Origin of the sequence: Leptospira venezuelensis (assembly GCF_002150035.1) — a bacterium.
Taxonomy (GTDB): domain Bacteria; phylum Spirochaetota; class Leptospiria; order Leptospirales; family Leptospiraceae; genus Leptospira_B; species Leptospira_B venezuelensis.
Map to the genome: position 1 here is coordinate 518,657 of NZ_NETS01000011.1, position 57,671 is coordinate 576,327.

Below are 57,671 nucleotides of genomic sequence, written 5' to 3' on the forward strand. Positions count from 1 at the left end.
TATACACAAGTATCGCCTTAAAAGATCTATTGGATCATAGTAAGGATGTTTATTCCGCGCTCCACGAAAACAATCTAAAAAAGGCTCGTATAATGGTTGGTCGAATTGTGGGAAGAGACACTGCAAATTTAAAAGAACCTGAAATTATCAGAGCGGGTATAGAAAGCGTGGGAGAAAGTCTCGTGGACGGAATTACTGCCCCCCTTTTTTTTGCCGCACTGGGTGGCCCTGCTTTTGCAATGCTCTATCGTTCAATCAACACACTGGACTCAATTTTTGGTTATAAAAATGAAACCTATCTGAAATTTGGCTGGGCATCTGCCAGAATAGATGATTTGGCAAATTATATTCCAGCAAGACTGACTGCTCCAATACTCTGCATCTCTTCCGCCATATTAGGTTTTTATCCATTAAGATCTTTGAAAATACTCATCAGAGACGGAAGAAAGCATCCCAGCCCAAATTCTGGACTTTGCGAAGCTGCCTTAGCCGGAGCCTTAAAAATTCAATTAGGAGGTAGAAATTATTATTCGGGAATTCCAAGTGAGAAACCAAAATTAGGAGATCCAGATCATAAATTGATACCAAATTTAATCTTAGACGCAAATAGGATTATATTCTTAACCTCCATTCTTTCTACACTCTTGTTTTTAGGCCTTGGACAGACGGTTCATTTCGTATTTAGGACCTTCTTCAAATCTTAAATTTATTTTATGAAAAATAAAGAATATCATCTTTTCCTAATACGACATGGAGAAACAGAATGGAATCGGGAAAGAAGGTTACAAGGACAGACTGATACCTGTCTAACAGAGCTAGGAATAGAACAATCCATCAAATTAGCTTACAAATTGAAGGATAAAGGAATAGAAATCATTTTTAGCAGTGATCTAAGAAGAGCAAAAGATACATCGGAACAGATTGCCCGCATATTAGGGATCGAGATCATATATCATCCAGGGCTTAGGGAGATATATTTAGGAGAAGCACAAGGAGTTTTAGAATCAGATCTTTCCAATTTATTCGGAGAAAACTCGTTTATTGCCTGGAAAAGTTTAGATACGATCCACAAACAATTTAGATTTCCCGGTGGGGAAAGCAAGTCTGAAGCGGAGAAGAGAATCATCACAACTATATTAAATTTATTAAAAATACATAACAAAAATAATATTGCGGTTTGCAGCCATGGATTCGTTCTCTCTAGATTTTATAAAAACTTTTCTCTACAGGAATTTCCTCATTCTAAACTTGGGAATTGTGGAGTTTTGGAATTACCAATTTTAATGAATTATTAGAAATAAATTAAACATTAGCAAAATAAATCAGAATAATATTTTTGAAGCTTATAAAACTTTTTTCGTTGAATAAAACAAGACGATTCCAATGATCGACTTAACTTTCAGGATGAAGTTGGGTGTAACTCCCACGCTGACCCGCAACTGTGATCGAAACAGATCAGAAAGATATTTTCTTTTTGTTCTCACTTCGCAAGCCAGATCTCCCTGCAGACTAAAACCTCGAGGTTAGGTATGTTAGCATTCTCGCCAAGCACGTCCGTGCATTCGCGAAGGGCCCCGAAAGTTAAAAATCGGGGCTCCCGCAAACTAAGGTAAATTCCTAATTTTTTGCATTAGAATATTTATATATTCTCATTTTGACATAAATTAGACTAACATTTGTTAGTTTATCTTTGTTTCGGAAGTTTTCCAAATAAAACGGACGAAAACATGAAACAAAACTTTCTCCGGATTGCCGGCCTAGGCATATCCATATCGTATTTTATATGCGCAATCTTCTCACCTATTCTTTCTCAGGATGAAGAGATTAAGCTGACTAACGGAAAAGAAAGAACAGAAGCAGAAAAATTAGAACTTAAGAAAAAGATCTCTGAATACAGACCAGATGCGATCGTAATAAGAGATAGAAGATCCAATTTGATTGGTATAGCCTCTTCCGCGAGTGAAGGTGTTGTTGGCTCTGATCAAATTAAAACAAGACCTATTATGAGACAGGGTGAAATCGCTGAATTAATCCCTGGGGTGATTGTAACGCAACATAGCGGTGGAGGAAAAGCAAACCAATTCTTCCTAAGAGGTTTCAATTTAGATCACGGAACCGATCTTGCTTCGAATGTAGATGGAATGCCTGTCAATAACGTTAGCCACGCTCACGGACAAGGTTACACAGACTTAAACTTTCTTATCCCGGAACTTGTGGAACAAATGCAATATAAAAAAGGTGTCTATTATGCGGATCAAGGAGATTTTGCATCGGCCGGCGCTTTCAATATTTCTTATTTCAAAAGTTTGACAAAAGGAATTGCAAATGTCGAAGGTGGCACCTTAGGTTATGCAAGAACTCTTATAGCAAAGTCTCACAAACTAGGACCGGGAGATCTTTTATATGCATTTGAAGCTTCCCATAATGATGGTCCTTGGGTGATTTCGGATAACTTCAGAAGGGTAAATGGCATCACAAGTTATTCTGTAGGGGATAAACAGAAAGGATTCAGCATTAGCGTCATGGGTTATAAAGGCAGCTGGCATTCTACGGGACAAGCTCCTAAAAGAGCTCTTAGAATGGGAGACTCTTGGTTAGATCAAGATTCAGGTTTGAGTAGATTCGAAAGTGTGGATCATAACGATGGTGGATGGTCAAACAGAGCCAGTATTAATTTTGAAGCCCATCGTTTAGAAAGAGGATACGAAGCAAAAACTCAATTTTACGGAATATATTATGATTTGCGATTATTCTCTAACTTTACTTATTATTTAGATGATCCAATAAGAGGAGATCAGCACGAACAAGCCGACAGAAGAACCATTGCTGGCAGTAAATCCAGTTATAAAGACATCAGCGATTTTTGGGGCATTCGTATGGAGAATACGATCGGACTTCAGATTAGAAGAGACTATATCCAGAATGGTCTTTTCCATACAGAAAAAAGAGCAAGATTAGATACAGTTAGAGAAGATGGTATAATTCAATTAAGCTCCGGTTTATATTATGAAAACAAAATACAATGGTCTAAAAAATTTAGAACAGTCTTAGGATTACGAGGAGATTATTATAAATTTAATGTAGATGATTGGGGAACAAAGGAAAGATCAGATAGAAATGCAAGCATCTATAGCCCAAAAGGAAGTATTATCATAGGTCCATGGTTAAAGACAGAATTTTATATAAGCGGAGGATATGGATTCCACAGTAATGATGCAAGAGGTGTGGTTCAAAAAACAGACTCTGCAGATCCATTAGTCCAAACAAGAGGTGGAGAAGTTGGACTCAGAACCGAGCCTGTCCACGGCTGGCAATCTACATTTTCAGTTTGGCAATTGGATATGAATTCGGAACTTTTGTTTACCGGTGACAATGGAACTACTGAAGCGAGCAGACCAAGCACTCGAAAAGGATTTGAATGGGCTAATTACTATTCTTACAATTCTTGGCTTATGATAGATGCCGACTTTGCAACTTCCAGATCCAGATTTAGAGATGATGATCCTTCCGGGAATTATATTCCAGGTTCGATCCGGCACACATTGGCTTCCGGAGTTACTTTAAAAAATCCTGATGGCTTCTTCGGATCTCTTAGAGTGAGATACTTTGGAAATCGATCTTTGATCGAAGACAACACTGTTAGATCTCCTGCGACTACAACTGCGAATTTTCAATTCGGAAAGAATTTTGGAGAAGACTTGAGTGTCGTCTTTGAAGTATTCAATTTATTGAATGCTCATGTTAGCGATATAGATTATTATTATGCATCCAGACTGAAAAATGAACCAGTCGGCCCTAACGAAGGAGGATATAATGATATTCACACACATCCCGCTCAGCCAAGATCGATACGACTTTCTATAAGGGCATCTTTTTAGGATCTATTTTTTGACGTAGTCTCGTATCACTAAAATACGATCTACGTCGACTTCCTTATTTTTAGGAACGGACTTAGTGAATGTAAACACCTCAGTGCTCAGTCCATTCTTTGAAAGTAAAAGTCCATGGGAAGGAACTGATTCCAAAGGAATTTTTTCAGCTAAATGATTGTCTAAGTCGAAATTTTCCATATCGGGAAGGTTTTTCATACTCAATACATCACCAAGAGGTTTTCCGATTGCGTCCGATTCCAGCCAGCCAGTGAGTTTCTCTGCAGATAAATTCATAAATGAAATCTGCCCTTGGGAATCAAAAGCGATAACCCCTTCGGGCATATTCCGAAGTTCTGTAGAAACAAGTCTCGCCTTCTCCATCAGCTCCTTCTCTACTTCATGTTTGTATAATATCAGTTCAATCACTATCTGCAATTCTCTTGTCTGAAAAGGTTTTAGAATATATGCATTCGGTTCTGTTAATTTAGCTCTGGTTAATGTTTGGGAATCAGAAGAAGCAGTTATATATACAATAGGAACATCTAAAAATTTTCGAATCCTTTTGGCTGCATCTATCCCATCCAAATATCCGTTTGCAAGGACTATATCAATCAGGATCAGGTCAGGTTGAAGTGCAATTGCTTGTTTGACCGCGGTTTCACCAGTATTTGCAATACTAGGTTCCGGATATCCCATCCGTATCAATCTATGACGGATATCCTGAGCAACAAGTCCCTCGTCCTCTACGATCAAAATCCTAGTGTCTTTCATTAATTCTCCGAAAATATTCTAATTTTAATAAATTCGAATATTCTTTCTTATGCCTAATCATCAAACACCAGCTTCTTCCGAAGTGGTCTTAATAAGGTCCTTCACTCCATGTAGTATAGCCGACATATTCCTTCTTTCTCTTTTTCTTTTTTTATCCAGCCCATGCTTATTTAAAGCGATTTCGATCGCTATTTGTAACTCTTTAGTTTGGAATGGTTTTAGTAGATACCCGTATGGTCTTGTAGGCTTACTTCGAAGAAGAGTTGATTCATCTGCATAAGCGGTAAGATATATTACCGGTAGATCCATTTTGTCTAAAATCTCTTGGACTGTTTCTATCCCGTCGTAATTTCCCCTAGATAACATTATATCCATGAGCAGAAGGTCCGGTTTATCTAAATAAACTTTTTTTAATGCTTCATTCCCTGTAGAAGCGATACTTACAAAATCATAACCAAGATCAGACAATTTACTAAGTATATCTTTGGCGACGATATTCTCGTCTTCTACTATCAGTATTTTTGCTTCGCTGGAGATCATTTTCGGACTCGGCTCCTTTCTCGAAAGACTAGAGTGAACTTAGTCCCCTTGCTCCGATCCAAGATCAAACTTCCGTCAATTTGCTGGGTCAAAGTATTGACTAATTGTAAACCTAAAGAATCTGTTTGTCGATAGTCAATTTCTTCCGGAAAACCTACCCCATTATCTTCTACAGTCAATGAATACTCTTCATATTTAGATGTAATAGTAATATGGATGGTTCCTTCTTCTCTGTCCCTAAACCCGTATTTCAATGAATTTGTAACGAGCTCAGTTACAATTAACCCACAATGTATCGCAGTATCTAAAGTTAGATGAACAGATTCTGCATGTATTTCAAATTTGATCCTCGAATTTACTCTATAGGTCCTTAGAAGATTAGTAACCAAACTGTTCAGATACTCTTGGAAATCTGTATGTGCCAGATCTTCATTTTGGTACAATAACTCATGGATTAGAGCGATAGACTTGATCCTAGATTGGCAGTCCTGGAACATTTCTAAAGATTTTCGATCCGTTATATAGTTCCCTTGCAGACTTAGGATACTTGAAACGATCTGAAGATTATTCTTTACCCTATGGTGAATCTCTCTTAGCAGAACTTCTTTTTCCTTTAAGGAAGCTGTTAATGCTTCTTCAGCCCTCTTTCTCTCCGTAATCTCGGTCATTAACTCGTTGTTCACTCTATGTAGCTCAAAAGTTCTCTCTTCTACACGGATCTCTAACTCATCATGACTTTGTCTAAGAAGTTCTTCTTGGATCCTCAATATTTTATTTTTCTTATGTAAATCGACGAATACAGCTGCTTTAGATCTCAGGATCTCTGGCGCCGTTGGTTTTACCAAAAAATCCACCGCTCCCAAAGAATATCCTTTGAACATACCAGTTTCGTTATTTGCATAGGCGGTAAGAAATATAATCGGTATCTTCGCGCATTTTTCCCGTTGGCGGATCAATGCTGCCGCTTCGAAGCCGTCCATCCCGGGCATCCTTACGTCCATGAAGATCAATGCGACTTCGTCTGGTTCATCCAGAAGTGCCTTGAGCGCTTCTTCTCCAGAACCTGCCTTGATCAAATTCAATTCAGGACTCTTAAGAATATGCTCCATTACCTGCAGATTATCCGTGTGATCGTCTACGAGTAATATACTTACTTTCATTGGCTGTTCCATATCATCTACCTGCATAACAACACCCTAAGCAGAGAAAGCAAATGATCTACACTTACCGGCTTAGTTATATATTCGGTCGCGCCGGCCTCGATACATTTCTCCCGATCCCCTTTCATTGCCTTTGCTGTAAGTGCCAGAATCGGAAGATTTACAAATTCAGCTTTAGAACGGATCACTTTCATTGCTTCGTATCCGTCCATATCCGGCATCATCACATCCATGAGAACGATCTCTATATCCGGATTTTTTTCTAAAATATTAATTCCATCTAATGCATTTTCCGCATAATGAATTTTCATTTTATGTAATTCTAACATACTCGTTAAGGCGAATATATTCCTTACATCGTCATCAACTATCAGAACCTTATGTCCTTCCAGAGAATACGTATCTCCAGATTTAGAAACAGATTCAGGTTCATGCAAATGGATCTTAATCTCTTCTAAAGAACTTGCATACGAATTTACGAATTTAAGAATATTCGTTCCATTGAAGGATAGAAGTTTCTGAAAATTTTCAGGTCCATTCTTTTCATCCGAATAAAAAAGTATCAATGTCCTTTCAGGATCCAATAGTGTAATTTTGGAAACCAGATCGAAAACCGACATATCCGAAAATTTATTTCCAATCAAAATACAATCAGGAACTTCTTCTTTCAGAATTTCCAAAAGTTCCTCGCCTGACCCCATACTCTTCAGAATAAGATCCTTTGAAGTAATTTTATCCATTAGGAATTCAGAATGTTCTCCGTCTATTCCACAAACATAAAGTGTTTTATCAATTTTATGCAGATAGGTTTTAATCTTCTCAAATGCCTCATTTAAAGATTCTATCCCAACAGGCTTCCTCAAATGAGAGATCGCGCCTATTTCTAAACTTCGTCTCCAATCGTTTTCTCCGGAAAGAACATGAACAGGTAGTTGTCTGAGTTTGGGATTTCGTTTCAACCAATTCAGGATTAAACTTCCGTCCATATCCGAGAGTTGGACGTCCAACAAGACAGCATTAAAGGAAGATTCTTGTAGCGCAGAGATTCCACTCTTTCCATCCAAAGCAACTGTCCCTTTAAACCCATTACTTTTAGCGATCTCTAAAAGTGACTTTGCAAATGTTTCGTCTTCTTCTATGATCAAAACCTTTTCTTTTGATTCATTTTGGGTCTCATCTTCTAAAACTCTTCGAGTGGCTTTAATCTTACTTCTTACATAAGAATCACTTGAGCCAGAAGAATCATTGTCCGAATTCTCGGACCATTTGATTGAGTCAGGTTCGATCGGATTTTCTTCTACCTGGATATAATCCAAAGGAAGATACAAAGTGAACTTACTTCCTACTTCCGGTTCACTTTCCAGCTTCAATTCTCCTCCTAAGATACGAGTGATTTCTTTACTGATAGAAAGTCCAAGTCCTGTTCCTCCATATTTTCTACTAGTGCTTCCATCTGCCTGTCTAAACGCCTCAAAGATGAGGCCTTGCTTTTCAAGAGAAATACCAATACCTGTATCAATCACAGAAAATGCGATCACACCACCGGATTGGTTTAAGATCTTATGATCCTTACTCCAACCACTAGGTGAAGATTCGATTCTTAATTTTACCCCTCCTTTATGAGTAAATTTGAATGCATTTGATAGAAGGTTCTGTAAAATCTGCTGCAATCTCTGCAAGTCAGTAGTAATCCTAGAAGGAAGTTCCGGATCTATTTCTACTTGGAATTTTAAGTCCTTATTCCTTGCTGTCTCCCTGAAGGAACGATCCAGATACCCTCCCAATTCTTCGATCGAGACGGAATCCAGATCTACGCTCATCTTACCGGATTCAATTTTAGAAAGATCTAATATATCATTGATCAGTTGTAACAGATCATTTCCGGAACTATGAATTGTTTTTGCATATTCTGTCTGTTTTTCAGACAAGTTACGGCTCTCATTATCATACAATAAACGAGAGAGGATCAGCATATTGTTCAAAGGAGTTCTTAACTCATGAGACATGTTTGCCAAAAACTCTGATTTATACCTAGAAGTAAGTGCTAGCTGACGAGCTTTCTCCTCCAGGGAATGTCTTGCTTGTTCAACCTCTCTGTTTTTTCTTTCCACCTCGCTATTCTTTTTAGCGAGTAGTCTAGCTTTCTCCTCTAACTCTTCGTTCTTTTCCTGTAATTCTTCCCTTTGATCCTTGAGCATATCCTCGGAGGCCTTCAGTGACTTGGCTTGTTCTTCCAAACGTTGGTTGGTATTGGTCAACTCTTCTTGTCGTCCTTGTAACTCTTCTGTAAGAGTTTGGGATTGAATCAGAAGTTCCTCTGTTCTCATACCGGCCGCAATCGTGTTCAATACAATTCCGATACTTTCAGTCAACTGATCCAAGAAGTTCAAATGGATCGGTGTGAAATTGGAGAAGGAAGCAAGTTCTATCACCGCTTTCACCTCTCCTTCGAATAACACCGGTAAGACGACTATGTTTATAGGAGGAGCCTCACCTAAAGCGGAGTTGATCATGATATAACTGGAAGGAACCTGTGTAACGAGAATTCTTTCTTTCTCCAGGAAACATTGGCCGATCAGACCTTCTCCCGGGTAGAAACGATTGGATACATTTTTCCTCTCTTGGTAAGCATAACTTACGAGTAGTTTGAGTAATGGACCTTCTTCCACGTTTTCTGTTATGAAGAATGCTCCATGTTGCGCAGAAACAAGTGGTGCAAGCTCAGACAAGATCAGTTTACTTACGTTGACTAAGTTCCTTTGCCCTTGTAATAGCCTCGTGAATTTTGCAAGGTTTGTTTTTAACCAGTCTTGTTCTGTGTTGATCCGAGTAGTCTCTCTCAAGTTTCGGATCATTTCGTTGATATTGTCGGATAAGGCTGCGACCTCACCAGCGGCCTGGATGGTAACTGTTCGAGAGAGATCTCCCTTGGTCACACCTGTTGCCACTTCTGCAATCGCCCTTACCTGAGTAGTCAAGTTAGATGCGAGCTGGTTTACGTTATCAGTAAGGTTTCTCCAGAGACCTGCTGCACCAGGCACACTTGCTTGGCCTCCTAATCTTCCTTCGATACCCACTTCTTTTGCAACTGTGGTTACCTGGTCTCCAAAGAGTCCTAATGTATCGATCATATCGTTGATCGTATCTGAGAGCTCGGCGATCTCTCCTTTTGCTTCTAAATATAACTTTTTCTTTAAGTCTCCGTTTGCAACCGAGGTTACAACCTTAGCAATACCCCTTACCTGAGTTGTAAGATTATTCGCCATGAAGTTTACACTATCTGTTAAATCTTTCCAGATACCTGCAACACCTTGCACATTTGCCTGACCACCCAGCTTACCTTCTGTTCCTACCTCTTTTGCAACCCTCGTTACCTCAGAAGCGAATGAGTTCAACTGATCCACCATTGTGTTAATGGTATCTTTTAGTTCGAGGATCTCTCCTTTAACATCCACTGTGATCTTCTTGGATAAATCGCCTCGGGCTACCGCTGTAGTAACTTCGGCGATATTACGAACTTGGCCTGTTAGGTTGGATGCCATCGAGTTCACACTATCTGTTAAGTCTTTCCAGGTTCCTGCAACTCCTCGAACGTCTGCCTGACCGCCTAACTCTCCTTCAGTTCCCACCTCTCTTGCAACCCTGGTTACCTCAGAAGCAAATGAGTTCAACTGATCCACCATCGTGTTAATGGTGTCCTTCAACTCCAAGATCTCTCCCTTAACATCCACTGTGATCTTCTTGGATAAGTCTCCTCGAGCTACCGCTGTAGTAACTTCGGCGATATTTCGCACTTGGCCCGTTAAGTTACCGGCCATGAAGTTTACACTATCCGTTAAATCTTTCCAGGTTCCTGCAACTCCTCGAACGTCCGCTTGTCCACCCAGTTTACCTTCTGTTCCTACCTCTTTTGCAACCCGGGTCACCTCGGAAGCGAATGAGTTCAACTGGTCCACCATCGTGTTGATGGTATTTTTGAGTTCTAAGATCTCACCCTTAACATCCACTGTGATCTTCTTGGATAAGTCGCCTGTTGCAACTGCCTTGGTGACTTCTGCAATATCACGAACCTGGCCTGTCAAGTTACCTGCCATGAAGTTCACACTATCCGTTAAGTCTTTCCAGGTTCCTGCAACTCCTCGAACGTCCGCTTGTCCACCCAGTTTACCTTCTGCACCAACCTCTCTCGCAACCCTCGTTACCTCAGACGCAAATGAGTTCAATTGGTCCACCATCGTGTTGATTGTATTTTTGAGTTCTAAGATCTCACCCTTAACATCCACAGTGATCTTCTTAGATAAGTCACCCGTTGCCACTGCTGTAGTAACTTCGGCAATATTACGAACCTGACCTGTTAGGTTGGATGCCATTGAGTTCACACTATCTGTAAGGTCTTTCCAAGTTCCCGCAACCCCCTGCACATCTGCCTGACCGCCAAGCTTACCCTCTGTTCCCACCTCTCTTGCAACCCTGGTTACCTCAGAAGCAAATGAGTTCAGCTGAACCACCATCGTGTTGATCGTTACTTTCAACTCAAGGATCTCACCCTTAACATCCACTGTGATCTTCTTGGATAAGTCGCCTCGGGCTACCGCTGTAGTAACTTCGGCAATATTACGAACCTGACCGGTTAGGTTGGATGCCATCGAGTTTACACTGTCTGTAAGGTCTTTCCAGGTCCCTGCAACTCCGCGGACATTCGCCTGACCACCGAGCTTACCTTCTGTTCCTACCTCTCTTGCAACCCTCGTTACCTCAGAAGCAAATGAGTTCAACTGGTCCACCATCGTGTTAATGGTGTCCTTCAACTCCAAGATCTCTCCCTTAACATCAACAGTGATCTTCTTGGATAAGTCGCCTGTTGCCACTGCTGTAGTAACTTCGGCGATATTACGAACCTGACCGGTTAGGTTGGATGCCATCGAGTTCACACTATCTGTAAGGTCTTTCCAAGTCCCTGCAACACCCTGCACATCTGCCTGACCACCCAGTTTACCTTCTGTTCCTACCTCCCTTGCAACCCTCGTTACCTCGGAAGCGAATGAGTTCAACTGGTCCACCATCGTGTTAATGGTGTCCTTCAATTCCAAGATCTCTCCCTTAACATCCACTGTGATCTTCTTAGATAAGTCGCCTCGGGCTACCGCTGTAGTAACTTCGGCAATATTACGAACCTGGCCTGTTAGGTTGGATGCCATCGAGTTCACACTGTCTGTAAGGTCTTTCCAAGTCCCTGCAACACCTTGCACATCTGCCTGGCCGCCAAGCTCTCCCTCAGTTCCTACCTCTCTTGCAACCCTCGTTACCTCAGAAGCAAACGAGTTCAACTGGTCCACCATCGTGTTGATCGTGTTTTTGAGCTCAAGGATCTCTCCCTTAACATCCACTGTGATCTTCTTAGATAAGTCTCCTCGGGCAACCGCTGTAGTAACTTCGGCAATATTACGAACCTGGCCTGTCAAGTTAGACGCCATTGAGTTCACACTATCTGTTAAGTCCTTCCAGGTTCCCGCAACTCCTCGAACGTCCGCCTGACCGCCTAACTTTCCTTCAGTTCCTACCTCTCTCGCTACCCTGGTTACCTCAGAAGCAAACGAGTTCAACTGGTCCACCATCGTGTTGATCGTGTTTTTGAGTTCGAGGATCTCTCCTTTAACATCCACTGTGATCTTCTTGGATAAGTCACCTGTTGCAACTGCCTTAGTGACCTCTGCAATATCACGAACCTGGCCAGTTAAGTTAGACGCCATCGAGTTCACACTATCCGTTAAGTCCTTCCAGGTTCCTGCAACTCCTCGAACGTCCGCTTGTCCACCCAGTTTACCTTCTGTTCCTACTTCTTTTGCAACCCGAGTCACCTCAGAAGCAAATGAGTTCAACTGGTCTACCATGATATTTACGATCTTGGCTGTTCTAAAAAATTCACCTTTGAGAGGTCTTCCGTCTATTTCCAACGACATATTCTGAGAAAGGTCACCACCAGCAACGGCACCAATCACCCTCATCACTTCCGTATTCGGTTGCACAAGATTTCCAATCAGAGAGTTAATTGAATTCATACAACTTCCCCAAGAGCCTATAGAAGAAATTCCACTCACCCTTTGAGAAATTTTACCTTCTTGTCCTACTTCATTACTAATTCTTTCAAACTCTTTGACCATTCTATCATTCTGGTCCATGATATCGTTTAATAAGTCTGAAATTTTACCTGCGATCCCAACTTGGTCCAAAGGCATTCTTTTAGAGAAGTCTCCTCGCTTAAACGCAGTGAGAACCTCCAATAATTGTTTTGGATTTAGGGAATCTTTGTCTTGTTTGGGATCTATTGCTGGAGCATTCTTCATGGTAAGACCTAAACCTATAATAAAAGGCTAATGCACACAAAGGAGAATGATGACGTAAAATGATTGGAATAACAACAATAATTATTTCATAAATACGTCGTATGGATTACGTTAAATGGGGAATTTTTCTGTCACACGAAATGTGACAGAAAGCTAAACACATTACGAAAATAAAGTATACCAAGCTTGGAAATTATTCCAAAAGTTTATGGTCGTAAGCGTAGCGAACAAGCTCTTGTGTAGATTTCAGACTCATCTTTTCGAAGATCCTAGCTCTATATGTATTCACTGTATTTACACTTAAACCGAGGTCTTCTGAAATAGATCGAACGTTTTTACCCTTCACGAGTAACATAAGTATCTGAAACTCTCTTTCCGAAAGAGTCTCATGAGGAAGTCTATCAGAAGGTTTAGAAAGTTCTCTTACTAACATTTCGGTAGCTTCAGGACTAATATACCTAGCTCCTTCTATCACCTTGCGCACAGCGGAGATGAGTTCATCACCTGCACTTGACTTAGTAATATAACCAGAGGCGCCTGCCTTCAAAGCGCGCACTGCAAATCTATCTTCTGGATACATACTCAAGATCAAGACCCGCGTATCAGGAGAAAGTTTATGAACATATTTTAATATATCCAAACCGCTCATCAAAGGCATATTAATATCCAGGATCAAAACCTGCACAGATTGACTTGCAAGATAATCCAAAACCTGTTGCCCGTTTTCCGCTTCGTAAACGATCTCTATATCTTCTTCTTCCGATAAGATCTTTCTTAAACCTTCTCGGATCAATAAATGATCATCAGCAATCAATGTGGAAATCATAGGAAATCCTCCTTATTTCGAGTTGAGATTGGTATTTTTACGATCACACTTGTGCCATTCCCAGAGCTGCCTGAGATAAAAACTTCGCCCCCGAGGACCACTGCCCTTTCTCTCATTCCAATCAGTCCGAGAGATTTAGATTGGTTCATCCTTCTTGGATCAATTCCAATCCCATTGTCTTGGATTTTTAAAATAAGAAATTGACCTTCTTCCAAACAGGAAACCAGGATACAACTTGCCTTGGAATGTCTTGCAGCATTAGTCAATGCTTCTTGGAAAATGCGGAATAATGCGACGGAAGGGTCCTTTTCAAGCGAGAGAGTTCCTGTAGGGATCTTTATTTCGCAGCGAATTCCTGACCGTTTCTCGAAATCTTTAGCATACCATTCGATCCCTTCCAATAGCCCCAATTCTTCTAAAATTAAGGGCCTAAGCTCAGTAGCTATTCTTTGTACAGATTCGATACCTGAGTCAGCTACCTTTATCATGGATAAAAGTTCGGATACAACGGATTCGGAACCTTTTGATTTCTGAAAATTATTTTTTAATAATGTAAGATCTATTTTAAGAACAGTTAATAATTGACCTAACTCGTCATGGACTTCTCTTGCGATCAGTAACCTTTCCTCTTCCCTTACCTCTTGTAATCTGGCAGATAATGCTCTTAATTGTTCTCCAGACGTCTTGAGATGATTTTCTGCATCCCTTCTTTCAAATACCCTGCCTATCTGGGAACTGATATGTGAAACAGCTTCAAAAAAAGAAGGATCTGCGGATTTACTGCCGGAATAAAATTCCAATACACCAACCAGATTTTCTTTTACTAAGATAGGGATTCCGATTGCAGCTTCAATGCCTGCTTTGAGACAAAGTTCTCTTAATTCTCCTTTTAAATAAGAAGGAAAGTTTTCAAGTAAAATAGGTTTTCTTCCGCTTCTGACTCTTTCGGTAAGAATAGATTCTTCTTTTTTAGATTTGGTCCTTAATAAATTCCTAAACTCTTTTAGAAATTTTTCTTCTCTAGAGAAGGAAATAGAAGAATATTCTGGTCTTTCGGAATCTTCTAACACTAAACATACAAGACCCAATTTCCAATTTGCAATAGCACAGATACGATCTACTGAAAATTGAAGTACAGACTCCACATCGTTTGCTTCATTCGCAGCTGTTGCAGCCTGTTGGAGCAGATTTAAGACAGAGATCTTTTTTAAAAGTTCATCTTTTGTATTTTGATCTTCTTGATTAGGTCTATCAATAGGATCATCCTTGGGAAATCCTTCGGATTTGCGAGGAAAAGGTTCGGAGAATGAACCGTAACTCGGCTCTTGGTCGATATTCGAAAAGCCTTGCACTCCGCGATTATCTAATTAAAATTTTTATCTTTCAATCCGTTTTTTCACCTAACAGCAAAGAAATTAATAAATTACTAGATCTAAAGTTGTAGAAATTTGAATAATGGAGAATATTCTTATTTTTTAAAGAATAATCGGATATAAGAGGACTTTACCTCTTTTTGTGAAAACTCCATACCAAAATCTTCTTTTCTTTCTCTAAGTTTCTGATACAGAGTTCCGCCGTTATATAGCGCTTCTATTTCTAAAACGATTCCTTTATTCGGATCTGAACCAAAACTCTCAGTAACCCGATTGACTCCTTGGATGTTTCGTATAATTCCCTGCACATCATTATCCAAATAATCATCATAACTCAAGCCTTCTATTTTGACACGTATCAGATTCCCGGGCTTCCATTTGTCGGATATCTGCTCCTTGATCTTAGGATATGCCTTTTCCACAGATCTTTTTATGGATTCTTGTATCCCTGTGTTCGGATTGATATGAGGAGAAACTCCTGCAGAATTATCTGCAGCGATAATCCGAGCGGTGTTTACATCAAAAATTTTGAATCTTAGAACCGACTGATAAGAATGAAGTCCAGTATCTTCTATCCTTCCTAGATCAGTAACTTCCGTTTGTCCTACAAGTAAGATCTGAGCCTCTGATTCTGAGGCTAAAGATAATATTTTGTCTTCAAAGGATTGTTCCGAAAAAGTGGCGTGATCCTTCTTCCCTTCTTTAAAAAGAACATGATAGAATTGTTTTTTATCCAGAAAGTCAAAATCAGAGAAGACCCTGACTATCTCGTTCTCAGTGATCCCGACTCTGTCTTTTATATTTTGTTTTCCTAATATTCTCTCTTCAATAAATACTAAAAACTTAGGCTTTCCAAGGTCTTTATATCTTTCTTTAAGTGCGTTTTCAATGGCTCTTGAATTCACCTTACCTTTAGCATCTATTTCGAAAAGACCGCCTGCTAATTTACGAGTAGAACCAATTTTAGAATATTCTAACACAAATCCTTCGACAGAAGAATTTACGATAATCTCCTTCAATTTTCCGCTTATAACCTGAGAGGTTCCTTGGACAAATTCTCCGAGTCCATTCTCTAAAATTTTTCGTTTAGCGTTTAATTCTAACTCTTCTTCCGTTCTGCCTTGGACGTTTTGCACGTATGTGAATTCGTCTTTTGGAACTCTTAGGGAAGAAACACAGGAAATCAGGAATGCAAAGATTAGATAAAGAGAGAAATAATTATATTTAGAGAATACAAATTTCATAGAATCGAAAGGTTCTTTTCGACTTATTGGACCTAGTTTTCCGGCCTTCCGTTTCCTAAAGAAACTGGAAGAAGGCTTAGAAAAAATTACTTTTAACCCAGTTTGGTTTCTATCTGGATAGGATGAGTCAGAGTTTTATGAACAGGGCAAGCGTTTGCTACTTGCAAAAGTCTTTCTCTTTCTTGCTCGCTTAAATTTCCTTCTAATTTTACAACCCTTTGGATTTCAGTACGATCCGTCCATCTAGTCAGATTTAGTTCGACGATTACCTCTTTCAGATCCATTTTTTTTCTTTGCGCATACATTCTGATAGTGATATCAGTGCAGGCTCCCAAGGAAAGAAGAAGGTATTCATGTGGAGAAGGTCCTAGATCTCCTCCCCCGTCTTCTTTGGGTTCGTCTGCTATTACTTCATGATTTTTGCTACGTAGGATGGTTTTGTAATTTTCAGGAGTGCTGAGTACGGATACTTGTATGTCGCTCATAAGGTAAAGAAGATAGGGAATCTGGTTTTAAATGCAATCTTAAATCGCAGTTTAATATTTTCAGAGAAGAAGAGTTTACCTTCTTCCCTGAAAAATAGATCCGATTAGGTCTCAGAAACTAAGGCTGCTTCCTTTTCACCTTTTACTGGGGCGGGTTGTTTGGAAGAAACATATTCGTTCACCTTATACATAATGGCAACGGTGATCAGAATAGCTATAACAACAACATAACCCAAATTCGGATAACCCTGGATATATCCGCTCGGAGTTTGGACTACAATAAGGCCAGCCGCATAAGATGCGATCCCCCCTGATAACTGTTGCAGAGAAGAACTGATCGCCATATAAGCGCCTCTATCCCTCAATTCAGGCATTGCAGAATTCAAAGCTTGAGCCGAAATCACCCTGCCTGTAATCACAATAAATAGAGCGGAATTGATCAATATCACAAACCAAAGAGGTGTGATTCCCATTGCAGTATAATAGAAAAGGATTCCACAAGCAATTAGTGAAGAAATAAGGAACACAGGATATTTTCCAAATTTGTCCGCTGCTCTGCCGATCAAAGGACCTGCAGCCATACTTACAACCCCAGTTACAAAATACACTAAAGGAAGATCTTCTAATGTAATTCCTAAATTATGCACACTGAATGCAGAACCGAAAGGCATAAGCATATATCCGCCGGTTGCTAGAAGCATTGTTGCCAAAAAACCAGGAAGATAATTTGAATTGCTAGCAGTTACGATCAAATGTTTGATCGCCTTATTCTCTGTTCTCTGATCCAAGTGGGAAACGATTGGTTCCAACTTAAATAAAGCTGCAACCCCAACAAGACCACTAATAATAGCGATCATCCAGAAAGGAGACTGCCATCCCCAAATATTAGAAAAGAATACACCGATAGGAAGACCAAAAACTTGGCTTGCAGCAAATGCGGTCATCACAAGTCCCATCACTCTTCCTCTTGCTTCCATAGGAAATAGATCAGCTATGATTGCAAAACTTATAGAGGCGATCACTCCACCAAAGAGACCTGTTACAATCCTTGCAAATAGTAGAAATTCGTAATTTGGTGCGATCCCGCAAAGAACAGTCCCCAAAACGAAACCAGTATAAAAGAATAATAACATCTTTTTACGATCGAATTGGTCCGCAAAACCGGCAGCTAAGATCCCGGAAATTCCGGCGCTAAATGCGTAAGCGGAAACTACAAGACCAAACTTGGATGTGGATATTTTCAATTGATTCATGACCTGAACTCCCAATGGAGATAAGATCATAAAATCAAGAACCACGGTGAATTGGATAAATGCCAATAAGGCAACTACAAAGATTTGGTATTTACTAAACGTAAATTTCATATTTATTCCTTAAAATCAGGACCTCAGAATGGACCCGTGGAAATTCATTCGAGCTTGTTTCAAAACGTTTCCCCACCAATACAATTCATTCAATAATTTCTCAGCCGAAGATGTGTAACGAAATTCCTCTGTAGGCCTTCCGTTATGAAACCTGGCATGAGCCCAATGAAAACTAACACAATCACGAATGGTGGTCATTCTTAATTCTGCAAAAACATTACGAAGTTGCTCCACCGCTCTTAAACCACCAGAACTTCCTCCATAGGAAACAAATCCAAGTGGCTTCGCATTCCATTCTTCATGAAGTGAGTCAATTGCCAACTTTAAATAAGCAGGATATCCGTGGTTATACTCCGGTGTAATTACTACAAAAGCATCCGCTTCTGCTATTCTATCAGAGAATAAAGGAAGATCTGAGTCCATATCCTTCGACATGTCCCAAGGCAAAGAAAATTCAGAAAGATCTATTAAATCGGTCTCGAATCTATAATCTTGTTTCGAGATTTCTTCGAACCATTTTGCGACCGTTTCTCCAAATCTTCCCTTTCTGGTACTGGCTAAAATAATTCCTAACCTAAGGCCGGAGCCTGTACTGATCTTTTCTAATAACATTATAGAACACCCTTTACTTATTTAGGTGATTGTATTCTACAAGTTAAAGTGAACTTGAAGTAAATAGTCTTAGATCGATTTTTTTCGATTTTTCAGAAAAAAAATTCGAAAATGTTTGTGCTCAGAATGATGTTTAGATAAAATTAATACCTAAAGTTCACTTTAAGTTTAGATTTTGGAGAATGTAGTGGATAAGGACGAATTTTTAAGCATCGGACAGGTATCCAAAAGAAGCGGAGTCGCATCTTCTGCATTACGTTTTTATGAAGAAAGAGGACTGATACGGTCAGTTCGTGCAGGCTCTGGTCATAGACAATATCCAAGACATGTTTTAAGAAGGATCGCATTCATAGTATTTGCCCAAAGAGTGGGACTCTCTTTGGATGAAATCGCTGCGGAAATCGCGAGATTACCCGAAGATCATACTCCAAATGGACAAGACTGGTCCAAACTTTCTAAAACTTGGAGTTTACGTATAGAAGAGAAAATTGCTGAACTTCACAGATTAAAGAACGGACTCTCTGTATGTATTGGTTGTGGTTGTCTTTCTCTTCTCACTTGTAAATTAGCTAACCCTCAAGACAAATTGGGAAGATATGGAAGTGGACCTTTACGCTGGATGGGGAAACCCAAAAAACAAAATTAAATTTTTGGAATCTTAGAGATTGTAATGCGGTAGTTTACCTTATTCTTCCAAAGTATTCACTAAGAATTCTTCCAAACTTTTCAGTTTTGGAAGTTTAACAACTGCAGGACAATATGGGATCGGAAATGCGATTGGCTCTGGTTCCATTAGTTCGGGAAACGACAGTTGTTCCGTTTCCAAAAAGTTCATCTGCATCCAACAGTAAGAAGAATGCACTCTCAAAAATGAGAAATTCTTTTAGACAGAACTGTCTAAAGAAGGAAACATGGAGAGAGTGCCGAGCCCAAAACCAGTCAAACTCACTGAAAAGGAATTTACTAAAATTTCTAGGGCCCTTGCTGAGCCTAGGCGATTTCAACTTCTACAATGTATTGGTTCTACCAAAGAGCCTACTGCCTGCAGCACCTTGAATAAATCTCAGGATATAAGCCCCGCAACACTTTCTCATCATATTAAAGAATTGGAGAACGCAGGCCTTATCGAAACTTCTAAAGAAGGCAAATTCGTAAGTATTACCTTGAGAAGGGATATATTTAAGGCCTACCTGGATAAACTTTCACAGATCTGAACTTTTCCCGACCGACGCTCATTCTAGTTTCGTTAATTTGATAATTATCGAAATATCTAAATATTTTTAGCACAAACACTTCGATACTTGTCTAACTATAAAATTATTCAGATCCTAATATTCAGGAGAGATCTTATGAGTCAGTTGAAAGGTAAAGTTGCAGTGGTAACAGGAGCTTCTAAGGGGATTGGGGCAAGTATCGCAAAAACGTTGGGTTCTGCAGGTGCGTCCGTAGTTGTTAACTACTCTTCTAGTAAAGAAGGCGCGGATAAGGTTGTGGCGGAGATCGAAAAAAGCGGAGGTAAAGCAATCTCAGTACAAGGCGATATGTCCAAGTCTTCCGACGTAAAACGTTTGTTCACAGAGACTAAGAAAGCTTTTGGTTCTGTGAATATTCTAGTGAATAACGCAGGTGTATTCGAGTTTGCTCCTTTAGAAGCTGTTACGGAAGACGAATTTCACAGACAAATGAACACTAACGTTCTTGGACCAATACTTGCCACACAGGAATCTCTTAACCATTTTGCTCCGGAAGGTGGATCAGTGATCAATATCAGCTCTATAGTAAGTGATATTCCTGTTCCATATTCAGTAGTTTATGCTTCCACTAAAGGTGCATTGGATACAGTTTCCAAGGTATTGGCATTAGAGCTTAGTTCTAAAAAAATTAGAGTGAATACGATTGCACCGGGAGGTGTGGAAACGGAAGGAGCACATAGATTAGGGATGATCGGGAGCGAAATGGAAAAACAAATCGTTTCCAAAACTCCTCTAGGAAGATTGGGGCAGCCTGAAGACATCGCGAAAGTTGCGTTGTTCTTGGCTTCAGAAGATTCCTATTGGCTAACCGGAGAAAGAATCAGTGCTTCCGGAGGCTACAGATAATTTTTCTCTAACTTACCGAGCATGGTTAGTTTGTCTTTTAAACCATAAAATTCGAGTGGATAACATATATTGGACTTTCTAATCATGCTCTATGAACTATTTGCGGGAACCAATCCAGTTAAAAAACGGCAGAGCCGAATGTATCAAAATCCAAACGAACGATCAAAATTCTCTCACCAGGGAGAATATGATAGAGTTGGAAAATATCCTCGCTGACATCGATAAGGATGATAGTATTCGTGCAGTTCTCTTGAGTTCTGATAATCCTAAATTTTTTTCAAACGGTATTGATGCGGAGAATATCCTAAATACTCCTAAAGAAAAACTCACTGCAGAGATGGGTCAAATCGTGATCCTATTCGGTAAACTTTTGAGTTTCGGAAAACCTCTGATTGCAGAGGTTACAGGTTACGCTATGGGAGGTGGTGCAGTAATTACACTCTCCTGCGATTTTAAATTTATGTTAGAAGGTAAGGCAAGGATTGCTTTTACCGAGGTTCTGGTTGGACTCCCTTTACCGATCAGCTTCATTGAAAAATTAAAACTCACTGTTAAGTCAGAATACTTGAATGAGGTTTGTCTTTTAGGAACCGCTTACAAGGCAGGAGAGGCAAAAGAAATCTCGTTGATCAACGAAACTGCAGACAATAAGGAAGACTTACGCAAACTCGTTCTGAAAAAATTAGATGAAGTAATGGCAATTGCTCCAAGTGCTTACAGAAGGACCAAGGCCGCTATAAATAAAGAAATTAATGATAAATTCGAATCTCAGTTGGAATTTACTAAGAGTAGTTTCGAGGATCCTAAAGTAGTTGCAAATCTATTAGAAGCAATGAGCGCTTTAAAGGAAAAAAGAAGACCAAAACTGACTTAATATTCAGTTTTTTTAAATTCGCATCCTATAATTTTCTAAACTTCCGAAGGTCCAAAGTCCTAAAAATTTAGGATAGAGTTCCTTCGGAATGTTTGCATCCACTAAATTATTTCCGAATTCCCCTCCGCTAGCCCCAGAGATAGTTGTATTAGCAGAGATTGCACCTGAAGCTGGATACCCGTTTCCGGAACTATGAAAAATATAAACTCTTCCGGATAACGTAACCCCATCTGGATAGGTAGTCGCTCCTGCAACCAAATCCCCTAATCCATCTCCATTTACGTCTGAGATTATAAGAGAATTTCCGAAAGTCTGGCTAGCTGCTTCTCCCACAATTATATTTACGGAACCACCAGATACATTGTTTCCATCGCTTAAATTTACAAAAACTCGTCCCTGGGAAGAATTATAGATAGGAGCACTTGTAACAAAATCATCATATCCATCCCCGTTCACATCTCCCAAAATAACAGAAGATCCCAAACCGCTTAAACCTGCTGAGCTGACAATCGAGGTAGCACTAGTAGCGGCGGAGACAGTGATCCCGCTCGTAGTTCCAGTGCTATTGAATACATAACTTCTCCCGACAAAACCGCTGTATTGAGGACCTCCTACAGCAAGATCTCCATATCCGTCCCCATTCACATCTCCTGTAAAAACGCGGATCCCAAAATTACTCGCAGATTCTCCAACTATTGTAGTATTTGCCAATGTATAAGAATTTACCGTAACTCCAGCAGATCCACTGCTATGGAAAATCCAAACTCCTCCTGTAGAACCGCCAGCATAGGCATTTCCACCCACAATCAGGTCCGAAAATCCGTCTCCATTAATATCTCCTAGTCCTATCCCACATGCGAAATTACTTGCACCTGGGCCTGCAATAGTTGTTCCGGCAGTAGAAGAGATACCGCCTGCTCCCGCGCTATAATAAACAAACGCAAGTCCCGAAAATCCGCCGACACGATAAGCGCCATTTGCAAGATCATCATAGCCGTCTCCATTCACATCTCCTAATGCGATAGAATATCCGAATTCATTTGAGCCAGTATAATTTAAGATACGATTTGCGCCTGCAGCAGTACTCGTGATAATACCGGAAGTACTTCCGTGAAAGACATAAGTGATCCCTTGTAATCCTGAATAATCAGAGGCTCCAATTGCAAGATCCCCATATCCATCTCCATTGACGTCTCCCATCGCTGAAGTGTATCCCATTCTACCCTGACCAGTGATGGAATGATCTGCCATGGTCGTGTCAGTTGCAGCAATACCTGCAGGTCCGCCGTAAAAAATATATGCCACTCCCATTCCAGAAGCGTCTCCAGGAGCCATTGCAACTATGTCTGCGTAACCATCTCCGTTTAAATCTCTATTATAACCTTTTCTAACATTCAAACTTAGAACTGAGGAAATATTTCCACTAGAGTCCACACTCCTAATATCAATCGAATGAAAATAATTGTGCTTCCAAGTTAAGGCGCCACTTGGCAAAGCAAAACTCCAACTAGTAGTACCTGTTGCGGCAGTATAAGTTCCTCCATCAATCCTGATTTGCACAGAAGAAACTAAAACATCATCAGAAGAAGTCCCGAAAAGAAATCCTGTCTCTACTGTAGGTCTTCCCGATGTAGGAAGATTTGTGATCGTCACAGTAGGCGCCGTTACATCTACTATAGGAGGTGGAGTGGTGCTTGCATCTATACAAGTATTTCCTGAAACTAAACAAGCAATCTGCGCCTCTAGCATTGCTTCAAATGCAAGATCCATGGATTTGAATGAACAGGATTCTAAAAAGAAAAGAAGAAGTGCCGCTGAACTGTAAGAAAATTTTCGCATCCAAATATATTTACATCCGATCGCAGATGCTGTTACAACCCAATTATAAAAAATTGAGAAACAAATCGGGATTTTAGAAAAAACACTCCTCCCTCATTCGAGGGATATCTGCAAAATTTCTAATTTTCATTTTGAACGTTCTTTAAAAACTGTCCTCAGGTTTTTCTGAATGCCTCGTTTGAATCTATTCATCCTGGCCTTGGTCGCATTTTTTCTGACCGCACCAAATGATTACGAAGAAACCGCTCACAATAACTATCTACTTTATAAAAGAAATCATTCTTCCAGTTTCAGACTTCCTTCTCAAAAATCTAAACCCAGGTTTTCCTCCAATCATTCTACACAATTAGATCAAAATGAAGACTATCACCAAAAGGATAAGAACAAAAAAGATCCCTGTTACTTTGGTGATCTAAAAAGATCTTATTCCATATACTTTATTCGATTTTCCAGAACGGACCTTCGTTCTTTTAAATTATATACTTATTTATACGCAAGACCCCCACCCACTCTTTCTTAATCCTAAACTTCGCCTTTAGCGGAGAATATTATAAATCCTAGATATTCTTTTCTTTAATGAATATCTAAATATTTACGGATCAAAGGAATTCCATTTGGGTCAAAAATTTCTACCTTCTTTTAAGAGGGCATTCATCTATTCTAAACTATTCTTACTTCCTTCCGGGTTTTTATTTTCCCAGCAGGATCTATTCAACGTGCCGGACATGAAAATCACAGGGAAGGATAGGGTCTTTCTACAAGAACAAATCATATTCTATTCTGACAAAACTCAGTTTGATACAACCTATATGTACGGACTTGGAGATAACCAAGAGATCGGATTCTATGCTGGAAATTATTTTTTGCAAACCTACTCTTCCCAAGCTGTGAATTATCCAACGACAAACTCACTGTATCCGGAGGCTTATGTTTCTCCCAACCTACTCTTAATTTATCAAAAAAAGATAGAAGTATCTGAGTCTATTGCATTCAGCTTCGGAACAAAGTCTGGTGCAAGTCTGGGCCAAACAATGTCTGATTCAAATTTTGCTACTTTCAATTTTGGGATGAGCTCGTATGAGCTTAAAAGTTTAGGTGCCAAATTTTATTTAGGTGCTTACTTGGGAAATAACGCGTTCTTTGGAAGATATAAACAGAAACTACTTCCAAGCCCAGAAATTGGTGTCCATTTGAATGGGTTTATGTATGGACTGAGTTTTGAGATAATTCCAAATCGTTTAGATTTTTTATGTGATAGTATCTCCGGAGTAAATTCTATAGGAGTTACTGTCTGTGGTTTTTCTCATAATATAAACGAAAAATATTCTATCTCCTTTGGTTACCAAATCCCAAATCAAAAGGGAAGCAATTTCAATCCTCACTCATTTTTAATAGAGTTGAACGGATATTTTTAGAATAAAAACGCAGGTGATTTCTTCCTTACACTTCTATTCCGAAATCGGTAGCGTTCATTCCTAAATCGCCTCCAAACCTGCTTTTCCCTTCAAATTAAACGAAACGACTTGTCTGTTTTTTTAGAAGCCAACCCTAAAACAAACGAGAGTTATACGAGGGAGTTAAGACATGCAAAAATTTCTGAAAGACGAGGAAGTACAGGACATTCTCCTAAAAGCTGCACTATTCGTGACCGTCTTACTCCTGATTGTACTTCTTTTTACGGGATGTAATAACGCAAAAGCGGTCAGTATAGATGCAAGTTCTTCTGCGATAGGTGCGATTGCATTCGACGGAAATGTAGGAATTTTTGGAAGTAACACTTCTGGCCCATCTCTCATTAAAGTAAACGTTATCGGCTACATGAATAAGTCAGGCAAAGAGATGAATCTCACTCTGACGAACACGGATACCTCTGAAACCCAAACACTGCAGATTAATGATAATGGGACCTTCTCCTTTCCGGACGCTTTGGATGCAGGCACAAATTTTACCGTTGATCTTGGAACCTACACTGGAGGGCAGAATTGCACTCTGACTGGGGATTCAGGTAAAGCTGGCTTAGTCGCCGCTTCCAAAATCGACTGCGAAAGAAACTTAGCAGTTTTTGGGACTTGGTTTTCAGGAAGTACTCCAGTCATGAATCTCTATCAGGTGAACCAGAAGACTTCTACGGTGGTAGGAACTCCCATGTTTTTTAGTACCAGTGCCGGGTTGCCTATGCTTGACCTCGTCTGGTCTGGGAGCAAGTACCTTGCAGTATGGACCTCAACCGGAAACACAATTAAAGCCAGATTACTTGATATTGAACAGACGGCTTTAGGTTCGGATATTACAGTCGCGGGAGTAGCTTCTACCGGTTTAGGGGCAAAGATCAGTACATTATCCTCTGCTTACAATCCGGATCTAGATGAGTTCGTAGTTGTATTTGTGGAATTCGGAGGAAGTACTGCTTTTCCAAACTTAGCGAGATATATTCGCATTCATCCAGATGGCACTCTGATAGGAACTCCTACAACCATCAAATCGGTTGCTGGAACTATTGGAACCACATATGGTTATTTAGATGTAATCTGGGATGGAAGTAAATATGTAACTGCATTCGAAGAACATGATAATGATACGGATGATTTACCTAATAATTACTTAACAGTGTATCGTTTTACAACTGGAGCAGCTACACCTGTAAATCAGTTGTTCTTATCTTCAGGAAGCGGCTCAACTGGAGCAATCTTTCCAGTAACTTCTGCCGGTGCTGCCTATCCAAAATTCGTAAAAACTTCTTCAGACGTATGGCTATTTTATAATAGATCGAATATGGGAAGTACAGATAACACAATCGATTCAAGTTTAATGGAATGGAGAAATTTATCTGGAGCTCCTACACAGATTAGAAGGGACACGATTCCGAACGGTTGTAACCCGAATGCTGTCGGATTCCAAACATACGTTCCTTCCCCAGGAATATTAGGTTCAAGAGTTTTACTTGGTTATGATCTGAGATGTACAAGCGGTTCCTTATTTTTTGATGTATACCATGGACCTTTTAATTCTGCGACCGGTGCATTAGGAACTATTACAAATTATTCCGGAAGTATGCTTGGTATGAACATTACAATGGGAAGTTCAACTACTTGCAGAACTTCTAGATGTTATACCAGTGCAGGTGCATTAGGAGACGGAGTTTATATTTTCGATCCTAATTTCGATGGAAGCACTCATACGTTCTACCCGATCAAACTCTCTTCTCCAGGGAATTCTGTGGATTTTCCAGCCCAGACTTCCATCCAGTAAACTTCAGGTGGATCCTTGTTAAGAAGAATGAAACATTATTCTTACAGGGTCCTATTTTTTCTTTTTGTACTTTTTGCAAGTACTACTTGTTATAAACCCCCACAAGCTAGTACACTTTTAGATCTTTTTAGCATAAAAACCGATTTGGATGCATTCAACACTCCGATCAAAGTTTTTGTTCAAGTTTCAGGCTTAAGTTCGGGAACTCTCTCAGTTTCCAATCAATTAGGAGAAGTTTTAGATTTCCCTTCTAACGGAAGCCAGCAATTTCCCTCTCTGGTCAAAATAAGCGATAAATATTCAGTTTCTATAATAGGAATATCGGGGGCTTCGGCACAACAAGAATGTAAGATAAGCAATCCAGACGGACCGATTCTGTATCCTAAGACTATAATTTTCATCAGTTGCGGAAAAATATTCTATGACCTATCCGTGAAAGTAATCGGCCTAGATCCTTCTATCGCCGGAACTTCTCCTTTAGTTTTGCAGAATCAATCAGATAAAATCACGTTTACTTCAGACGGAACAAAAACGTTCGCACATAAGATTGGAGACTCAGCGAATTATTCCGTTAGTTTTGTTTCTATTCCTACAGGGCATACTTGCTCTTTTATACCGAACGGTTCCGAGAATGGAAGTATGTCCGGAGCTCCTCTAACCTTACTCTTAGATTGTATTTCTATTTTGGAAATTTTCCCTAAATCTAAGATACTCACTCCGAATGGTAAAGTTTCCATTAAACTTTCATTTCATGGAGTAGATCCGGGCAGTTGTAGTTTCGATCCGATCGTCATTGGTGGGAAAAATAATGTGGCTTCCCTCGGAAATCCACCAAGTATTACTTATCCAACCGCACCTGATGATCATACGATAGTAATCACTCCAAATTCTCCGGACAAATGGGGGCCTCCTGGAAATTCATTCTTTGAACTGGTTGGATGTACAGCTAAAAGTTTACCGATCCAAAATGGAAATCCTATCCATTATGATTTTATAACATCATCGAATATTCGTTTAGTGGATCAAAGTAATGGAATAGATGATCCAGGATGTGGAACAGGTTTTGGTCCAAATGCTTTTTGCAAAAGTATAGAAGTAGGAGTCCAAGAATGCGACTTGAGCGGATCTATTTGTTCCGTTTTTATTTCAGAAGGAAGTTATACCCCCATTTCTCAAATTTTCTTAGGAGGAACAACTTCCCTTTTCGGTGGTTTTGCTTCAGGATTTCCGGATCTGGACTCCGATCCAAGCATTCATCCAACAAGGATTGTAGATGATACACTTTCCAGTTGTGGAACTTCCTTCACAAATTTCTGCAATGCAATTCTGATCTCTACAACTTCTTTAAGCGCTCCAACGACAAATCTTTCAGTAATCGGCTTTCAGATACAGATGAATCTGATTGGAGATTATTCCACAGGCATCCAAATTTTAAATTCGAGGACAAATTTAGGACAAATCATCATTTCTAAAAATATGGTTTTTGGAAATGAAACAGACTCAAATGGTTTTGGGATCCGCGCAGGATTACTCATCAATCAATCTGATAATGTGGTAGTAACTGAAAATTGGCTAAGAGGTGGATCAGGAAGATCTCATTCCATTGGAGCAATGATAGAAGGATCCGGTTCCGCATTACAGCCTATTATACTTTCCAGAAATATCTTAGATGGGTTGGTTAGTATTGAACCAGCTGGATTCAGTGCAGGAGTTTGGATAGAAACAGGAATTTTTGAAGGAGCAATCATCTCAGAAAATAAGATCAATGCTTACCAATATTTAAATCCGGGTTTGGTTTCAGAAAATTCTTACGGAATTATTTTTACTGACGCAGTAGATTCTAGTAATATAATAAATAATGATATTTATATAGGGAATACTCAAAATTCTTCCCTCGGAAAATCCACAGGGATATTTACTCAGGCTGGATTCGGAGTTCATAAAATTATAAATAACCAAATCTTTTCTAAAAATCTTTCTGCAAATAGTGCCGGAATTATTTTTGGAAGTCCTCCGGAATCTCCTTCTATAATTAGAGGAAATAATTATTTTGTAAGCGTTCCTATAGTTGTTGGTCCAACTCAATATATTTTCTGCGGAAGCACATTAAACCAAGAAGATTGTGCTCATCCAATCTCTGGACAATTCATTGGGGATTATTCCGATAGTTACGGTGCAGATCCTAAATTTGTGGCTACTACTGATATAGAGAAAATCTTGAATTTTAATCTTCCATTTGGAATTCCATCGTCCGCAAATTCTCCTTGTTCTTCTCTTTATGGAGGAGTGGATCTAAGCACAATCACGCTTCCAATCACTTCTATCCCTTTTATACAAACTGATTTTTACGGAAGTCCAAGAACAAACTTTTCAAGCCCATTTGCACCACCCGGGGCTGGTTCAATTTCAATTGGTGCAATAGAATCGGATGCAAATTGTTTCTGAACTCTTATACCAAAGACCAATAGAATTTGAAATAGTTTGCCGGGATTTAAGACTTGATAGATCCAAATCAGGACTTTCCATGGAAGTATGTCAGACATTTCGATTTACGAAATCACAGTAACACAAGTAATCAAAAACCTAGAACACCTAAAACGATTTATAGACAAGGGCAAAAATTTCGCCGAATCCAAAAAAATCGAAATGGATGTTTTGTTAAACTCGAGACTCGCACCGGACCAATACAATTTTATCCGACAAATCCAATTGGCTTGTGACACAGCGAAATTAGGAGGGGCTCGCCTAACTGGAAAACAATTCCAAAGTCATGATGATACCGAAAAAACTCTTTCTGAAATAATAGATAGGATCGATTCAGTCGTAGGTATTCTGAAAGGATTGAAACCAGAAGATTATAAAGAAGCTTCTGAAATTAAAATTTCCCTACCCCGTTGGGAAGGTAAGTCCCTGACCGGAAAAGAATATGCGCTTCATCATATGATCCCTAACTTCTTCTTTCATATCGTGACTGCTTACGATATACTCAGGCATAATGGAGTCGAACTTGGGAAGAAGGATTATCTGGGAGATTTTCCTTTTAAATCATAGATTTCAATTTTAAGAACCTGGACGCCTGCCGCTCCGCGGCACCGGACTCTTCGCTCCAATCAGCGGTTCGCCATAAACGGCGCACCGCCGGATTTCCGCTTCCGATTCCTGGCGCAAGCTGCAATAAACTCACGCAGAGCCGCGAAGACGCAGGATCTGCAGATGTAGTAACTTCGACATTTCTCAACTTTTTTCCCAAAACCCTCACTATTTTCTAACTTAGGTATTTACCTAAGTTTCTTTTCGTGATATAGTTAGGTAAATGCCTAAGTATAGTAACAGTCTGGATAATATGTTTCATGCTCTGGGGGACCCAACAAGAAGGTCCATTTTAGAGCGTTTGAGCATGGGACCGGCAACTGTAGGAGAATTGGCGGTGCCTTTCAAAATGGCTCTTCCTTCGCTCATGCAGCATCTAGGTGTATTGGAAGATTCTTCTCTGGTTTGGTCCGAAAAAGTGGGTCGCGTAAGAACTTATAAACTTACACAAGACACCATGAAAGCGGGCGAAGATTGGTTCGTTAGACAACGCACCCATTGGGACAAAAGGTTAGACCAACTGGACAGTTACTTACTTGAAATGAAGGAGAAAGAAAATGGCAAAAACTAATTATTACCAACCGGACCCAAAAACAGATCTAGTTCTTGAAAGAATCGTAGATGTTCCTACTGAACTGGTTTGGAAAGCATGGACCACTCCGGAACATATACTGAAATGGTTTACCCCTGCCCCATGGAAAACTATCGATTGCGAGATTGATCTTAAACCGGGCGGGATCTTCCGCACAACTATGCTATCTCCGGAAGGACAAGAGTTTCCAAATAGCGGGTGCTTTTTAGATATCGTTGAAAATGAAAAACTTGTGTTCACTGATATTTTTGAGCCGGGTTTCAAACCTACTCCAAGCGGCGGATTTTTTACTGCGATACTTACATTAGAAAAACATGGTAATGGGACCAAATATCATGTTCTTGCTCGTCATAAAGATGAAGAAAGCAGAAAAAAACATGAAGAGATGGGTTTTCATGATGGTTGGAACGCAGCATTGGATCAATTAGTAGAACTAATGAAAGCAGTTCGCTAAATTTTATAATAATAGATCAATCATCTAAAATCGGGCATTCATTTACTGATTTTAGATGATATCTATTATATTTAATTTTTATAATTTTATTAGTCCTTTGCATTTCTCCATTTTAAGGCATATTCTTTTTTCCAACTCCTAAAACCGAATAACCTTGCCGTAGGCGAAATTAAGAAAGAAAGAATCTTCTGTACCGAAACGGAAGGACTAGCCAAATATGTATCATCATAATAACCGGTAACTAGCATCGCTTGTAAAAAAAATGAGATATCGCTTCTAGGAGTATCGTTTTCAGTAAAAAATCCATGGATCTGAGTTAGGAAAAACGGCCATTTTCCAGAAGGTTTCACTCTTACGATCGCATTCAATTCTTCTAAACCATGATTAAAAGGTTGATGAGCGGTTCCTTTAGGAACAGTAAAAGATTCTCCGGGATTTAACTCGTATGTTTTGCCGTCACTTATCACATTTAATTTTCCCTTTTTAACAATAAAAGTTTCATCGTAATTGGGATGGATATGCGGTTTTGGTATCGCTCCACCTGGTTGCAAAAAGAGTTCCGCCTCTGAAAATTCTTCTGAGTCTGTCTTTAAAAAGATCACCTTTTCGGAAGCGAAATTATTTACGATCGTATCTCCAGGCATAGGGTAAAGCTCGCTTGGCGGAGAAGGCTCCGGAAAAATTATATGATGCAGTACACTCCCGATAAGTATATATGTTAGGATCCCGTATAATAGAAATTTAATTTGTTTCACCCGTTTCTCCGAATTTACTTTTAAGAAGAGGCTCAATCTCTCTTCTTTCAGAAAATTAACATCTTCGAGCTCAAATCTCAATTACCAGGAGGTAATATTCTCTATTTTTTTATCTAAATTTCTTGAGGACACACTTGAAAACTCTATTGTGAGCTCTTTAAATCTTTCGTGAAATCGCTCCATTGAAGAAGAAGTTCCTTCATCGGAAGGAATCATATAATAACAGCGAATAGATTCGGAATTAATATCAAAAGGATGTCCAATTACTGTTTCTATTAAATCGAAGGAAAGTATTCCTTCATACCTTAACTGTAGTTTGGGAAGTTTTCCAATTTCATTTTTTTGAATTTCTATTGTTCCATGAGCAATTCTATCGATCACTAAGTCTTCGAAAGCAGTACAACTGTTCATTCTATCCGAGAAAATTTCGTAGTCCAATAAATAACGCCCAAAACCTTTATCACTCAAAATGAGTTCATTGCGGCTCATTCCTTCTGCTGATGAAAACGTTCCGTTCAATTCTGAGACGAGGCAATCCATTCCATTATTAGATACGATGATCTTCCCCTTTTGATCAACTACGCAGGCGGGGTTCGGATCTTGCCTTAAGATCATTTTTTTTAATAATTCTTTCTGAACGTTTTGTTCACTTTGCAAAGAACTGTGTTCTGAAGAAAATCCAGCCGCTGCAAACAGAAGATTGCGATAAGGAGAAGAAATCCCCAAAGCTTCGGTTAACTTACGAACAATCTCTCTTCCAGGTTTCGCCCTGCCCGATTCCAAGAAACTAAGATGTTTAGATGAGATTCCTGCATCTAATGCCAGGTCTAATTGACTTTTCTGCTCGCTATCCCTTAAAATTCTCAAAACCTTTCCGAACGAATTGAACATATATTTCCTCAACGACGATTTTGTTCAGTTAGAACGATATCCCGGAGAACTTAATGGGGGAATATTTTATTCAAAGAGCTGAGAACAAACCTTACCCTTTTGGGAATAAAACACTGGGAAATGACTTTCGGATATTCTGAATATTTTAAAATGCTATTTTATAAGTAGCATGGCATCTAACACAATTTTGGGTGAGCTTGTCTAATTCTTTTAGAATGCCTTTAGTGTCTTTCTTCTGTCTTAGATCTTCTGCAATCTTATCGAATTGGTCATGCGTACCAAACCCCAATTGTTTGAATTCTATAGGTAATTTTAAAAGGATCGTTTTTTCCTCATCTTCCAACTTTTTTACCATTTCCATTCCGCTTGCAGAAGCAGCTAATTCCGCTTTTTTATAATCATCTTCGGCTAATGCAGAAACGATCCCATTAACTGATGCAAGCAATCCTCGCATCTCAGTTAGAACTAAATTCCTTTCTTGAGGGTTCAAATGGATTGCAATTCTACCGTCTATTGATTCGGACACATTTCCGGAAAAGAAAAAATAGAGAATAACGGAAACAGAGATTAACCATAAAACTAAAGAAATCAATCCTAAAGGAATTTTTTTCACAACTTACTCCATAAAACAAATATCAAACTATTATAATATAAATTCAAATTGTTCTGATTTCACCGGACTAATTTGATAAAAAAATCAGTTAATGCTTCCGGCAATTCTTTCGGACTTGGTAAAATCCTATAAGACTCTTTCCCAAGCATAGCGGGAAGATATTGTTTTGCACTCTTATCGATCGCGAGAGCAAAAACTCCTACATTCGCTCTTTCACATTGTTGGATCGCTTTTTTGACGTCTTCTATTCCGTATTTTCCTTCGTAACGATCATAATCGTTCGGCTTTCCATCTGTCAAAAGTAGAATCCAACGTTTTTGGCTTTTTTCATTTTGGATCAAAGAAAGGGAATGTCGAATCGCAGGTCCTATCCGTGTATACCCTTTAGCTTCCATAAGTCCTATCTTGTCTCTTGATCTTTCCCAAGGTTCATCAAAACTTTTTATATTCGAATAATCACAATGATTTCTAGTATTAGAATAAAATGAATCTATCCTAAAACGATCTCCAAATTCTGAACAAATCTGCCCAAATAATACCAAGGAAACTTTTTCCACATCCAAGATCCTTTGGTTATCTACATAAGAATCTGTGGACAAACTCATATCAGCGAGTAACAGTATAGAAACTTCCCTAAGCTTCTTTCTATCGGATAAATATACATTTTCGCCGGGAGTTTGGCCACAAGATAGATCCGAAAAATATTGCAGAGCAGCATCCAGATCCAAATCTTCTCCATAAGTTTGTCTTTTAAGAGACGTTTTCAGATTAAAAAATCGATTCATTCTGGATCGAAGTGAATTTAATATATTATGATTTTCTTGGAAAACTTTTTGAGTGAATCCGTAATTTCCATCCGGAAATTGTTTCGGGAATACTTTACAATGATCCTTTCTAAATTTCTTCTTTTTAAAATCCCATTCATCATACAAAATTGGATTTTCATTAGAGCGATCATTCTCCACTTCTCCCGCAAATAATCCTGAGAAAAAATCGGTCCTAAAAACGGAATGAGTAGGTTCGTTAGAACGAACTGTATGTCTGAGATCTAACTCTCGAATTGCTTCTTCTTGTTCTGATAAAGTATCAGATCCATCAAAGTCCCGCCAATTTCCTTGGAATTCCTCTGCAGTTTCTACCTTTTCGAATTGGTGCATTAAAGTATAATCTTCTTGTGATTTGAGATCCGCTTGGATAATTTCTACCCTTTCTCTGGGGACTCCCTCTAACTCTGTTTCAATCTTATCATTTTCATTTTTTTGAGAATGTAATTCTTGAGAAGATATCGAACTTTCTCTTTTTGAAGAAGAAGACATCCAAATTCCATGTAACAAGGAAAGATCTTCAGGAAGATTCTTATTCTTTAGTATAGATCTTTGAAATTCCTTCTCTATATTTTCTACAGATCTTAAAATGGATATTGCGTCCGGAAAATTTTTTATCAGGCTTGCAATTACCTGTGGATAGGTTTCTGCTGCAGCGTGTAAAGATTCGCTTCTGCCCTTAGTTTCTCCTTTTTTCCAATAAAACCCTAACCTTCTTTGTTCAGAAATATAAAGTATTCTGAATATATAAAATTGAATATTAGAGTTAATGTCAGGTCCGTGAAAATAGGATTGTGGCAAGAAGTAGATTTGGTCCTGAAATCCTCCTTCTCTTTCCGCAGGAAATATTTCTATATTCTCCCCGGTCAAAGATTTAGCGAGAATAGAAAGCCTTGGCTTAAGTTCGGAAAGTTTTGCTATTTTATTATGTAAGAATTGATCTTTCTCAGGAGAGAAAATCTCCCGAACAGTATTATATGTTTTCTTAAATACGAATTCTTCCCAACCCATATTAGATCATTAAAGAGACCAGATCTTTTAAAGAACGGATCGTATCTGGATCATCACTCAATGGTTGGACAATGGCAACTTCGCAAGATAATCGAGAGGGCAAACCTGTGGAGATCAATTTTGCGGCATCCACAAGTAATCTTGTAGAGCAAGATTCCAATAGTCCCAACTCTGTGAGATTTCGGATTTTCTCTGCAAGCCTTACTAGTTTAGAAGAAATGGAAGAAGAAATTCCCGTCTCCTTGCTTAATATTTCCTCTTCTGTTTCCTTGTTCGGATAATCGAATTGGATGGATATAAATCTTTGTCTTGTAGAAGGTTTTAATTCTTTCCAACCTCTTTGGTAACCCGGATTATAAGAAGCTACTAAAACAAAAGTATCCGGAGCCTTTAAATTTTCATTCTTTCTATCAATGAAAATTTCTCTTCTGTGATCTGTCAAAGGATGGATAGAGACAATCGTATCAGGTCTTGCCTCTGCAATTTCATCAATATATAATATTCCACCGGAGCGAACACTTCTAGTCAAAGGTCCGTCCTGCCAGACAGTCTCGGAACCTTGGATCAAAAATCTTCCGAGCAAATCTACAGCAGAAGTTTCCTCATGACAAGATACGCTTGTCATTGGAAGACCTAATTTGGATGCCATAAATTCTACAAATCTAGTTTTACCACAACCTGTGGGACCTTTGAGCAAGATAGGGAGTCTATTATTATAAGCGTGTTCGAATATTTCTATCTCTTGCCCAATAGGTCTATAATATGGAATCTCGTTTTGAGCCAACATTCCATTTTTATGATCTGTTTTAGGATCTACGGGCAAGAGAAATATCTCCTGAAGTCTGCTCTGCCCCTAAGGCTTCATCCGTTGGAGCTCCAAAACGTATGAAGTTAATAATGAATGCGATAATCCCCGAAGTGAAAACAGTTGCTGCAAGTATCAATCCTAAGAAGTGAACTTGGATCTCCTTTTGAACAGTCAAAAAGTCTAGTCCTAATTTTCTTTCTAGGTAAACTTGTGCGATACCCGCTACCGCAAATGCTCCGGTCATACCTAACATTCCGATATTCGAAGCCCAGAATGCAAAAAGTCCTGTTGGATTATTCCAAAGTTTTCTACCAGTAAGCAAAGGCATCGCATATGTTAAGATCGCAAAAACAATCATTGCATAAGCCCCCCAGAAAGCGAGGTGTCCGTGCATTGCAGTGATCAATGTTCCGTGAGTATATAAGTTTACCTGAGGAAGAGTGTGAGCAAATCCTAAAAATCCAGCACCAACGAAAGACATGACTGCACTTCCAATCGTCCAGAATAGAGCGATCGTATTTGGGTGGTTCCTTCCACTTTTCCGATACATGGAGATTGCAAACATCGCCATAGCAAGAAATGCAAGAGGCTCCAACATAGAGAAGAATCCGCCAACCCATTTCCAGTATTCAGGAACTCCTATATAGTAGTAATGGTGGCCTGTTCCCAAGATCCCGGATAAGAAAGTTAACCCGACAATCACATACAGCCATTTCTCGATAACTTCTCTATCCACTCCAGTGAGTTTGATTAGAAGGAAAGAAAGTATCCCTCCCATGATCAATTCCCAAACTCCCTCTACCCAAAGATGAACTACCCACCAACGGAAATACGAATCCACCGTTTGACTATTGAATTGGATCATTCCTGGAAGATACAAAAGAGCAGCGGAGAAAAGACCAAAATACAGAACAAGAGAAGTTGTAGTATACCTTTTTCCCTTCCAAACTGTCATTCCTATATTAAAAAGGAATAATAGAACGTTAACTACGACCAGATAATCCAAAGGGCGAGGGATTTCTAAAAACTTTCTACCTTCCCAATAATTAAAGTGAAACCCTATAATGGACACAACACCGACCAAAATTAAAGAGATAAGTTGGAGGTATGCAAGTCTTTCTGAATAAATCTCTCTATCAGATTCATCCGGAATAATATAATGTGCAGCACCCATAAAACCTGTTAGTAACCAGACTACCAACAAATTTGTATGAGTTGCTCTTGCAGCATTGAATGGAACCCAATCATGCAAAACATCGAACCCCATTCTGGCAAATCCCATCACGAATCCATAAACTATTTGCAGGGACAACAAGAGCATGCAGGTAGCAAAGAACCAATATGCAATTTTTTGAGATTTATATTTCATAAAAAAACCGTTATATTCTAATCCTATTTGTTTATTTCAATTGAGAGAGATAAGAGGAGAGATCCTTGATCTCACTATCGCTTAGAGGAAGTTTAGGCATCGCAGTACCCGGTTTGATTTTTTGCGGATCCCTCAGCCAATTTTCTAGATATGCAATATCGTATTTTTTTCCTACTGAGTCCAAAGCTGGACCTACGTTTCCTCCAGCACCTCCAACTGAATGGCAAGCAGTACAGATCTGTTTAAATTTTTCAGGTTGAGCAACAGCAGCTGACTCGGCATTTACGAGTTGTGTAGAAGATTTATATTCAGGTTTAGGGGGAAATCCCTTAAGATCCAACTCTCCATTCCACTTTAAGAAAGCGATGATATCCGAGATCTGAGATTCAGAAAAATCGTATTTCACCATTTTCCTTTCCCCAGGATACATAGCTTGAGGATCCTTTAGAAAAACACGAATCCATTCAGGACCTCTTCTTTCGTAAACCTTGGTTAATTCAGGAGCGTAATATGCTCCTTCTCCCAAGATCGTATGACATCCCATACAATTATTCTTTTCCCAAAGCTCTTTGCCTCGGATCACTTCCTCACTTAAAGTTTTGGAAGAAGGAGAAGAATAAACGTATTTTAAAGAATCATAAGTAAGAAGCAGGAAAACTGCGGAGAATAAAAATGTCCCGACCAGGAAAAATAATTTCGCCTGAAATTTTGTAAGCATACTCTCTTCCTTATCTTAAAAAAAACCGCGAGCTCGCGGGAAACAGTGATTTAGAAATCGGGAGTATTTTGAGCTATGTTTCAAAAAATTTCCTTGATATAGATCAAGTTAGGTTGGAAAATTTATAAACTCTTTTGGCTTGAATTATTTTGAAAAACGAACATAAAACATCCGTTATGGCAAAAACGTTAAGCGTTCAAACAAGCGATCTTTGGGTTGAAATCCAAAAAGAATATCCAAATGAGCTCTCATCGATAGGTATTCGAAAAAAAATTTCAAAAGGAGAGGTAGTTTTCGGAGAAAGAGATCCTTACGAAGGTTTTTTTGAGATTATATCAGGTATCTTTAAAGTATATTCATTATCTCAAGATGGAAAGGAAGCCATCTTAAAGGTATTTTATCCGGGAGAATTGGTCGCAGCACATCCTATCTTTCAACCTCAGGAACCCTGCTTTTACCCAGCATTTTGCGAAGCATTAAAAGATGGAGAATTGACGTATTATCCTAAAAAGGAATTCACATCCTTCTTATTCGAAAACACTAAAGCACTCTATTTATTTTCAGCTGTAACAATACAACATCTCAACTATTTCAGAAAAAAATTGGTAGAGAACCTTCATCTTTCCGTAAAAGATAGAATCTTAAATTTTTTAAAAGAATGCGGTGCCTCTCAAAAATTAATTACTCTTCCTATTACGAAAAATCAATTGGCCTCTCTAATAGGAACCACTCCAGAATCAGTAAGTAGAGCATTTAGATCTCTTTTGGATGAATGTATCCTGGAGGAAAAGGATTCTTCCTATAGAATCATAAAGGAAAATCGACCAAAACCTACCCATGAATACCCCGCTTTGAGGCAATAATCAATATTCTAAAAGCCTTTTTGAGCTTGACCGAGGAATAGTGCATACACACCATTTGGATAGAAGATATGAAAAATAAACCTTCCTCTTCAGAACTCAAGAAAATAGGTCTATCCTGCTTGAATGTAAGTTTAAGAAGGACTGCCAGATTAATCACTTCTTATTACGATTCTATACTCAAACCGTCCGGCCTCAGGATTACACAATTTAGCATATTAGTTGGAATAGGACATGAAGAAGAATGTAGTATTACAGATCTTTCGAGACTGACTGATATAGATAGAACTACCCTACAAAGAAGTTTGGAAATACTAAAAAGGGATCACCTAATCCGGATCGAAAAAAAAGCGGCAGGTAATGTTCGAAACCTATCTCTTACTAAAAAGGGTGAATCCAAATTAGCAGAGGCTATCTTGCTATGGGAAAAAGCACAGAGCGAACTTACTAAATCATTAGGAAAATCTAAATTCCAAGAAACCTTAAAGGTGCTTTCGGAAGTCAGAAAAATCCCAGTTCTGGAAACCCAAAACCAAGTCTAATGAATATATTTAGAAAAAACGTTTTAGTAAGAAACATATAGTGTATATACAACACATAAGGAGCATATATGGTAGTAATAGTAGATGGAGCTAGAACTCCTTTCGGAAAATTTGGTGGAGGATTAAAAGATTATAGTTCCTCCGATTTGGCCATAATTACAGCCAAAGAGACCGTTCGAAAAATCGGAGTAGATCCATCTAAGATAGAAGAAGCTATTTATGGAAATGTAATACAGGATAATAAAGATTCCGCATATCTTGCCAGGCATATTTCTCTCAGATCAGGACTCTCAGAACAATCCAGTGCACTTACAGTAAATAGGCTTTGCGGTTCAGGCCTTGAAAGTATCCTAATAGGGGCTCGTAAAATTCTCTCAAATGAAAACAATCTCATACTTGCAGGTGGAACCGAATCCATGAGTAACGCGCCTTTTGTATTAAAGGGTGCCAGATGGGGAAATAAATACGGAGACACGATCGCAGAAGATAGACTTGCCCAAAGTCTCACGGATTGTTTTGCAGATCTGACTATGGGAATGACTGCAGAAAATATCTCCCAACATTTCAAAATTTCTAGATCGGAACAAGATGAATGGGCTGGAATTTCCCAAGTGCGTTCGGAGAAGGCCACAAAGAGCGGAACCTTCTTATCAGAAATGATAGCTGTCCAAACTGGTGGGAAAAAATCGATTTTACTAGACAAAGACGAACAAATCCGAGGAGAAGAGTGTTTGCCTCAATTAAAAAACCTACCCACTTCATTCTTAAAAGATGGAACTGTTACTGCAGGTAATGCCTCCGGAATCAATGACGGGGCCGCCTCCATTCTACTCGCCTCAGACGATTGGGCTAAAGGTAATGGGATAAAACCTTTAGCTTCTATATTAGGTTATGCGAATATAGGATGCGATCCTAAAATGATGGGTTTAGGTCCGGTATTTGCAATCCCAAAAGCTCTAGAAAATTCTGGACTAAGTTTAAAAGATATAGATCTATTCGAGATCAACGAAGCCTACGCTTCTCAGACATTAGCAGTTATCCGAGAATTAGGATTAGATCCGGAAAAAACAAATGTAAACGGTGGAGCAATTGCAATAGGTCATCCGCTCGGAGCAAGTGGGACAAGAGTTACATTAGCTTTGGCTTATGAACTTAAACGTAGAAATCTCCGATATGGAGTGGCCTCTCTTTGTATTGGAGGTGGACAAGGAATTGCAATCGTCCTAGAAAATTATAATTTTAAGAAATGATTTTCGTTCAAAAAGCGAAAGAAATACGTAGCACGCGAAGTGGGCTTCCAGAAATCTTTTAAGGGAAAAAGAGGGCTCGCCTATTGAAAGAATCGGTTACCCAAAGGCCGCAAGGAGCAACTGCCACAGAAATAACAGTTCCAGTATTTTTCGAAGTAGCAGAGCCGTCAAAACCGGCATTAAAATCAGGTTTACCAAGCACTCTATCTGCTCCTTGACCAACGCTAAAAGGAGGGGAAAAACGGACAGCTCTTCCGTTATTCGAATCAGCTACCCAAACTGCTCCATTAGGCTCGATGCTAACTCCATTCGGGCCCTGTAAGGCAAAACGGCTTGTTCCTCCAGCTGAGGCAGAAAAGTTAGGCTGCCCTAGAACCATGTTTGCTTGCATTCCATTTGTAAAAGGAGGGCTAAATCGAAGAACCCGATTATTTGTAAAATCTGAGACCCAGAGATTTCCCGCTGAATCTGCTGCAATACCGGTAGGTCTGGTGAATCTAGTATCTGACGCCCCACCTCCAGCTGAAGTGAAGTCATCTGCACCGATTACCAGATCAGCGTTCTGGCTTGAACTAAATGACGGTGAAAAACGTAGAACCCGATCATTAAAATAATCCGTAACCCAAACTTTGTCCCCTGGGTCTACCGCAACCCCGTATGGATTACTCAGAGTGTTTATAGTCCGGGAGGATACTCCAGTTCCAAGCATCATATCAGGCAAATCTCCAGAACTCATCCCTGGAGCATAATGTTGAACAGCGTTCCCAGTTGAAGTAGTTCCGGAAACCACCCAGATCCCGCCACTTAAATCCATTGCAATTTGTCTCGCCTCCATTGGGGAAGCAGTAAGTATAATGTTTGCGTTCCCATAAGTCTGTAAAGGTGCGGGGAAATGCATGATTCTCGCATCACTAGGACCACCATAAGAATCCGTTATCCAAAGTCCTCCTTGAAGGTCCATTGTAGCTCCGGATACAGATCGAAATTGATTAGGGGCTGTTCCAAAAGAACTGTTGTCCGTAAAATCCGATTGGCCTAAAACGATTGTAGCCGCTTCACCATTCTTAAAAATACTGCAGGAATTTCCGGTCACCCCTCCGCAAGTGGAGCTCGTATCGTTTAGAAGGAATTTTATAAGTTGAGTGTTTAAAAAAGCATTACTTGAGGGATCACAAGGATTCTCGGTGGAAATGGCTCCGCAATTTGCAAATAATAAGAAACAGATAATATATAATAATTTTTTAATATTATTAAACAATGGGATAATTCCGGGCATTCGATAAGTAATTTAAACGAACCACTTTCGTCTGCAAAGCAATTTATTTACCAAACAAGCGAAATCCGAATCCCTCAAACGAGTAGTCTCTTTCGATTTAAATCGAGTTAGCTATAATTTTGATGCAACGATTTCCCGATCGTGAGAGCTCTAAATTAAAGTAAAACGGCTTGTTTAAGTCTGCTTTTTAGTTTTAGCATCTCTTCTGATTTTCTTTCAGAAGACCAGTTCCATTCTTTACTCGCAATCTCCAGCACTTTAGATAGCACATCGTCTTTAGGAAGCCCTATAGTTCCAAGTCCAGTTCGTCTTAAGAAAATATCCTTCAATGTCATAGCCATTTCAAAACGGATCGCGTATAAAACTTGAGCTGCCAATTCTCCATCTTCATCTAATACTTCTGATAGTTGTTTAGAAGTATTTGCCAATTCCAGAACTGACTCATATTCAGTTCCATAATGTCGAACGAGATACTCTATAGTATTTTTGGAAAAATTGGAATGGGAAGATTTAGCATTTTCTAAATAAGATTCAACATTAGAGATCTCGCATCCTTTTAGGAATTTTTTCGCAGAAGCACTCGGTTTTACTTTTTTAGAAATTTTCTTTTGGATGAGTTTAAATATTTTCTCTGCGAAATGACGACTAGTAGTATATTTTCCGCCACCTGCACTGATCAGTCCCTCTATTCTCTCTTTAGAATGATCTTGCAATTCTGATTTTCGAGAAGCTGAGTAAGTTCCCCCTTCTTCTCCCCCAGTCTCTGCAAGAGGCCTTAGTCCACCGTAAGCAAACTCAATATCTTTCAATTCTAATTTCTCAGTAAGCAAACCTGAAGAATTAATATATTCCAAAAATTCCAAAATACTTTCCGGAGAAAGTTTCCACTCTTCTACCGTGCCGTAATATGATTTCTCAGTAGGTCCAATCATATTCTTCCCTCTCCAAGGGGCAAAACTGAAATGGCCTTTTTTACCTACGTGAAGCACCATAGTATCAAAATATTTTTTAGTGATCAGATATATCCCTTCTGATCTTGTTTTAGGTATAGGAACTTTTATTTTCTTAGTTCCGTTCAAGAAATCCTGGCTCCAAGGACCAGAAGCGTTCACAACCACTGAAGCATTCAATTTTATGTTTTTATTATGAATGGTATCCTTTATGAGCGCCCCAATTACGCGATCACCATCAAAGATCAGTTCTTCTGCCTTTGAATAATTAGAAACGAATGCACCTTCTTGGACTGCAGATTTCAGAAATGCCAGAGTCAATCTTTCCGGACTAGGCATGATACAATCATAAAAATAGATTGCTGAGTCCATCGCCAAGCCTCGGCTTCTAATTTCTTCTTTAGAAAGTAATCTATGTGCAGGAATTTTTTTAGATTTATCCCAAGTCCGATTTCTATCAAATGAAAGCAGATCATAAACGAATAGACCTATCCTTTCTAGTAGACCTGGATTCGGAAGTATCATTGGATAAGGATATACTAGATTTGGAGCAATATTAGATAGGATCCTCCTTTCCTTAAGAGCTTCTCGGACTAAGGAAAGATCAAAACGTTTTAAATATCTCAACCCACCGTGGATAAGCTTTCCTGTGGCAGATGATGTTGCCCCACCAAAATCCTCTTTTTCGACCAAAGCAACAGATAATCCCCTACTTGCTACTTCATAAGCTAAGGCAGAACCAGTGATTCCACCTCCAATGATCAATACATCAAATCGAGTTTCATTTTCTATATTTTCGATAAAACGTTCTAATTTTTGAGGATTCATTTACCTACCTTAGAAGATGAGATAATCTCTCTAATTTCTTTTTGAAGCGCAGGTCTTTCACTTTCTATATTCCAAAGTCCTAAACGAAATACTAATATAGGAAGTCTCCATCTCTCTATATCTTTCCAATCCATTCCAGAGACAGAAAGATACCTTTTCAAATAACCTTTTAAGATGAACTTTCGAACTACGGTATAAAACAATACTTTTAAGAATGGAGTTCCCGGCCAAAGTTCCGCATCTTGGAACAGAAAAACAGTAGAAGCAACGTCCGCAGCAGGATCTCCTTTTAATGCTGTCATCCAATCAATGATCACAAACGAATCACTTGTAACGATAACATTTTCTGGATGAAAGTCTAGATGCAAAACAGAGGAGCCTTCAGGCAAATTTTCTATGAATTGTTTTGCGATTTTCTTCTCGTCTTTGCTCAGAAATGAAAGTGGTTCTTTAGAAAGAACTTTCACTGCTTCTGATCTTATATCCTGCATCTTTTTGGCCTTCTTATTATGCAGGCCAAGATGAAGGTCAGCAAGTATCTTAGAAAGACTGAAAAAAGTCAGAGGCTTTTTGTCTGGGAGTTTGGTGAGCGAAATACCATCCAATCTATCAAAGATCAATCCATGTCTATCTCCGACCTTAACTTTCTCATAACATTTCATAGAAGTAGCACCCTCTGAGAAAGCAATTACAGAATTAGAATATTCTGTACTAACCTCAGAGGTGGGGAATTCTTTAAAAAATAATTTCAGGATCTTATTTGGTCCATATTCCGAAATTTCGGCGGACCTGCCTATTGCGAGTGATTTTCCAGGACTTGGTCGGTTTGATTTTTTAGCGGGCATGCTTCTCTTCTCTATTTATTAAACAAAAACTGATTCTATATTCGTATCCTCGCGAGCAAGAAGTAAATTCAGGAATTTTAAATAAGTTTGATTCCGAATCTTTCAAGAACATAATTAAAAGATAAAAAAAGAAAAATAGTAAGGAGAATACAAGAACCTAGTGCAGACCAAAAACCTAAAGCAGAATACAATTTGGGAAATATTATAAACATAGGTAAGGTTGGGATTACAAACCAAAAAGTATAATAAGCGTGGTTGGATATCTTCTCTGGATCCGTTTTTTCGAATTGCAACCAAAGTAAGGTCAAAATTGTTACCAACGGAAGAGAAGCAATCAAGGCTCCAAAACGGTCATTTCTTCGAGCAATTTCAGAAATTAAAACGACTAAAGCAGAAGTCACTGCGTATTTGAATACAAGGTATAGCATAGATCTTGAGAATTATCAAATTAAGGAATTTTCACAAGTTTATAACCGAAACACAAGTTTCTATTTTTTTGTTTTTCTGCTGATCCCTAAAACTGAGATATCATCTTGTTTTGGAGATCCGGCAAGGAATTCATCTAATTTTTTTAATATTTGATTAATTCCTTCTCCTATTGGAATTCCTTTTAGATTTCCTATGATCGCCTCTACTCTTTCTTCCCCAAACTCCTCTTTATTAGAGTTCCATTGTTCGAAAAGGCCATCTGTAAAAAGTATTAATTTAGAATCTTGCGTAAATTCCATCTCATTAGAAGTATATTTTGTATTCGGGATCACCCCCATGATCCTTCCAGTTTTTTCCAGAGATTGGATTTCTTGACCTTGGATCAAGTATTGAGGCACATGTCCTGCAGAAGAATATCTAATCAAATTTAAGTTTGTGTCAATATCGACTACTATGCATGTGAAGAACTGATTCAAATTTTTGAATGTATGCAAAAATTCATTGTTTAAATGATATAAAATCTCTGTAACACTATAAATCCCACGCTTTAAGGATTCATAAATTGCTTTAATCGCCATGGTCAAAAGTGCAGCCTGCACTCCGTGCCCAGTTGCGTCCGCAAGAAATACCCGTGTCAAACCTGGACGAAGCTCCATTATATCGAAAAAATCTCCGCCTACTTCTGTGAGAGGAAGATATCTTACTGTAATTTCCAGATCACCTGTAAGTTTATCTTCTTGAGAAATGATCCCAGATTGGATCTTTCGAGCGGTAGATAGATCACTTTGAAGTAAACTTAAGTTATGTTCTAACTCAACGGCTAAAGTTTCTTTTTCTTTGATATTGGTCCTGATTTTATCAAGCACCAGGTTATATCTCTCTGCAATCTGTCCTACTTCTGTAAACGGTTCGATAGAAAGATCCTGACTTAGATCTCCTGTCTGTTTTTGGTATTCCATTTCCAAAAACAGATCTATCAGCTCAGTAGTGGCCCTATGTTCCGTATAATTGAGGCCCTGGTATTCATTCTGAGGAGAAACTCTCAAACTATAAAAACGATGGATGATATAAAGAAACGGATAACTTACGCCAAAAGAAACAACCGCACAAGAAACCACGCCGAGCAACTGCACTAGGATTTGAGTAGTTCTGTCTAACCCAGTATCTAAAATAGCAAGGTCTCCAAAAAATCCAACTGCCAAGGTTCCCCAGATCCCAGAGACAAGATGAACAGGAATAGCTCCTACCGCATCATCTAACTTAAATTTATCTAAAAGAACTCCAGCCTCGAACATTAGAATTCCTGCAACTAATCCAATCAAAATTGATTCCATAGAATTAACCGCGTTACAAGGAGCGGTAATTGCAACAAGTCCTGCCAAGGTTCCATTTAAAGGGAGAGTTGCTTCTGCATATTTTAAACGAATCCAACCATAAATTAAGCTGGAAGCCATCCCTCCGGAAGCAGCAAACATTGTATTTGCAATTATCTTTGGGACTTCGGATGAGAAAGCAAGAGTGCTTCCTCCATTAAATCCTATCCAACCGAACCAGAGTATCAATGTACCAAGCATTGCAAGTGGTAGATTATGCCCGGTGATCTTTCTAATCGATCCGTCTTTGCCATATTTTCCGGTTCTGTTTCCGATGAGTATCATGGCGGAAAGTCCAACCCAACCTCCAACACTATGAACCGCAGTGGAGCCTGCAAAATCCATAAAACCAAGATGAGCGAGCCAACCAGTAAATTGATTCCAATCCTGCAGATTTCTCCCCCAAACCCAATGGCCAAAAATAGGATAGATCAGAGAAGAAATAATTGTAGTAACAATAATATAGGCACCGAACTTCATTCTTTCCGCAACTGCACCGGAGACAATAGTCGCAGCAGTCCCGCAGAACATAAGTTGGAACAAAAAGAAAACTGATGTTTCAGGATTTGTTTTTGAAAAATCAGGAATGAACATATCCTTTCCGATCCAACCATTATAGGTTGTGCCGAACATAAGTCCGAATCCTATTGAATAGAAAACAAGAGTGGCAATTCCAAAATCGGTAATATTCTTAATTGCTACGTTAATCGAATTTTTGGTACGCGTTAGGCCGGATTCTAAACATAAAAATCCGGCCTGCATAAAAAACACTAATCCTGAAGAAAGGATGATCCAAAGAATGTCAAAATTCGTTTTAGGCATCTAATTTCTTATTTCAGAAAATGATAAGCGAATTGGCAAGAATCATTTCTCACAATTCATAAATATGCCTAACCCGTAGATCCACACTCCTATGAAAATTGAAGCTCCAAATTATCTAGAGTACTGATCCAGCCTTCTTTATGACCTTCCATGGAACTTTCGTTAGGTAGTCTCTCGTGAATAAGGATCACTTCCGTACCTTCTCCTTTATCCTGAAAAGTCACAGTCACAAGGGTATTTCCCTGGTCCGGTCCTTCCCAGCCATGAGTAAAAACGAGTTTTTCATTCATAATAATTTCCTGATATATCCCTGTAGCGATATAAATATCCCCGTTTCCTAACATGGAGGTCCTATATTTGCCTCCTACTTTGAAATCCATCTCGATCTCTCCGATCTTCAACTCTTTAGGACAGCCCCATTTTTTCATAATTTCCGGTTTAATCCAGGCTTCGAAGACCTTCTCTCTTTTTGCCTTTATAAATTTAGCTACTTGCAGTTTGTATTCTGCTGTTTTCATTCTATTTCCTCCAACAGTTCCTTAAGAGAATCCAATTGATCCTCCCAGAATTTCCGATAATGTTGAATCCATCTATCCGCACTCAGCATCGCTTTTCCATTCAGACTTAGATAGGAGAAAGATCCTTCCTTTCTTCTATTCACTAGCCTCGCCTTTTCCAAAACCTTAATATGTTTAGAAGCAGCGGCAAGGGACATTTCGAAAGGTTTTGCGATTTCTGTGATCACTCTCTCCTTTTTAGAAAGGCTTCTTAGCATTGCTCTCCTCGTAGGGTCTGACAATGCCTGGAATATCAGATCGAGGTCGTATTTTTTAGATTCAACCATATGGTTAAATGTATACCAGAAACCAAATAAAGAGTCAACCATTTGGTTGAATGTTTTTAGATTTTTTATAAGAAAAATTATTGCCACAGACCAGTGAATAATAAAATTCCTTTATGCGCTTTTGCCTGACTATCTTCCTACTCGCACTTACATTTTCCTCCTTCTCCAAAACATCCGAGCCAGCAGATTCCTGCTCCAAGATCAAAAATAAAAACGATCAGAAAAAATGTTATTCTAAGGAATACCAAGCAGCTGACAAAGAATTGAATGTGACTTATAAAAAGATAAGAGAAGGTTTATCGGAATCCCAAAAAGAAGATCTGAAAAAATTACAAATTCTTTGGATCGGATACAGAGACGGAGTATGCGAAGGACCTATGTATGCCTCAGATGAATCAGGGATAGAAACAATCATCTGCAAAACAGGAACCACAGAAGAAAGAACGAAATACCTAAACCATGTCTGGAAATTCGGCGCAATATCTAAGGAAGGATTAGGCTCTTATACCGATGGTTTCGGAGGCAGCTTAAAACTTTTCAGAGACAAAACGAATAAGAATATTCAATTTTCTTTTGAGGTTGTCAGAGGTCCTACAGCTCATTTAGGAGAAGTAAGCGGAAATTGGACTCCTTCTAAAGAAGGTAAATGGAGCTGGGCCTCATCTGAAGGCTGCAAGTCGGAAGATCCAGATTGTTGCTTATTGGAATTCGAATATTTTCAAAATAGGATAGAAGTAGAGGAAGTTTCTTGTTCTGCATATCACGGCGCAAGAGCTTATTTCGGCGGAAGTTATAGATACGAATTCAAATAAAGAAAGCAGAGCGCTTAATAGTTTGGCCATGATGCTATAGTATTAAGCACTCCTCCCCATATTTTTCCTGCTATTGAAGTTATCGTTGATGTCCTCCCTCAGGCCTCGACTAACAGAAGATCTAATTAAAAGAACGTCTGAACTCTTGCGGGGAAAGATTTGTTTTACTTTTAAATAATTTACTAAAAGACTGAGAATGTTCGAATCCTAATTCGTAAGCGATTGCAGTGACAGGCAGATCCGTCGTAGACAATTTCTCCTTAGCCTCCTCGATCAATTTATTATGTATATGCTGCTGAGTACTCTGTCCGGTCAAAACCTTGAGAAGCCCACTTAAATAATTCGGAGAAATACCTATCATTTCTGCAATATATTGAACGGAAGGAAGACCTTTTTGTTTCAAATCTCCTTCTCTGAAATACTCAGCTAAAACTTCTTCTGTCTTATCTAAAATTTTATGATTTGTGATCTTTCTAGTAATGAATTGCCGATGGTAAAATCTTTCTGAATAATTAAGAAGAGTCTCTATTTGTGAAATAATAATATTCTGACTGAAATTATCTATATTAGAATGATATTCTTGTCGGATATTTTGGATGATATTATTGGCAATAATCTCTTCCTTTTCCGAAAGGAATAAGGCTTCGTTTACGGAATAATCAAAGTATTCATACTTCCTAATGGTCTTTGCTAAAGAAGTATTCCAAATAAAATCCGGATGGATGAGCAAGATCCATCCGGAATGTTTTACTATAGATTCATTACTTACTTCTATCCGAAAAACCTGGCCAGGTGCCATAAAGAAAAGTATCCCTTCATCAAAATCATACTCCTGCTGTCCATATTTCATTTTTACGGATGGATTTCTCTTTAGGGAGATCGAGTAAAAATCCATGGCCCAGCTTGTAACATTGAACTCCGCAGAATGTTTGATGGAAGCATAATCCACTATACTGATCAAAGGATGTTCTGGTTTTGGCAAACCTCTGAGTTGATGAAATTCGCTGATCGTTTTTATTCTGTATGGCGTATAACTTGTCATTCTACAAATCTACTTTTGTTGATTGTAAACCTTTGCAAATTCTATTGCAAAATCTTTCAGTTTTGTTTTTCCTAGTGTTGGCCGATTACGGTAATAATCTTGGTATAACACGCCACCCCTTCTGGAAGCATTCATCTCAGTGAAACCTTTTGCGGTTTTAGGATTCATTCCCACTGCAATCATACCATTCAATAACTGCTCATCCGAAATGGCAGTCCATTTCAGATCAGACTTTCCGATAGCCTCTCCTAATATCTTTGCGATTTCATTTGGAGAAACTTCGTCACTCGCTATATATCGAATGTTTCTTCCGTTGAAAGGTTTATCAATCTCTTCTGCAATGGCCGTTGCAATATCTAAGGTTGATACCCAAGGCTCCTTCTCGTCTCCTTCGTAATTCGAAATTATAACACCTTGCGCTTTGATTGTTTGGATAAACGCAAACATATTATAATAGAATCCTACAGGACGCATGAACTTAATAGAAACATTCTGTGGTAACTCTTTCAAGATATTTTCAGCAATATAATGAAATGCAAGAATACCATTTCCAGAATCGGTATGAGCTCCAATACTGCTAAGATGAATCACTTTTTCGACTCCAGATCGCTGGATCGCATCTTTATAACTTTGTGCGATCTTACGAATCGTTTCCATCACATCCAAATTTTGATCAAAGAAGCTATGATAGCCTATAGCTTCCATCGCATATATTAGATCCGCACCTTGGAAAGTATGAAATAAGAAATCGCTGTCTTCCATTTTTCCGATAGAAGCGATAGCTCCTAAGCCTTCTATTTCCTTCTTCCTTTCCGGATTACTGCTTACTACAGTAACTGAATGTCCTTTTCTGACCAACTCTTCAGTAAGAGGTTTACTGATATGTCCTAATGAACCTGTAACTATGATCTTCATAAATTTTTCTCCAAGATTCGAGATCCTAATAGCGGTATTTCTTATTCTGATCGATTTAGAAAACCGTAAGTTCGTTTAGGTCGGATTATTCGAGTAGCCGAATCTCAGACGGATGTAGTCGTTTTTAAGGCTTTAGAGAAATATAAAATACCTAATTAGCCTTCGGTCTATATCGACACTTATCTTTACAAAGTCCAAAAAGGAAAATATTCTGGATTTTCAATCGGTCTAGTTTTCCGGAACACCGGAAACATCCAGATCAAAAACAAGGAGATCTCATGAGATCAATAAGTAATCTTTTTCGAAATATACGAATCGTTTTAACCGCACTATTAGTTACTGGCCTTATACAAGGATTGATAGGATGCGCAACAGTAGAACCAAAACCTAAAATTGAGATTCCTAGTTCCAAAACTTCTATCCAAATCCAGCCAATCTTTCATGGAAGTTTAGTTCTGACAATTGGCGAAAAAACAATTTATGTGGATCCTTCTTGGGGAGGAGAAAAGTATAAAGATCAGAAAAAACCGGACCTGATCCTAATTACCGATATTCACCCAGATCATATGGACCTAAAAACTTTGGGAGAGATCGCCACTAAGGAAACTCAGATCATCGCTCCAGAAGCAGTTGCAAAAGAAGCAAAAGAATATACTAATGTCACTCGTTTAAAGAATGGGCAATCCACTTCCGTAAGTGATATTAATATTTCTGCGATTCCTATGTATAATATTACCAAAGAACATTTAGATAAACATACTAAAGGAAGAGGAAATGGTTATTTGATCAAGTTTGGTGGAAAGACAATCTATATCTCCGGAGACACTGAAGATATTAAAGAAATGAGATCTTTGAAGAATATTGACATCGCATTTATTTGTATGAACCAACCTTACACAATGACTGTAGAAAAAGCAGCGGATGCAGTGAAAGATTTTAAACCGAAAGTTGTGTATCCATATCATTACCGCGGAAAAGACGGATTAAGTGACACCGAAAAGTTTAAGGCTCTTGTAAAAGAATCAAGCCCTTCTACCCAAGTTGAACTGATCAACTGGTATTGATCTATTGATTAACAGTTTCGAAAAAGAGAGCATTTTCTTTTTCGAAACTTCTCCACATGTTGCAAAAGACTTATATTTTTACATAATTATGCCATTTTGTGGTTTACTTTACTTCATACAAATTAAATTACAAACCTATGCAACTAATTCTATCCCTTGTAACGTTAGCCCTTTTTCTGGCATTTTTCGCCGGACTCAAAAACCCAACCCTGTTCTCTAAATGGATAAAGGAACCAACTCGTAAAAAAACCTCTCTCATATTCGGGGGTGCCCTCCTAGTTTCTATAATTCTTTTTGGAATATTCTCGCCACCTAAGTATGAATTAAGCAAAGAAGAAATAGGTTCCTTAAGTGAAGAAGATCAAATCAAATTGATTGTAAAAAAACAAATTGGAGAGGAAGCTTTAAAGAACGTGGTTATTACACGTTCTGAAAATGGGTTACTAGGAGTAGAGGTACAATTTGACGCCAAGAGCACTATCGACATGACTAAAAAAATGCGTATCGATTGGATTAAATCGAAAATGGCTGAATCTTATATCTCTATATATAAGAATTATAAAAACGTTGGAGAATGTAAAATCGGAGCATTCTTTCCGATGTCCGATAGTTACGGCAATAGTGCTGAAATAGAAGTGTACATAACGTATTTAGCGAAAGAAGAAGCGGACAAAGTAAATTGGAGCGCGGAAGATTGGGATCTAAAAGGAAATATCGTCCCTAGAATTTGGATGAACATTGCAATTCATCCGCAATTCCAGCTTTAATATTTTTCTCAATTAATCAGCAAGAATAAACATCCTGCGTATACTTTCATTCGGCAAAACCAGCTTTTTGCCAAATCAAAGTTCAAGAAACAATCTATCTTACTAAGTTTCAGTTTCCTCAGAAGAATCGAGTGAAGCTGATTTTTTAAATTCCTGCGGAGTTAATCCTGTATACTTCTTAAAAGAATCATAGAAGGAAGACTTGGATTGAAAACCTACAGAAAACGCGAGATCCAGTATATTTGCGGAAGGATCATTTAGAATAATCCGCTTAGCCTCCTCTATTCTGTATTTTTTAAGCAGGTCAGGAAAAGAGATATTCAGCACTTGGTTTAAAAGCTCTGAAACCTGATGAACTGATAGACCTAAAACCGCAGCAAGATCGCTGATCCTCAATTCTTCTTCTAAATAGATCTTGTCTTCATCCAGTAGTTTGTTCAATCGAGCTAGTGTATCGTCTACATTGATACCGACGATTTGAGATTTTTTCTTTCCTGATATGTCCGAGGATGTCTTATCCACTTGGAAATTCTTAAGTTCTTCTCTTCTTAAAGAAATTTCATATTCTAATTCTCGGATCCTTGTCCTAACAGAGCGACTAGTGAGAAATATGTTTATTGGAACGAAAAATGCTAAAAAGAATAAGAAACTTTTTCCATCGAAAGAAAAGAATGCCTTATATGAAATGATGTTTAATATCTCTATTGCAAGTAGAGAGAACATCCCGAACACAAACCAACGGGTTTGGATCGTTTTCCTCTTTGTAGCAACCAAGCTGAGAAGGATTGCTGTTACTGTCACAGCCAGGTAGAAAATCGTAAAAGAACGGGAAACGAACTGTCTAGGAAATTTAGTAAAACTTAAAGCGACCATGATCGCAGTTAGAATATTTACAGTATTATAAAAATACCATACCGGTTTAAAATTCTGCCTGATCTTTAGAAAATGAGAAACCCAGAGAGTTCCAGAAATGATCAGATAACCTATCATGATCTTCTTCCCTAAAGAAAGAGGTAAACCGAATCCTGGAAAAAGATATCTGGAGGCTATCCCAGACACGAATAAGAATGTAAGCCCAATACCAAATGAAAACAGGATCTGATATAGAATCCACTTAGAACGAAGACGAACATAGGAATTGATTAAATAGGCGATCTGTACGATCACAAGTGCCAGAAGTGAGAACACAATTCCAGAATAAACTGTGGAAATGGAATATAATTCTTCTGCGCTTACTAATCGAACTTCTGAGAGTATATAATTCCTAGACTGGATCCTAATATTGATCTCCGAGCTATTTTCCAGGAATTTTCGGAGGGGAAAAACGGGAAATATCCCTGGGATCAGCCATTCATTGACCGGATGAATGAAACCTGCCCGCTGACAGTCTCCCTTTAAGTCGCAAACTTGGACGGAATCCAAAAGACTCCAAGGAAAGATCAGGAATTCAGTCTTGGATTCCTCCGGTAGATTACCGATCCGGAAACGCAGATCGATCTGCTCCGGATAAAATCCCCAGTCGAGCAATACTGAAAAATCATCGATCTGCTTCCAATGAGCCTGGTCGGAACCTAGGATACGCAGGTGCCCTACCTGCTTCTCATCCCCTTGGGAATAGGTTTGGGTAGAAACTCCCAAAGCCAAGGTCAAAATCAGGAATACTTTTATTCTAGACATATTGAACATTCAAGAACTCTGTCCAAACTTATAAACCGGGACGATTTTCTCCACTTTAAATGCTACTAATATATGAGGAAACAAAATGAATGAAATCGTTCTCATTGCTCTAAAAAGACCTTACACCTTCGTGGTCCTCGCTATTCTAATCCTGTTCTTCGGGATACAATCTATTTTCAAAGCTCCTACAGATGTTTTTCCAAACATCAAGATACCGGTCATTTCGGTAGTATGGGGATACCAAGGTATGCTTCCAGAAGATGTTGCGGGAAGGATCACATACTTTTTCGAAAGAGCATTAACCAGTACCGTAGAAGGAATCAAAGCGATTAATAGCAGATCCTATTACGGAAGTAGTATTATCAATATAGAATTGCAACCACATACTGATCTTGCAGGTGCAGAAGCGGAGGTGGCTGCGATTTCGCAGACAGTAGTCACCTCCTTACCCCCGGATATTTCTCCGCCAATGATCATGAGATTGGAGGCATCCTCCGTTCCGGTTGCGATGCTTCAAGTTACTTCAGAGAAGATGACTCCTGCAGAACTTTATAATCTCGCATTCATGAGAATACGTTCTCTACTTGTTACCATCCCAGGCGCAATCATTCCTCAGCCTTACGGTGGAACTCCGATGCAATTATTGGTCTCACTGGATAAGCAAAAACTTTTATCCAGAAACCTTTCGCCTATGGATGTATTCAAGGCTTTTAATGAACAGAGCGCTGTGTTACCAGCAGGAGATCAGAAGATCGGTAAAACAGATTGGATGGTAATGACGAATGCTATTCCAATCCAAGTAGAAGATTTTAATAATATTCCGATCAAGCGTGTAGGCAATAGCACATTCTTTATGAGAGATGTTGCAAGTGTCGCTCTAGGCGGCCCTCCTCAATTGAACTCTGTGCTCGTGGATGGAAAACAATCCGTTTTGATCGTGGTGATGAAAAGTGGTGATGCATCTACCCTGGATGTGGTGGATGGAATTCGTAAGACCATGCCAAGGATTAAAGAAATTTCTCCCGACGATGTGGAGATCAAACTTCTAAATGATGCTTCCATTTTCGTTAAAGATTCCATTGAGAACGTTGTCCATGAAATGATATTAGCTGCTGCCTTAACCGGGTTAGTAGTATTACTTTTCTTAGGTTCTTGGAGAGCAACAACGATTATAGCAACATCTATTCCTCTTTCTCTTTTAAGTTCTATCATAGGCCTTCATTTGATCGGTGAATCTATCAATGTGATGACCTTAGGAGGTCTCGCTCTTGCAGTAGGTATCCTTGTGGATGATGCCACAGTGATGATAGAAAATATCGATACTCATATTGAAATGGGTAAACCATTAGAGAAGGCAATCATAGATGCTGCTAACGAGATAGTAATTCCTACATTCGTGGCAACTCTTGCTATCGTAATTGTTTGGTTCCCTCTTTTCCAATTGAGTGGTGTTTCCGGTTGGTTATTCAAGCCAATGGCAGAAGCGGTGGCACTCGCAATGATCGCCTCCTTTATTCTTTCCAGAACTCTTGTTCCGACTATGGCAAAATATTTGCTAACTGCTCATCACTCTCCAGAAGGTCATGGATCTCATTCCAAGGCAGCTGCAAAACATATTACACATACTACATCTAAGAAAACAAATTCTCGTTTTGCTTTCATTACTGAATGGATCGATTTCCTAATACGTTTTCAAAAAGGATTCGAACGTAACTTCACCGAATTCAGAGAACGTTATTATATTCTTCTACAGAAAGTAATAGCAGATCGTAAAAGATTTGTGAAGATATTCTTAGCGATAGCTACAGGATCCCTTCTTCTATTCTATATGAATGGTAGAGACTTCTTCCCTGAGATCAAGGCTGGAACCTTGCAGATGCATATGCGTGCACCTTTGGGAACCAGGATAGAAGTTTCTGGAAGGATTGCCACTCTGGTCTCGGAAGATATTAAAAAATTACTTCCTGGTAAAGTGGAGAGTGTTCTGAGTAACTGCGGCCTCCCAGTAGGACCTCATAACCTTGCATTTATCCCTACTCCTACGATCGGTTCCCAAGATTGTGATCTAACAATCTCATTAAAGGATGAAGAATCTCCTGTTTGGGATTATAGACAAACTTTGAGAAAAGGATTAAGTGAATTATATCCAGGAACAGTATTCACATTCCAACCAGCAGACTTAACTGCAAAGATCCTGAACTTTGGCTCACCTTCTCCGATTGATATTCAAATCAATGGAATGGATCTAGAGAAAAATTTTGAATTTGCTCAAAAACTTCAGGGCAAACTCAAAACGATCCCGGGTGCCGCAGATGTTGTGATCCAACAAACAATGAGCACACCTACTCTTCTTGTAGATGGAAATAGAAGTTTGGGGATCAATGTTGATCTTCCTATGAAGTCGGTAGCGGAGAATATGTTACTCGCAACTTCAGGTAGTCAGCAGATAGACCAAGAATATTGGATGGATCGTAAAACAGGTCTTTCTTATCAGATCAATATTTATGTTCCTCAGCCTCAGATGAGAAGAACAGAAGATTTACTTACTGTTCCAGTCAATCGCGGAGACTTACAAGATAATTCAGAAAACGGAATACAGCTTTTAGGAAACGTAGCCAATATTACTCCAACAGGGACTCCAGGTTTAGTAACTCACCAAAACCTTTTACCTCTAATCGACGTTTATGTTTCTGCAGAAGGAAGAGACCTTGGAGGAGTGCTAAGTGATGCTCAAAAGATCATGGACTCCATGAAGAGCGAACTTCCAAGAGGAGCAGCAATCGAGATTTTAGGACAGGCGGAGACAATGAGAAGCGCATACATAGAGCTGATTGGCGGACTCTTCGTAGCTATTCTTCTTGTTTATCTTTTGATCGTAGTGAACTTCCAGTCTTGGACTGACCCTTTCATTATCATCACTGCTTTGCCAGGAGCATTAGCAGGAATTGCCTGGTCACTATTCCTAACACGCACATATATCTCGGTGCCTGCTTTAACTGGAGCGATCATGTGTATGGGAACGGCGACTGCAAACTCCATATTAGTAGTTTCTTATGCAAGAGATCGTCTTGAAGTCCACGGAGACGCGATAAGAGCCGCTATCGAAGCAGGATATTCTAGGATCAGACCAGTGCTTATGACTGCTTCCGCGATGATCATAGGAATGGTTCCTATGTCTATAAGTAACTCTCAAAACGCTCCTTTAGGAAGAGCGGTGATCGGAGGATTGGCTGTTGCTACATTCGCTACACTATTCTTCGTTCCTTGTATCTATGCGATCATCTATAACAACCGTGCAAAAATTCAAAAGGAAAGTTCCAAATGATTCCAACAGTACCTAAAAAGAAACTATTAACACTATCTTCAATCTCATTCGGAGTTATATTCCTGTGCTATATATTCTATCAACAAATACATAGCGCAGAAGAATTCCGAAAGGAAGCCTTGGAAGCATCCATCCCAAATGTTTCCGTAGTAAGTCCAGCACCTCCAAATCCTTTGGAAACGATTACATTGCCGGGAACAGTTCGTGCATGGTATGAGGCTGTTATCTATGCTCAGGTCCCAGGTTACGTAAAAATGTGGTATAAAGACTATG

At 39.0% G+C, this 57,671-nt stretch carries 51 protein-coding genes (2 of these 51 running past the window's edge); 22 read left to right on the forward strand and 29 right to left on the reverse strand.

Features of this window, described 5'->3' with window-relative positions; genetic code table 11:
* From cbiB to B1C82_RS18625, 3 genes are all read left to right on the forward strand, one after another.
* Positions 1–704: the 3' portion of an adenosylcobinamide-phosphate synthase CbiB gene (cbiB, locus tag B1C82_RS18615; RefSeq protein WP_086449080.1), read on the forward strand. It extends 268 nt beyond the left edge of the window; the window shows 704 of its 972 coding nt (coding positions 269–972); the start codon falls outside the window, past its left edge; it ends in the stop codon at positions 702–704.
* Between the two features lie 9 nt (positions 705–713).
* A complete protein-coding gene (locus tag B1C82_RS18620; protein WP_086449081.1) occupies positions 714–1,295 on the forward strand; it encodes a histidine phosphatase family protein in 582 nt (193 codons plus the stop codon).
* A gap of 432 nt (positions 1,296–1,727) precedes the next feature.
* Positions 1,728–3,878 carry a TonB-dependent receptor gene (locus B1C82_RS18625; RefSeq protein ID WP_086449082.1) on the forward strand — a complete coding sequence of 717 codons (2,151 nt, stop codon included), beginning with the start codon at positions 1,728–1,730 and terminating at the stop codon, positions 3,876–3,878.
* Positions 3,879–3,881: 3 nt separating this feature from the next.
* Here B1C82_RS18625 and B1C82_RS18630 read toward each other — a convergent pair whose 3' ends face one another.
* The 10 genes from B1C82_RS18630 to B1C82_RS18675 all read right to left on the reverse strand — a co-directional run bounded on the left by B1C82_RS18630 (position 3,882) and on the right by B1C82_RS18675 (position 18,591).
* Positions 3,882–4,643, reverse strand: coding sequence for a response regulator (locus B1C82_RS18630; protein WP_086449083.1), 762 nt, complete (start codon positions 4,641–4,643; stop codon positions 3,882–3,884).
* A 60-nt stretch (positions 4,644–4,703) separates the two neighbouring features.
* Positions 4,704–5,183, reverse strand: a complete 480-nt coding sequence (locus tag B1C82_RS18635; protein ID WP_086449084.1) for a response regulator — start codon at positions 5,181–5,183, stop codon at positions 4,704–4,706.
* Complete coding sequence (locus B1C82_RS18640; RefSeq protein ID WP_086449358.1) at positions 5,180–6,343, reverse strand: sensor histidine kinase; 1,164 nt, start codon at positions 6,341–6,343, stop codon at positions 5,180–5,182. Before B1C82_RS18640 ends, B1C82_RS18635 begins: the two co-directional genes overlap by 4 nt.
* Positions 6,344–6,360: 17 nt before the next feature.
* Positions 6,361–12,687: a HAMP domain-containing protein gene (locus tag B1C82_RS18645; RefSeq protein ID WP_086449085.1), complete on the reverse strand. Its 6,327-nt coding sequence runs from the start codon at positions 12,685–12,687 to the stop codon at positions 6,361–6,363.
* A 193-nt stretch (positions 12,688–12,880) separates the two neighbouring features.
* Positions 12,881–13,513: a response regulator gene (locus tag B1C82_RS18650; protein WP_086449086.1), complete on the reverse strand. Its 633-nt coding sequence runs from the start codon at positions 13,511–13,513 to the stop codon at positions 12,881–12,883.
* Positions 13,510–14,865 (reverse strand): GAF domain-containing sensor histidine kinase, encoded by a 1,356-nt coding sequence (locus tag B1C82_RS18655; protein ID WP_086449087.1) that lies wholly within the window; start codon positions 14,863–14,865, stop codon positions 13,510–13,512. The genes B1C82_RS18650 and B1C82_RS18655 overlap by 4 nt, the downstream gene beginning before the upstream one ends.
* A 116-nt stretch (positions 14,866–14,981) precedes the next feature.
* Positions 14,982–16,130: a hypothetical protein gene (locus B1C82_RS18660; RefSeq protein ID WP_234008367.1), complete on the reverse strand. Its 1,149-nt coding sequence runs from the start codon at positions 16,128–16,130 to the stop codon at positions 14,982–14,984.
* 92 nt (positions 16,131–16,222) lie between these two features.
* Entirely contained in the window at positions 16,223–16,615 is a 393-nt protein-coding gene (locus tag B1C82_RS18665) for an OsmC family protein (protein WP_086449089.1), read from the reverse strand.
* 104 nt (positions 16,616–16,719) lie between these two features.
* On the reverse strand, positions 16,720–17,979 hold the full coding sequence (locus B1C82_RS18670) for an MFS transporter (protein WP_086449090.1): 1,260 nt from the start codon (positions 17,977–17,979) through the stop codon (positions 16,720–16,722).
* A gap of 15 nt (positions 17,980–17,994) precedes the next feature.
* On the reverse strand, positions 17,995–18,591 hold the full coding sequence (locus B1C82_RS18675; RefSeq protein WP_086449091.1) for an NADPH-dependent FMN reductase: 597 nt from the start codon (positions 18,589–18,591) through the stop codon (positions 17,995–17,997).
* 187 nt (positions 18,592–18,778) lie between these two features.
* On the opposite strand from B1C82_RS18675, the gene soxR reads away from it, so the two are divergent.
* The gene (gene soxR / locus B1C82_RS18680) at positions 18,779–19,237 is read left to right on the forward strand and encodes a redox-sensitive transcriptional activator SoxR (protein WP_086449092.1); all 459 of its coding nucleotides are present in this window, start codon (positions 18,779–18,781) and stop codon (positions 19,235–19,237) included.
* A gap of 39 nt (positions 19,238–19,276) precedes the next feature.
* On the opposite strand, the gene B1C82_RS20605 is transcribed toward soxR, so the two are convergent.
* Positions 19,277–19,426: a hypothetical protein gene (locus tag B1C82_RS20605; protein ID WP_157894150.1), complete on the reverse strand. Its 150-nt coding sequence runs from the start codon at positions 19,424–19,426 to the stop codon at positions 19,277–19,279.
* Between the two features lie 76 nt (positions 19,427–19,502).
* On the opposite strand from B1C82_RS20605, the gene B1C82_RS18685 reads away from it, so the two are divergent.
* The 3 genes from B1C82_RS18685 to B1C82_RS18695 all read left to right on the forward strand — a co-directional run bounded on the left by B1C82_RS18685 (position 19,503) and on the right by B1C82_RS18695 (position 21,564).
* Positions 19,503–19,805: an ArsR/SmtB family transcription factor gene (locus B1C82_RS18685; protein ID WP_086449093.1), complete on the forward strand. Its 303-nt coding sequence runs from the start codon at positions 19,503–19,505 to the stop codon at positions 19,803–19,805.
* A 135-nt stretch (positions 19,806–19,940) separates the two neighbouring features.
* Positions 19,941–20,690 carry an SDR family NAD(P)-dependent oxidoreductase gene (locus B1C82_RS18690; protein WP_086449094.1) on the forward strand — a complete coding sequence of 250 codons (750 nt, stop codon included), beginning with the start codon at positions 19,941–19,943 and terminating at the stop codon, positions 20,688–20,690.
* Between the two features lie 91 nt (positions 20,691–20,781).
* On the forward strand, positions 20,782–21,564 hold the full coding sequence (locus B1C82_RS18695) for an enoyl-CoA hydratase/isomerase family protein (protein ID WP_086449095.1): 783 nt from the start codon (positions 20,782–20,784) through the stop codon (positions 21,562–21,564).
* A 12-nt stretch (positions 21,565–21,576) separates the two neighbouring features.
* Here B1C82_RS18695 and B1C82_RS18700 read toward each other — a convergent pair whose 3' ends face one another.
* The gene (locus B1C82_RS18700) at positions 21,577–23,403 is read right to left on the reverse strand and encodes an autotransporter outer membrane beta-barrel domain-containing protein (RefSeq protein WP_086449096.1); all 1,827 of its coding nucleotides are present in this window, start codon (positions 23,401–23,403) and stop codon (positions 21,577–21,579) included.
* 169 nt (positions 23,404–23,572) lie between these two features.
* Between B1C82_RS18700 and B1C82_RS18705 the strand changes: the two genes are divergently transcribed.
* The 7 genes from B1C82_RS18705 (at position 23,573) to B1C82_RS18740 (ending at position 30,788) form a co-directional block, all read left to right on the forward strand.
* A complete protein-coding gene (locus tag B1C82_RS18705) occupies positions 23,573–23,923 on the forward strand; it encodes a hypothetical protein (protein ID WP_086449097.1) in 351 nt (116 codons plus the stop codon).
* Between the two features lie 94 nt (positions 23,924–24,017).
* Positions 24,018–24,818, forward strand: coding sequence for a hypothetical protein (locus tag B1C82_RS18710; RefSeq protein ID WP_086449098.1), 801 nt, complete (start codon positions 24,018–24,020; stop codon positions 24,816–24,818).
* 169 nt (positions 24,819–24,987) lie between these two features.
* Positions 24,988–26,652, forward strand: a complete 1,665-nt coding sequence (locus tag B1C82_RS18715; RefSeq protein WP_086449099.1) for a hypothetical protein — start codon at positions 24,988–24,990, stop codon at positions 26,650–26,652.
* Between the two features lie 27 nt (positions 26,653–26,679).
* Complete coding sequence (locus B1C82_RS18720; RefSeq protein WP_086449100.1) at positions 26,680–29,097, forward strand: hypothetical protein; 2,418 nt, start codon at positions 26,680–26,682, stop codon at positions 29,095–29,097.
* 87 nt (positions 29,098–29,184) lie between these two features.
* On the forward strand, positions 29,185–29,703 hold the full coding sequence (locus B1C82_RS18725) for a DUF1993 domain-containing protein (RefSeq protein ID WP_086449101.1): 519 nt from the start codon (positions 29,185–29,187) through the stop codon (positions 29,701–29,703).
* 262 nt (positions 29,704–29,965) lie between these two features.
* Positions 29,966–30,313 (forward strand): ArsR/SmtB family transcription factor, encoded by a 348-nt coding sequence (locus B1C82_RS18735; RefSeq protein WP_234008366.1) that lies wholly within the window; start codon positions 29,966–29,968, stop codon positions 30,311–30,313.
* Positions 30,300–30,788 carry an SRPBCC family protein gene (locus B1C82_RS18740; RefSeq protein ID WP_086449104.1) on the forward strand — a complete coding sequence of 163 codons (489 nt, stop codon included), beginning with the start codon at positions 30,300–30,302 and terminating at the stop codon, positions 30,786–30,788. Before B1C82_RS18735 ends, B1C82_RS18740 begins: the two co-directional genes overlap by 14 nt.
* A gap of 89 nt (positions 30,789–30,877) precedes the next feature.
* Here B1C82_RS18740 and B1C82_RS18745 read toward each other — a convergent pair whose 3' ends face one another.
* From B1C82_RS18745 to B1C82_RS18775, 7 genes are all read right to left on the reverse strand, one after another.
* Positions 30,878–31,543 (reverse strand): cupin domain-containing protein, encoded by a 666-nt coding sequence (locus B1C82_RS18745; protein ID WP_086449359.1) that lies wholly within the window; start codon positions 31,541–31,543, stop codon positions 30,878–30,880.
* Positions 31,544–31,624: 81 nt separating this feature from the next.
* The gene (locus B1C82_RS18750; RefSeq protein WP_086449105.1) at positions 31,625–32,434 is read right to left on the reverse strand and encodes a helix-turn-helix domain-containing protein; all 810 of its coding nucleotides are present in this window, start codon (positions 32,432–32,434) and stop codon (positions 31,625–31,627) included.
* A gap of 145 nt (positions 32,435–32,579) precedes the next feature.
* Positions 32,580–33,047, reverse strand: a complete 468-nt coding sequence (locus tag B1C82_RS18755) for a hypothetical protein (protein WP_086449106.1) — start codon at positions 33,045–33,047, stop codon at positions 32,580–32,582.
* 59 nt (positions 33,048–33,106) lie between these two features.
* Positions 33,107–34,882: a nitric oxide reductase activation protein NorD gene (locus B1C82_RS18760; protein WP_086449107.1), complete on the reverse strand. Its 1,776-nt coding sequence runs from the start codon at positions 34,880–34,882 to the stop codon at positions 33,107–33,109.
* A 1-nt stretch (position 34,883) separates the two neighbouring features.
* Positions 34,884–35,705, reverse strand: coding sequence for a CbbQ/NirQ/NorQ/GpvN family protein (locus B1C82_RS18765; protein ID WP_086449108.1), 822 nt, complete (start codon positions 35,703–35,705; stop codon positions 34,884–34,886).
* Positions 35,689–37,059, reverse strand: a complete 1,371-nt coding sequence (locus B1C82_RS18770) for a cbb3-type cytochrome c oxidase subunit I (protein WP_086449109.1) — start codon at positions 37,057–37,059, stop codon at positions 35,689–35,691. Before B1C82_RS18770 ends, B1C82_RS18765 begins: the two co-directional genes overlap by 17 nt.
* A gap of 31 nt (positions 37,060–37,090) precedes the next feature.
* The gene (locus tag B1C82_RS18775; RefSeq protein WP_086449110.1) at positions 37,091–37,777 is read right to left on the reverse strand and encodes a c-type cytochrome; all 687 of its coding nucleotides are present in this window, start codon (positions 37,775–37,777) and stop codon (positions 37,091–37,093) included.
* Positions 37,778–37,953: 176 nt separating this feature from the next.
* Here B1C82_RS18775 and B1C82_RS18780 point away from each other — a divergent pair, with 176 nt between their 5' ends.
* The 3 genes from B1C82_RS18780 (at position 37,954) to B1C82_RS18790 (ending at position 40,429) form a co-directional block, all read left to right on the forward strand.
* Entirely contained in the window at positions 37,954–38,640 is a 687-nt protein-coding gene (locus B1C82_RS18780) for a Crp/Fnr family transcriptional regulator (RefSeq protein ID WP_086449360.1), read from the forward strand.
* A gap of 68 nt (positions 38,641–38,708) precedes the next feature.
* Positions 38,709–39,179: a MarR family winged helix-turn-helix transcriptional regulator gene (locus B1C82_RS18785; protein WP_086449111.1), complete on the forward strand. Its 471-nt coding sequence runs from the start codon at positions 38,709–38,711 to the stop codon at positions 39,177–39,179.
* A 68-nt stretch (positions 39,180–39,247) separates the two neighbouring features.
* The gene (locus B1C82_RS18790; RefSeq protein WP_086449112.1) at positions 39,248–40,429 is read left to right on the forward strand and encodes a thiolase family protein; all 1,182 of its coding nucleotides are present in this window, start codon (positions 39,248–39,250) and stop codon (positions 40,427–40,429) included.
* A gap of 58 nt (positions 40,430–40,487) precedes the next feature.
* Here B1C82_RS18790 and B1C82_RS18795 read toward each other — a convergent pair whose 3' ends face one another.
* From B1C82_RS18795 to B1C82_RS18825, 7 genes are all read right to left on the reverse strand, one after another.
* Positions 40,488–41,390 (reverse strand): NHL repeat-containing protein, encoded by a 903-nt coding sequence (locus tag B1C82_RS18795; RefSeq protein WP_234008363.1) that lies wholly within the window; start codon positions 41,388–41,390, stop codon positions 40,488–40,490.
* A 470-nt stretch (positions 41,391–41,860) separates the two neighbouring features.
* Positions 41,861–43,483: a glycerol-3-phosphate dehydrogenase/oxidase gene (locus tag B1C82_RS18800; RefSeq protein ID WP_086449114.1), complete on the reverse strand. Its 1,623-nt coding sequence runs from the start codon at positions 43,481–43,483 to the stop codon at positions 41,861–41,863.
* Positions 43,480–44,328, reverse strand: a complete 849-nt coding sequence (locus tag B1C82_RS18805) for a phosphotransferase family protein (protein ID WP_086449115.1) — start codon at positions 44,326–44,328, stop codon at positions 43,480–43,482. The genes B1C82_RS18800 and B1C82_RS18805 overlap by 4 nt, the downstream gene beginning before the upstream one ends.
* Before the next feature lie 77 nt (positions 44,329–44,405).
* Complete coding sequence (locus B1C82_RS18810; protein ID WP_086449116.1) at positions 44,406–44,756, reverse strand: DUF3147 family protein; 351 nt, start codon at positions 44,754–44,756, stop codon at positions 44,406–44,408.
* A gap of 60 nt (positions 44,757–44,816) precedes the next feature.
* Entirely contained in the window at positions 44,817–46,952 is a 2,136-nt protein-coding gene (gene amt, locus B1C82_RS18815) for an ammonium transporter (protein WP_086449117.1), read from the reverse strand.
* A gap of 89 nt (positions 46,953–47,041) precedes the next feature.
* Complete coding sequence (locus tag B1C82_RS18820) at positions 47,042–47,470, reverse strand: SRPBCC family protein (protein WP_086449118.1); 429 nt, start codon at positions 47,468–47,470, stop codon at positions 47,042–47,044.
* Positions 47,467–47,838 carry an ArsR/SmtB family transcription factor gene (locus B1C82_RS18825; RefSeq protein ID WP_335900659.1) on the reverse strand — a complete coding sequence of 124 codons (372 nt, stop codon included), beginning with the start codon at positions 47,836–47,838 and terminating at the stop codon, positions 47,467–47,469. The genes B1C82_RS18820 and B1C82_RS18825 overlap by 4 nt, the downstream gene beginning before the upstream one ends.
* 71 nt (positions 47,839–47,909) lie before the next feature.
* Between B1C82_RS18825 and B1C82_RS18830 the strand changes: the two genes are divergently transcribed.
* Complete coding sequence (locus tag B1C82_RS18830; protein ID WP_086449119.1) at positions 47,910–48,608, forward strand: lysozyme inhibitor LprI family protein; 699 nt, start codon at positions 47,910–47,912, stop codon at positions 48,606–48,608.
* A 121-nt stretch (positions 48,609–48,729) separates the two neighbouring features.
* Here B1C82_RS18830 and B1C82_RS18835 read toward each other — a convergent pair whose 3' ends face one another.
* Together B1C82_RS18835 and B1C82_RS18840 are read right to left on the reverse strand one after the other, a co-directional pair.
* Positions 48,730–49,650 (reverse strand): helix-turn-helix domain-containing protein, encoded by a 921-nt coding sequence (locus B1C82_RS18835; protein WP_086449120.1) that lies wholly within the window; start codon positions 49,648–49,650, stop codon positions 48,730–48,732.
* A gap of 9 nt (positions 49,651–49,659) precedes the next feature.
* Positions 49,660–50,565 carry an NmrA family NAD(P)-binding protein gene (locus B1C82_RS18840; protein WP_086449121.1) on the reverse strand — a complete coding sequence of 302 codons (906 nt, stop codon included), beginning with the start codon at positions 50,563–50,565 and terminating at the stop codon, positions 49,660–49,662.
* A 278-nt stretch (positions 50,566–50,843) separates the two neighbouring features.
* On the opposite strand from B1C82_RS18840, the gene B1C82_RS18845 reads away from it, so the two are divergent.
* Both B1C82_RS18845 and B1C82_RS18850 read left to right on the forward strand, forming a co-directional pair.
* On the forward strand, positions 50,844–51,629 hold the full coding sequence (locus B1C82_RS18845) for an MBL fold metallo-hydrolase (protein ID WP_086449122.1): 786 nt from the start codon (positions 50,844–50,846) through the stop codon (positions 51,627–51,629).
* Positions 51,630–51,766: 137 nt separating this feature from the next.
* A complete protein-coding gene (locus B1C82_RS18850) occupies positions 51,767–52,396 on the forward strand; it encodes a hypothetical protein (protein WP_086449123.1) in 630 nt (209 codons plus the stop codon).
* Positions 52,397–52,498: 102 nt separating this feature from the next.
* Here the strand turns inward: B1C82_RS18850 and B1C82_RS18855 are convergent, their stop codons facing one another.
* Entirely contained in the window at positions 52,499–54,073 is a 1,575-nt protein-coding gene (locus B1C82_RS18855) for a helix-turn-helix domain-containing protein (RefSeq protein ID WP_086449362.1), read from the reverse strand.
* 85 nt (positions 54,074–54,158) lie between these two features.
* Here B1C82_RS18855 and B1C82_RS18860 point away from each other — a divergent pair, with 85 nt between their 5' ends.
* Positions 54,159–57,398: an efflux RND transporter permease subunit gene (locus B1C82_RS18860; RefSeq protein ID WP_086449124.1), complete on the forward strand. Its 3,240-nt coding sequence runs from the start codon at positions 54,159–54,161 to the stop codon at positions 57,396–57,398.
* On the forward strand, positions 57,395–57,671 hold the start of the coding sequence (locus B1C82_RS18865) for an efflux RND transporter periplasmic adaptor subunit (protein WP_086449125.1). 938 nt of this gene lie beyond the right edge of the window; only the first 277 of its 1,215 coding nucleotides appear in the window; it begins with the start codon at positions 57,395–57,397; its stop codon lies off the right edge, out of view. The genes B1C82_RS18860 and B1C82_RS18865 overlap by 4 nt, the downstream gene beginning before the upstream one ends.

Bases quoted from the DNA above. Each gene is read 5' to 3' on its own strand.
- B1C82_RS18620 (WP_086449081.1), top strand. From the start codon at position 714: ATGAAAAATAAAGAATATCATCTTTTCCTAATACGACATGGAGAAACA.
- B1C82_RS18625 (WP_086449082.1), top strand. From the start codon at position 1,728: ATGAAACAAAACTTTCTCCGGATTGCCGGCCTAGGCATATCCATATCG.
- B1C82_RS18630 (WP_086449083.1), bottom strand. From the start codon at position 4,643: ATGAAAGACACTAGGATTTTGATCGTAGAGGACGAGGGACTTGTTGCT.
- B1C82_RS18635 (WP_086449084.1), bottom strand. From the start codon at position 5,183: ATGATCTCCAGCGAAGCAAAAATACTGATAGTAGAAGACGAGAATATC.
- B1C82_RS18640 (WP_086449358.1), bottom strand. From the start codon at position 6,343: ATGAAAGTAAGTATATTACTCGTAGACGATCACACGGATAATCTGCAG.
- B1C82_RS18645 (WP_086449085.1), bottom strand. From the start codon at position 12,687: ATGAAGAATGCTCCAGCAATAGATCCCAAACAAGACAAAGATTCCCTA.
- B1C82_RS18650 (WP_086449086.1), bottom strand. From the start codon at position 13,513: ATGATTTCCACATTGATTGCTGATGATCATTTATTGATCCGAGAAGGT.
- B1C82_RS18660 (WP_234008367.1), bottom strand. From the start codon at position 16,130: ATGAAATTTGTATTCTCTAAATATAATTATTTCTCTCTTTATCTAATC.
- B1C82_RS18665 (WP_086449089.1), bottom strand. From the start codon at position 16,615: ATGAGCGACATACAAGTATCCGTACTCAGCACTCCTGAAAATTACAAA.
- B1C82_RS18670 (WP_086449090.1), bottom strand. From the start codon at position 17,979: ATGAAATTTACGTTTAGTAAATACCAAATCTTTGTAGTTGCCTTATTG.
- B1C82_RS18675 (WP_086449091.1), bottom strand. From the start codon at position 18,591: ATGTTATTAGAAAAGATCAGTACAGGCTCCGGCCTTAGGTTAGGAATT.
- B1C82_RS20605 (WP_157894150.1), bottom strand. From the start codon at position 19,426: ATGAACTTTTTGGAAACGGAACAACTGTCGTTTCCCGAACTAATGGAA.
- B1C82_RS18685 (WP_086449093.1), top strand. From the start codon at position 19,503: ATGGAGAGAGTGCCGAGCCCAAAACCAGTCAAACTCACTGAAAAGGAA.
- B1C82_RS18690 (WP_086449094.1), top strand. From the start codon at position 19,941: ATGAGTCAGTTGAAAGGTAAAGTTGCAGTGGTAACAGGAGCTTCTAAG.
- B1C82_RS18695 (WP_086449095.1), top strand. From the start codon at position 20,782: ATGAACTATTTGCGGGAACCAATCCAGTTAAAAAACGGCAGAGCCGAA.
- B1C82_RS18700 (WP_086449096.1), bottom strand. From the start codon at position 23,403: ATGCGAAAATTTTCTTACAGTTCAGCGGCACTTCTTCTTTTCTTTTTA.
- B1C82_RS18705 (WP_086449097.1), top strand. From the start codon at position 23,573: ATGCCTCGTTTGAATCTATTCATCCTGGCCTTGGTCGCATTTTTTCTG.
- B1C82_RS18715 (WP_086449099.1), top strand. From the start codon at position 24,988: ATGCAAAAATTTCTGAAAGACGAGGAAGTACAGGACATTCTCCTAAAA.
- B1C82_RS18720 (WP_086449100.1), top strand. From the start codon at position 26,680: ATGAAACATTATTCTTACAGGGTCCTATTTTTTCTTTTTGTACTTTTT.
- B1C82_RS18725 (WP_086449101.1), top strand. From the start codon at position 29,185: ATGTCAGACATTTCGATTTACGAAATCACAGTAACACAAGTAATCAAA.
- B1C82_RS18735 (WP_234008366.1), top strand. From the start codon at position 29,966: ATGCCTAAGTATAGTAACAGTCTGGATAATATGTTTCATGCTCTGGGG.
- B1C82_RS18740 (WP_086449104.1), top strand. From the start codon at position 30,300: ATGGCAAAAACTAATTATTACCAACCGGACCCAAAAACAGATCTAGTT.
- B1C82_RS18750 (WP_086449105.1), bottom strand. From the start codon at position 32,434: ATGTTCAATTCGTTCGGAAAGGTTTTGAGAATTTTAAGGGATAGCGAG.
- B1C82_RS18760 (WP_086449107.1), bottom strand. From the start codon at position 34,882: ATGGGTTGGGAAGAATTCGTATTTAAGAAAACATATAATACTGTTCGG.
- B1C82_RS18770 (WP_086449109.1), bottom strand. From the start codon at position 37,059: ATGAAATATAAATCTCAAAAAATTGCATATTGGTTCTTTGCTACCTGC.
- B1C82_RS18775 (WP_086449110.1), bottom strand. From the start codon at position 37,777: ATGCTTACAAAATTTCAGGCGAAATTATTTTTCCTGGTCGGGACATTT.
- B1C82_RS18780 (WP_086449360.1), top strand. From the start codon at position 37,954: ATGGCAAAAACGTTAAGCGTTCAAACAAGCGATCTTTGGGTTGAAATC.
- B1C82_RS18785 (WP_086449111.1), top strand. From the start codon at position 38,709: ATGAAAAATAAACCTTCCTCTTCAGAACTCAAGAAAATAGGTCTATCC.
- B1C82_RS18790 (WP_086449112.1), top strand. From the start codon at position 39,248: ATGGTAGTAATAGTAGATGGAGCTAGAACTCCTTTCGGAAAATTTGGT.
- B1C82_RS18795 (WP_234008363.1), bottom strand. From the start codon at position 41,390: ATGGACCTTCAAGGAGGACTTTGGATAACGGATTCTTATGGTGGTCCT.
- B1C82_RS18800 (WP_086449114.1), bottom strand. From the start codon at position 43,483: ATGAATCCTCAAAAATTAGAACGTTTTATCGAAAATATAGAAAATGAA.
- B1C82_RS18805 (WP_086449115.1), bottom strand. From the start codon at position 44,328: ATGCCCGCTAAAAAATCAAACCGACCAAGTCCTGGAAAATCACTCGCA.
- B1C82_RS18810 (WP_086449116.1), bottom strand. From the start codon at position 44,756: ATGCTATACCTTGTATTCAAATACGCAGTGACTTCTGCTTTAGTCGTT.
- amt (WP_086449117.1), bottom strand. From the start codon at position 46,952: ATGCCTAAAACGAATTTTGACATTCTTTGGATCATCCTTTCTTCAGGA.
- B1C82_RS18820 (WP_086449118.1), bottom strand. From the start codon at position 47,470: ATGAAAACAGCAGAATACAAACTGCAAGTAGCTAAATTTATAAAGGCA.
- B1C82_RS18825 (WP_335900659.1), bottom strand. From the start codon at position 47,838: ATGGTTGACTCTTTATTTGGTTTCTGGTATACATTTAACCATATGGTT.
- B1C82_RS18830 (WP_086449119.1), top strand. From the start codon at position 47,910: ATGCGCTTTTGCCTGACTATCTTCCTACTCGCACTTACATTTTCCTCC.
- B1C82_RS18835 (WP_086449120.1), bottom strand. From the start codon at position 49,650: ATGACAAGTTATACGCCATACAGAATAAAAACGATCAGCGAATTTCAT.
- B1C82_RS18840 (WP_086449121.1), bottom strand. From the start codon at position 50,565: ATGAAGATCATAGTTACAGGTTCATTAGGACATATCAGTAAACCTCTT.
- B1C82_RS18845 (WP_086449122.1), top strand. From the start codon at position 50,844: ATGAGATCAATAAGTAATCTTTTTCGAAATATACGAATCGTTTTAACC.
- B1C82_RS18850 (WP_086449123.1), top strand. From the start codon at position 51,767: ATGCAACTAATTCTATCCCTTGTAACGTTAGCCCTTTTTCTGGCATTT.
- B1C82_RS18855 (WP_086449362.1), bottom strand. From the start codon at position 54,073: ATGTCTAGAATAAAAGTATTCCTGATTTTGACCTTGGCTTTGGGAGTT.
- B1C82_RS18860 (WP_086449124.1), top strand. From the start codon at position 54,159: ATGAATGAAATCGTTCTCATTGCTCTAAAAAGACCTTACACCTTCGTG.